Origin of the sequence: Arsenophonus apicola, assembly GCF_020268605.1 — a bacterium.
In the GTDB taxonomy this organism is placed as follows: Bacteria; Pseudomonadota; Gammaproteobacteria; order Enterobacterales; family Enterobacteriaceae; genus Arsenophonus; species Arsenophonus apicola.
Window position 1 is genome coordinate 2,018,504 of the sequence record NZ_CP084222.1, and the last position, 57,671, is coordinate 2,076,174.

General features: G+C 37.6%; 57 protein-coding genes, 3 tRNA genes and 6 pseudogenes (2 of these 66 running past the window's edge). 32 read left to right on the forward strand and 34 right to left on the reverse strand.

Annotated elements, in window-relative coordinates:
- The 11 genes and pseudogenes from fliH to fliR all read left to right on the forward strand — a co-directional run.
- Positions 1 to 285, forward strand: a pseudogene (gene fliH, locus LDL57_RS09610) (flagellar assembly protein FliH); it begins 455 nt to the left of the window's first position.
- Positions 282 to 1,667: a flagellar protein export ATPase FliI gene (gene fliI / locus LDL57_RS09615; protein ID WP_180560850.1), complete on the forward strand. Its 1,386-nt coding sequence runs from the start codon at positions 282 to 284 to the stop codon at positions 1,665 to 1,667. The pseudogene fliH and the gene fliI overlap by 4 nt, the downstream one beginning before the upstream one ends.
- Positions 1,664 to 2,104, forward strand: coding sequence for a flagellar export protein FliJ (gene fliJ, locus LDL57_RS09620; RefSeq protein ID WP_180560851.1), 441 nt, complete (start codon positions 1,664 to 1,666; stop codon positions 2,102 to 2,104). Before fliI ends, fliJ begins: the two co-directional genes overlap by 4 nt.
- Positions 2,104 to 3,249 (forward strand): flagellar hook-length control protein FliK, encoded by a 1,146-nt coding sequence (locus LDL57_RS09625; protein ID WP_180560852.1) that lies wholly within the window; start codon positions 2,104 to 2,106, stop codon positions 3,247 to 3,249. The genes fliJ and LDL57_RS09625 overlap by 1 nt, the downstream gene beginning before the upstream one ends.
- A gap of 219 nt (positions 3,250 to 3,468) precedes the next feature.
- A complete protein-coding gene (gene fliL / locus LDL57_RS09630) occupies positions 3,469 to 3,945 on the forward strand; it encodes a flagellar basal body-associated protein FliL (RefSeq protein ID WP_180560853.1) in 477 nt (158 codons plus the stop codon).
- Positions 3,946 to 3,950: 5 nt separating this feature from the next.
- Entirely contained in the window at positions 3,951 to 4,964 is a 1,014-nt protein-coding gene (gene fliM, locus LDL57_RS09635; RefSeq protein WP_180560854.1) for a flagellar motor switch protein FliM, read from the forward strand.
- Positions 4,961 to 5,380, forward strand: a complete 420-nt coding sequence (gene fliN / locus LDL57_RS09640; RefSeq protein WP_180560855.1) for a flagellar motor switch protein FliN — start codon at positions 4,961 to 4,963, stop codon at positions 5,378 to 5,380. Before fliM ends, fliN begins: the two co-directional genes overlap by 4 nt.
- A gap of 3 nt (positions 5,381 to 5,383) precedes the next feature.
- On the forward strand, positions 5,384 to 5,833 hold the full coding sequence (fliO, locus tag LDL57_RS09645) for a flagellar biosynthetic protein FliO (protein WP_180560856.1): 450 nt from the start codon (positions 5,384 to 5,386) through the stop codon (positions 5,831 to 5,833).
- Entirely contained in the window at positions 5,826 to 6,563 is a 738-nt protein-coding gene (fliP, locus tag LDL57_RS09650) for a flagellar type III secretion system pore protein FliP (protein WP_225505512.1), read from the forward strand. The genes fliO and fliP overlap by 8 nt, the downstream gene beginning before the upstream one ends.
- 8 nt (positions 6,564 to 6,571) lie before the next feature.
- Positions 6,572 to 6,841, forward strand: coding sequence for a flagellar biosynthesis protein FliQ (gene fliQ, locus LDL57_RS09655; protein ID WP_180560858.1), 270 nt, complete (start codon positions 6,572 to 6,574; stop codon positions 6,839 to 6,841).
- A gap of 2 nt (positions 6,842 to 6,843) precedes the next feature.
- Positions 6,844 to 7,629, forward strand: a complete 786-nt coding sequence (gene fliR, locus LDL57_RS09660) for a flagellar biosynthetic protein FliR (protein ID WP_180560859.1) — start codon at positions 6,844 to 6,846, stop codon at positions 7,627 to 7,629.
- 147 nt (positions 7,630 to 7,776) lie between these two features.
- Here the strand turns inward: fliR and LDL57_RS09665 are convergent, their stop codons facing one another.
- The 12 genes from LDL57_RS09665 to flgB form a co-directional block, all read right to left on the reverse strand.
- Positions 7,777 to 8,547: a transporter substrate-binding domain-containing protein gene (locus tag LDL57_RS09665; RefSeq protein ID WP_180561003.1), complete on the reverse strand. Its 771-nt coding sequence runs from the start codon at positions 8,545 to 8,547 to the stop codon at positions 7,777 to 7,779.
- Between the two features lie 452 nt (positions 8,548 to 8,999).
- The gene (flgL, locus tag LDL57_RS09670; RefSeq protein ID WP_180560860.1) at positions 9,000 to 9,938 is read right to left on the reverse strand and encodes a flagellar hook-associated protein FlgL; all 939 of its coding nucleotides are present in this window, start codon (positions 9,936 to 9,938) and stop codon (positions 9,000 to 9,002) included.
- A gap of 29 nt (positions 9,939 to 9,967) precedes the next feature.
- Positions 9,968 to 11,611 carry a flagellar hook-associated protein FlgK gene (gene flgK, locus LDL57_RS09675; protein ID WP_180560861.1) on the reverse strand — a complete coding sequence of 548 codons (1,644 nt, stop codon included), beginning with the start codon at positions 11,609 to 11,611 and terminating at the stop codon, positions 9,968 to 9,970.
- Positions 11,612 to 11,717: 106 nt separating this feature from the next.
- Entirely contained in the window at positions 11,718 to 12,641 is a 924-nt protein-coding gene (gene flgJ / locus LDL57_RS09680) for a flagellar assembly peptidoglycan hydrolase FlgJ (RefSeq protein WP_180560862.1), read from the reverse strand.
- Positions 12,641 to 13,714, reverse strand: a complete 1,074-nt coding sequence (locus tag LDL57_RS09685; RefSeq protein WP_225507516.1) for a flagellar basal body P-ring protein FlgI — start codon at positions 13,712 to 13,714, stop codon at positions 12,641 to 12,643. Before LDL57_RS09685 ends, flgJ begins: the two co-directional genes overlap by 1 nt.
- A 61-nt stretch (positions 13,715 to 13,775) precedes the next feature.
- On the reverse strand, positions 13,776 to 14,525 hold the full coding sequence (locus LDL57_RS09690) for a flagellar basal body L-ring protein FlgH (protein ID WP_225505519.1): 750 nt from the start codon (positions 14,523 to 14,525) through the stop codon (positions 13,776 to 13,778).
- Between the two features lie 58 nt (positions 14,526 to 14,583).
- Entirely contained in the window at positions 14,584 to 15,366 is a 783-nt protein-coding gene (gene flgG, locus LDL57_RS09695) for a flagellar basal-body rod protein FlgG (protein WP_180560865.1), read from the reverse strand.
- Between the two features lie 23 nt (positions 15,367 to 15,389).
- Positions 15,390 to 16,136 carry a flagellar basal-body rod protein FlgF gene (locus tag LDL57_RS09700; RefSeq protein ID WP_180560866.1) on the reverse strand — a complete coding sequence of 249 codons (747 nt, stop codon included), beginning with the start codon at positions 16,134 to 16,136 and terminating at the stop codon, positions 15,390 to 15,392.
- Positions 16,137 to 16,150: 14 nt separating this feature from the next.
- Complete coding sequence (gene flgE, locus LDL57_RS09705) at positions 16,151 to 17,386, reverse strand: flagellar hook protein FlgE (RefSeq protein WP_180560867.1); 1,236 nt, start codon at positions 17,384 to 17,386, stop codon at positions 16,151 to 16,153.
- A gap of 32 nt (positions 17,387 to 17,418) precedes the next feature.
- Positions 17,419 to 18,141, reverse strand: a complete 723-nt coding sequence (locus LDL57_RS09710; protein ID WP_225505521.1) for a flagellar hook assembly protein FlgD — start codon at positions 18,139 to 18,141, stop codon at positions 17,419 to 17,421.
- Positions 18,142 to 18,154: 13 nt separating this feature from the next.
- Positions 18,155 to 18,559 (reverse strand): flagellar basal body rod protein FlgC, encoded by a 405-nt coding sequence (gene flgC, locus LDL57_RS09715; RefSeq protein WP_180561004.1) that lies wholly within the window; start codon positions 18,557 to 18,559, stop codon positions 18,155 to 18,157.
- A 16-nt stretch (positions 18,560 to 18,575) separates the two neighbouring features.
- Positions 18,576 to 18,983, reverse strand: a complete 408-nt coding sequence (gene flgB, locus LDL57_RS09720) for a flagellar basal body rod protein FlgB (protein WP_180560869.1) — start codon at positions 18,981 to 18,983, stop codon at positions 18,576 to 18,578.
- A gap of 210 nt (positions 18,984 to 19,193) precedes the next feature.
- Between flgB and flgA the strand changes: the two genes are divergently transcribed.
- The 5 genes from flgA (at position 19,194) to LDL57_RS18185 (ending at position 21,338) form a co-directional block, all read left to right on the forward strand.
- On the forward strand, positions 19,194 to 19,853 hold the full coding sequence (flgA, locus tag LDL57_RS09725; RefSeq protein ID WP_225505523.1) for a flagellar basal body P-ring formation chaperone FlgA: 660 nt from the start codon (positions 19,194 to 19,196) through the stop codon (positions 19,851 to 19,853).
- Positions 19,854 to 19,953: 100 nt separating this feature from the next.
- Positions 19,954 to 20,247: a flagellar biosynthesis anti-sigma factor FlgM gene (gene flgM, locus LDL57_RS09730; RefSeq protein ID WP_180560872.1), complete on the forward strand. Its 294-nt coding sequence runs from the start codon at positions 19,954 to 19,956 to the stop codon at positions 20,245 to 20,247.
- A 4-nt stretch (positions 20,248 to 20,251) separates the two neighbouring features.
- Entirely contained in the window at positions 20,252 to 20,695 is a 444-nt protein-coding gene (locus tag LDL57_RS09735) for a flagellar protein FlgN (protein ID WP_180560873.1), read from the forward strand.
- Between the two features lie 203 nt (positions 20,696 to 20,898).
- Entirely contained in the window at positions 20,899 to 21,102 is a 204-nt protein-coding gene (locus LDL57_RS09740; protein ID WP_180560874.1) for a type II toxin-antitoxin system RelE/ParE family toxin, read from the forward strand.
- Positions 21,103 to 21,275: 173 nt separating this feature from the next.
- Entirely contained in the window at positions 21,276 to 21,338 is a 63-nt protein-coding gene (locus LDL57_RS18185) for a hypothetical protein (protein ID WP_370520709.1), read from the forward strand.
- 304 nt (positions 21,339 to 21,642) lie between these two features.
- Here the strand turns inward: LDL57_RS18185 and flhA are convergent, their stop codons facing one another.
- Together flhA and flhB are read right to left on the reverse strand one after the other, a co-directional pair.
- The gene (flhA, locus tag LDL57_RS09750; RefSeq protein WP_225505526.1) at positions 21,643 to 23,730 is read right to left on the reverse strand and encodes a flagellar biosynthesis protein FlhA; all 2,088 of its coding nucleotides are present in this window, start codon (positions 23,728 to 23,730) and stop codon (positions 21,643 to 21,645) included.
- Positions 23,723 to 24,873, reverse strand: a pseudogene (gene flhB / locus LDL57_RS09755) (flagellar biosynthesis protein FlhB). Before flhB ends, flhA begins: the two are co-directional and overlap by 8 nt.
- Positions 24,874 to 25,261: 388 nt before the next feature.
- On the opposite strand from flhB, the gene LDL57_RS09760 reads away from it, so the two are divergent.
- The gene (locus tag LDL57_RS09760) at positions 25,262 to 25,573 is read left to right on the forward strand and encodes a DUF5339 domain-containing protein (protein WP_225505528.1); all 312 of its coding nucleotides are present in this window, start codon (positions 25,262 to 25,264) and stop codon (positions 25,571 to 25,573) included.
- A 151-nt stretch (positions 25,574 to 25,724) separates the two neighbouring features.
- Here the strand turns inward: LDL57_RS09760 and tnpA are convergent, their stop codons facing one another.
- On the reverse strand, positions 25,725 to 26,129 hold the full coding sequence (gene tnpA, locus LDL57_RS09765; RefSeq protein ID WP_225505529.1) for an IS200/IS605 family transposase: 405 nt from the start codon (positions 26,127 to 26,129) through the stop codon (positions 25,725 to 25,727).
- A gap of 58 nt (positions 26,130 to 26,187) precedes the next feature.
- Between tnpA and LDL57_RS17775 the strand changes: the two genes are divergently transcribed.
- Both LDL57_RS17775 and LDL57_RS17780 read left to right on the forward strand, forming a co-directional pair.
- Entirely contained in the window at positions 26,188 to 26,739 is a 552-nt protein-coding gene (locus tag LDL57_RS17775) for an RNA-guided endonuclease InsQ/TnpB family protein (protein WP_255653840.1), read from the forward strand.
- Positions 26,736 to 27,412 (forward strand): annotated as a pseudogene (locus LDL57_RS17780) (RNA-guided endonuclease InsQ/TnpB family protein). The gene LDL57_RS17775 and the pseudogene LDL57_RS17780 overlap by 4 nt, the downstream one beginning before the upstream one ends.
- Before the next feature lie 110 nt (positions 27,413 to 27,522).
- On the opposite strand, the gene LDL57_RS09775 reads toward LDL57_RS17780, so the two are convergent.
- The 14 genes and pseudogenes from LDL57_RS09775 to cspE all read right to left on the reverse strand — a co-directional run bounded on the left by LDL57_RS09775 (position 27,523) and on the right by cspE (position 41,009).
- Positions 27,523 to 28,179, reverse strand: coding sequence for a protein phosphatase CheZ (locus LDL57_RS09775; RefSeq protein ID WP_180560878.1), 657 nt, complete (start codon positions 28,177 to 28,179; stop codon positions 27,523 to 27,525).
- 14 nt (positions 28,180 to 28,193) lie between these two features.
- Positions 28,194 to 28,580 carry a chemotaxis response regulator CheY gene (cheY, locus tag LDL57_RS09780; RefSeq protein ID WP_026823460.1) on the reverse strand — a complete coding sequence of 129 codons (387 nt, stop codon included), beginning with the start codon at positions 28,578 to 28,580 and terminating at the stop codon, positions 28,194 to 28,196.
- A 39-nt stretch (positions 28,581 to 28,619) separates the two neighbouring features.
- Positions 28,620 to 29,666, reverse strand: a complete 1,047-nt coding sequence (locus LDL57_RS09785; RefSeq protein WP_180560879.1) for a protein-glutamate methylesterase/protein-glutamine glutaminase — start codon at positions 29,664 to 29,666, stop codon at positions 28,620 to 28,622.
- Positions 29,654 to 30,517 (reverse strand): CheR family methyltransferase, encoded by an 864-nt coding sequence (locus tag LDL57_RS09790; protein WP_180560880.1) that lies wholly within the window; start codon positions 30,515 to 30,517, stop codon positions 29,654 to 29,656. Before LDL57_RS09790 ends, LDL57_RS09785 begins: the two co-directional genes overlap by 13 nt.
- The gene (locus tag LDL57_RS09795) at positions 30,514 to 32,121 is read right to left on the reverse strand and encodes a methyl-accepting chemotaxis protein (RefSeq protein WP_225505530.1); all 1,608 of its coding nucleotides are present in this window, start codon (positions 32,119 to 32,121) and stop codon (positions 30,514 to 30,516) included. The genes LDL57_RS09790 and LDL57_RS09795 overlap by 4 nt, the downstream gene beginning before the upstream one ends.
- Before the next feature lie 50 nt (positions 32,122 to 32,171).
- A pseudogene (locus tag LDL57_RS18190) lies at positions 32,172 to 33,848 on the reverse strand (methyl-accepting chemotaxis protein).
- 248 nt (positions 33,849 to 34,096) lie between these two features.
- Complete coding sequence (locus tag LDL57_RS09810; protein ID WP_180560882.1) at positions 34,097 to 34,591, reverse strand: chemotaxis protein CheW; 495 nt, start codon at positions 34,589 to 34,591, stop codon at positions 34,097 to 34,099.
- 54 nt (positions 34,592 to 34,645) lie between these two features.
- Positions 34,646 to 36,583, reverse strand: a complete 1,938-nt coding sequence (gene cheA / locus LDL57_RS09815) for a chemotaxis protein CheA (RefSeq protein WP_225505531.1) — start codon at positions 36,581 to 36,583, stop codon at positions 34,646 to 34,648.
- Positions 36,584 to 36,585: 2 nt separating this feature from the next.
- Entirely contained in the window at positions 36,586 to 37,548 is a 963-nt protein-coding gene (gene motB / locus LDL57_RS09820) for a flagellar motor protein MotB (RefSeq protein WP_180560884.1), read from the reverse strand.
- 2 nt (positions 37,549 to 37,550) lie between these two features.
- On the reverse strand, positions 37,551 to 38,444 hold the full coding sequence (gene motA / locus LDL57_RS09825) for a flagellar motor stator protein MotA (RefSeq protein ID WP_225505532.1): 894 nt from the start codon (positions 38,442 to 38,444) through the stop codon (positions 37,551 to 37,553).
- A 122-nt stretch (positions 38,445 to 38,566) separates the two neighbouring features.
- Positions 38,567 to 39,136, reverse strand: a pseudogene (flhC, locus tag LDL57_RS09830) (flagellar transcriptional regulator FlhC).
- A 2-nt stretch (positions 39,137 to 39,138) separates the two neighbouring features.
- Positions 39,139 to 39,486 carry a flagellar transcriptional regulator FlhD gene (flhD, locus tag LDL57_RS09835; RefSeq protein ID WP_180560886.1) on the reverse strand — a complete coding sequence of 116 codons (348 nt, stop codon included), beginning with the start codon at positions 39,484 to 39,486 and terminating at the stop codon, positions 39,139 to 39,141.
- A gap of 1,029 nt (positions 39,487 to 40,515) precedes the next feature.
- The gene (gene dsrB / locus LDL57_RS09840) at positions 40,516 to 40,710 is read right to left on the reverse strand and encodes a protein DsrB (protein ID WP_180560887.1); all 195 of its coding nucleotides are present in this window, start codon (positions 40,708 to 40,710) and stop codon (positions 40,516 to 40,518) included.
- An 86-nt stretch (positions 40,711 to 40,796) separates the two neighbouring features.
- Positions 40,797 to 41,009, reverse strand: a complete 213-nt coding sequence (gene cspE / locus LDL57_RS09845; protein ID WP_026823671.1) for a transcription antiterminator/RNA stability regulator CspE — start codon at positions 41,007 to 41,009, stop codon at positions 40,797 to 40,799.
- A 475-nt stretch (positions 41,010 to 41,484) separates the two neighbouring features.
- Between cspE and LDL57_RS09850 the strand changes: the two genes are divergently transcribed.
- The 9 genes from LDL57_RS09850 to msrA all read left to right on the forward strand — a co-directional run bounded on the left by LDL57_RS09850 (position 41,485) and on the right by msrA (position 49,338).
- Positions 41,485 to 41,970, forward strand: coding sequence for a YlaC family protein (locus tag LDL57_RS09850; protein ID WP_180560888.1), 486 nt, complete (start codon positions 41,485 to 41,487; stop codon positions 41,968 to 41,970).
- A 151-nt stretch (positions 41,971 to 42,121) separates the two neighbouring features.
- Positions 42,122 to 42,197 (forward strand) — tRNA-Asn (locus tag LDL57_RS09855).
- A 287-nt stretch (positions 42,198 to 42,484) separates the two neighbouring features.
- A tRNA-Asn gene (locus tag LDL57_RS09860) sits at positions 42,485 to 42,560 on the forward strand.
- A 201-nt stretch (positions 42,561 to 42,761) separates the two neighbouring features.
- Positions 42,762 to 42,837: transfer RNA gene (locus LDL57_RS09865), tRNA-Asn, on the forward strand.
- Between the two features lie 168 nt (positions 42,838 to 43,005).
- A complete protein-coding gene (gene pyrC / locus LDL57_RS09870; RefSeq protein WP_180560889.1) occupies positions 43,006 to 44,055 on the forward strand; it encodes a dihydroorotase in 1,050 nt (349 codons plus the stop codon).
- A gap of 477 nt (positions 44,056 to 44,532) precedes the next feature.
- Positions 44,533 to 45,132, forward strand: a complete 600-nt coding sequence (locus LDL57_RS09875; RefSeq protein WP_180560890.1) for a LuxR C-terminal-related transcriptional regulator — start codon at positions 44,533 to 44,535, stop codon at positions 45,130 to 45,132.
- Between the two features lie 400 nt (positions 45,133 to 45,532).
- A complete protein-coding gene (locus LDL57_RS09880) occupies positions 45,533 to 46,477 on the forward strand; it encodes a Kdo(2)-lipid IV(A) acyltransferase (RefSeq protein WP_180560891.1) in 945 nt (314 codons plus the stop codon).
- A 507-nt stretch (positions 46,478 to 46,984) separates the two neighbouring features.
- Positions 46,985 to 48,511, forward strand: a complete 1,527-nt coding sequence (locus LDL57_RS09885) for a peptide MFS transporter (protein WP_180560892.1) — start codon at positions 46,985 to 46,987, stop codon at positions 48,509 to 48,511.
- 296 nt (positions 48,512 to 48,807) lie between these two features.
- Entirely contained in the window at positions 48,808 to 49,338 is a 531-nt protein-coding gene (msrA, locus tag LDL57_RS09890; RefSeq protein ID WP_180560893.1) for a peptide-methionine (S)-S-oxide reductase MsrA, read from the forward strand.
- Positions 49,339 to 49,550: 212 nt separating this feature from the next.
- On the opposite strand, the gene LDL57_RS09895 is transcribed toward msrA, so the two are convergent.
- The 4 genes and pseudogenes from LDL57_RS09895 to LDL57_RS09910 form a co-directional block, all read right to left on the reverse strand.
- On the reverse strand, positions 49,551 to 49,946 hold the full coding sequence (locus LDL57_RS09895; RefSeq protein WP_180560894.1) for a hypothetical protein: 396 nt from the start codon (positions 49,944 to 49,946) through the stop codon (positions 49,551 to 49,553).
- Between the two features lie 307 nt (positions 49,947 to 50,253).
- Positions 50,254 to 50,685, reverse strand: a pseudogene (locus LDL57_RS09900) (DUF3757 domain-containing protein).
- A 679-nt stretch (positions 50,686 to 51,364) separates the two neighbouring features.
- The gene (gene agp / locus LDL57_RS09905; RefSeq protein WP_180560895.1) at positions 51,365 to 52,627 is read right to left on the reverse strand and encodes a bifunctional glucose-1-phosphatase/inositol phosphatase; all 1,263 of its coding nucleotides are present in this window, start codon (positions 52,625 to 52,627) and stop codon (positions 51,365 to 51,367) included.
- Between the two features lie 1,673 nt (positions 52,628 to 54,300).
- Positions 54,301 to 54,669, reverse strand: a complete 369-nt coding sequence (locus tag LDL57_RS09910; RefSeq protein ID WP_225505533.1) for a YcgJ family protein — start codon at positions 54,667 to 54,669, stop codon at positions 54,301 to 54,303.
- A gap of 727 nt (positions 54,670 to 55,396) precedes the next feature.
- On the opposite strand from LDL57_RS09910, the gene LDL57_RS09915 reads away from it, so the two are divergent.
- From LDL57_RS09915 to LDL57_RS09930, 4 genes are all read left to right on the forward strand, one after another.
- Positions 55,397 to 55,555, forward strand: coding sequence for a hypothetical protein (locus LDL57_RS09915; protein ID WP_225505534.1), 159 nt, complete (start codon positions 55,397 to 55,399; stop codon positions 55,553 to 55,555).
- Entirely contained in the window at positions 55,536 to 56,384 is an 849-nt protein-coding gene (locus tag LDL57_RS09920; RefSeq protein WP_180560897.1) for a glycosyltransferase, read from the forward strand. The genes LDL57_RS09915 and LDL57_RS09920 overlap by 20 nt, the downstream gene beginning before the upstream one ends.
- A complete protein-coding gene (locus LDL57_RS09925) occupies positions 56,365 to 56,520 on the forward strand; it encodes a hypothetical protein (RefSeq protein WP_180560898.1) in 156 nt (51 codons plus the stop codon). The genes LDL57_RS09920 and LDL57_RS09925 overlap by 20 nt, the downstream gene beginning before the upstream one ends.
- 250 nt (positions 56,521 to 56,770) lie before the next feature.
- The gene (locus tag LDL57_RS09930) at positions 56,771 to 57,589 is read left to right on the forward strand and encodes a polysaccharide deacetylase family protein (protein ID WP_370520710.1); all 819 of its coding nucleotides are present in this window, start codon (positions 56,771 to 56,773) and stop codon (positions 57,587 to 57,589) included.
- Between the two features lie 78 nt (positions 57,590 to 57,667).
- On the opposite strand, the gene LDL57_RS09935 is transcribed toward LDL57_RS09930, so the two are convergent.
- Positions 57,668 to 57,671 carry the 3' end of a DUF1003 domain-containing protein gene (locus LDL57_RS09935; RefSeq protein WP_180561007.1) on the reverse strand. The gene runs 470 nt beyond the window's last position, so only the last 4 of its 474 coding nucleotides appear in the window; its start codon lies beyond the right edge, outside the window — the gene reads right to left on this strand; the stop codon is at positions 57,668 to 57,670.

Here is a 57,671-nt window from a genome sequence, read left to right on the forward strand (position 1 = left end):
GCGGTTTGTGATGGTAGCGCATTATTGAGCCAAATTAGTCATTTTCTACAACAAGATCCGCTATTGGCAGGCCGTCCTCAACTACAAGTTAATCCAAATGATATGGCACTGGTTGAATCACAACTAGGTGATAGTTTAACCGCTAATGGCTGGCGTCTGATCGCGGTGCCAGAGCTGCATCGATATGGTTGCAAAATTAGCGCTGAAAATAGTGAATTGGATGCCAGTTTAGAAACCCGCTGGCTTGAGCTTTGTCAGTTGATTATGCCGGAGAAATGTCAATGACCGCAAAACTTGCCCGCTGGTTAGGCCGAATTGACAGCTTTGAAAAGCAGCTTATCCAGCTAGCGCCAGTGCGCCATTATGGCAAATTAACCCGCGTGACAGGTTTAGTGTTAGAAGCAACCGGTCTGCAAATGCCGTTAGGAGCAAATTGTTTAATAAAACGCCAACATCAAGCAGCCAGTGACGAGATCACGTGTGAAGTGGTCGGTTTTAATGGCAATAAAATGCTATTAATGCCTTATCAGGATCTTGAAGGCATTGTACCCGGCGCTCAAGTCTATCATCCTTCAGTTTCAGACAAGCAACAAAACAGCGGTCAACAATTCCCCCTGGGCCCCGCGCTACTTGGTCGTGTTCTGGATGGTTTTGGTGAACCATTAGATGGCAAACCCTTGCCAACCATAGACAGCTTTGCATCGCTAGTTACTGCGCCAATTAACCCCTTACAACGAGAATCAATTAACCTGCCACTTGATGTAGGGGTAAGAGCGATTAATAGTTTACTGACGGTCGGTCGCGGCCAACGGATGGGATTATTTGCCGGCTCTGGAGTTGGTAAAAGTATTTTATTGGGCATGATGGCACGCTATACCCAAGCTGACGTGATCGTAGTTGGCCTGATCGGTGAGCGCGGCCGAGAAGTTAAAGACTTTATTGAAAATATTCTCGGCCCGGAGGGTTTACAGCGCTCGGTGGTTATCGCGGCTCCCGCTGATGTCTCGCCGCTTTTACGTTTACAAGGCGCAACTTACGCCACCCGGATTGCCGAAGACTTTCGCGATCGCGGTTTGAACGTGTTACTGATTATGAATTCATTAACCCGTTATGCCATGGCACAACGTGAGATTGCATTAGCGATCGGAGAACCTCCGGCTACGAAGGGTTACCCACCATCTGTGTTTGCCAAATTACCCGCCCTAATAGAGCGTGCCGGTAATGGTACACAAGGTAGTGGTAGTATCACCGCTTTTTATACCGTACTAACAGAGGGTGATGATCAACAGGATCCGATTGCCGATTCAGCGCGTGCTATTTTAGACGGTCACATTGTCTTGTCACGTAGCCTGGCAGAATCTGGCCATTATCCAGCTATCGATATCGAAGCTTCCATCAGCCGGGCAATGAACACTCTGGTGGATAAAAGCCATTTTTATCAGGCTCAACAGTTCAAACAACTATTATCTCGTTATCAGCGTAATCAAGATCTGATTAATGTTGGCGCTTATGCCGTTGGTAGTGATCCGATCCTTGATCAGGCCATCCAGCTTTATCCCCATTTGCAACAATTTTTACGCCAAGATTGCGATGAGTACTGTTCAAAGGAGAGCGCCTATCAACAGCTTTGTCAGTTATTTCCCAAAATCACTAATGAGGAAGCATGAAAGCAAGCAATTCCTTCACACTATTACGTGATTTAAGCCATAAAGATAGCAACCAGGCCGCAGTAAAACTGTCGCATATTCGACATCAGCATCAACAAATGCTGCAACAACTGACACAACTGCTACAGTATCAGGATGAATATCGCCAACAGCTTAATAGTATGCTTCATCAAGGCACCTCTTGTGCAATATTACAAAATTATCAGCAGTTTTTGCTGACCCTTGAACAAGCAATCACGCAACATCAGCAACATTTAGTTGAATGGCAACAGCGAGAAACAAGTGCAGAACAAAATTGGCAAGGCAAACAGCAAAAAACCAATGCCTTCAGTAAGCTACAACAACGTAGTGACCGTTTACAAAAAAAACGTGCTGATCGGCTGGAACAAAAACAAATGGATGAAATGGCGCAACGAGCCGTTTTAAGGACATCATAATGATAGACACATCGCTAACATTGACCGCTAATGGGCACGCTTCTAACCAACCATTATCATCATCGCATTCGGACAATTTTGCCCAGATGTTAACTAACCATTCATCGCCGGCAAAAGAACAAAGCGTAACAGATAATGCTGACTCAGCTATTGAACAGCAGGAAAATACCTTACCTGCTTTCAATGACTTTTTAACTGAGGAAAGCAGCACAAAAATTGATGAAGCAACAGCACCATCAGATAACCCGCAATTTTCGCCATTAACCGCTAATCAATTCATTGATCAATTACCCATTCAACTGGCAGAGGTAGCAACACAGCTACGGCTGGAAAATGATCGCGCAACACTAGCCGATGAAACAATCGAGCAAGCGATTATTGAACAATTAGCTAATAATAGTGACAATAGCGATGAAAAACTGCATTTCAAATCGCATTCTCAGCTCGCTACTTCCACAAGCCATAGTGCAACAATCGAATACCCGCTGGCCAATTTATCAGCACCGTTCAATGAACAAGCAACATCGCAATCTCTGTCGTTACAACCGGCCATGCAATCTAATATCAATGTAGCAACCCTGACCAATACGGCAGAAAATCCAGAATTAATTAGCCTATCGCCAAACAATAATAATGCGATCCCTTTAATCTCTTTGTCAGCCAATCCTGCATTAACTCAGTCAATGACAGCTAACATCAATTCTATGGCTTTGACTACGCCGATTGATCAGCCGGAGTGGGGACAAAAGTTTAGTGAGCAGATTGTCATGCTCAGTCGCCATGGCGCACAACAAGCCGAGTTACGTCTTCATCCGGAAGAATTAGGTAGCCTACAAATTCAACTTAAAATTTTTGACGATAAAGCGCAACTGTCAGTCGTGACCGCTAATCAACAAGTTCGCCAGATTATTGAAAGCAATCTGACACAGTTACGTCATGCGCTATCAGAACAAGGCATACAACTGGGGCAAACGCATGTTGGCGAGCAACATAACGAGCAAAATAGTGCGCAAGATAATCAACCGGCAACGCCGCTATCATCAATAACTAATGAGACCAATGAGCAAGAGAGTGATAGTTCATTAACTAAAGTCCAGCAAACTAACCAGGCACAAATAACCAGCGGAATTGATGTATTTGCTTAAATCCATTTGCTTTTTTTTACTTTTTCTTGTGGGGGAACATTCCCCCTATCCTTATCAACATTGTTCAATGACAAAATAACCGCCTATTTTTACTGTTTTATTCTACCGTCAAGTTATTCATAGATCGGGATAATTATAGTGAAATGCAAAAACAGGGATAAAACGTTAATCGACAATGCCTTGATTATCCCAAGTAGAATCAAAAGGAATTACCTGTCTATGTCTAAGTCGCAACATCAAGGAAAACGCATCAGTGGGATGCTGTTAACCATTATGGCGTTATTCACACTATTAAGCTGTTTTATTGCTGGCTATAGCTGGTGGCTATTTCAAGCAAAAGAACAAGATGAGCATCAACCGGAAAAAAGAAGTCTGGTGCTACCGGTATTTATGTCACTAGAACCCTTTTCGGTTAATCTAATTGACGATGAGAAACGCGATCGCGTGTTATATGTTGATATTACATTACGCCTGACCAGTGAAGAAACCCGTAAACGCCTTCATGATTTTATGCCTGAGGTGCGCAGCCGTATATTGTTATTGTTATCTCGCCAAAACGCCGCTGATTTGGCAACAGATACAGGCAAAGTTCATCTTATGTCTGAAATTAAGCAGGTATTAAAACCGACTTTTGAATTAGAAGAGTCTGAACAAATTATTACCGATGTGTTATTCACAACGTTTATTTTACGATAAATCACATGAGCGATAACTTTCTTTCACAAACAGAGATTGATGCCCTGCTAAATGATGCGCCAACTGATAATACGGTTAGCGGTGGAGAGAAAAAAGCATCTGCAGCTGAAATGGATATCCATCCTTATAATCCGAATACACAACGACGTGCTGTGCGCGAGCGATTGCAGTCGCTGGAAATTATTAATGAACGTTTTGCGCGCCAATTTCGTATGGGGTTATTTAATATTCTACGTCGTAGCCCTGATATTACGGTAGGATTAATCAAAATTGAGCCATATCATGAATTTGCGCGCAATCTACCCGTGATGACTAACCTTAACCTGGTGCATTTAAAACCTTTGCGCGGTACCGCCCTTTTTACCTTTGAACCCAATTTAGTCTATATCGCGGTCGATAATCTATTTGGTGGCGATGGTAGGTTTCCAACTCCAGTTGACGGGCGTGAATTTACCCATACCGAACAGCGTATTATTAATAAAATGATGAAATTGGCGCTTGATGCCTATAGTGACGCCTGGGAGAGTATTTTCAAAATCCAGGCAGAATATGTTCGTTCTGAAATTCAGGTAAAATTTACCAATATCACGTCTTCACCTAACGATATTGTTATTACCACCCCATTTTTAGTGGAAATTGGCAATATGATTGGTGAATTTAGCATTTGTATCCCTTTTGCCATGATCGAGCCGTTACGTGAACGATTAATCAATCCGCCGGTAGAAAATGTTAAACAAGATGAAGGTGTCTGGATGGAAGGCTTGGTTAACCAAGTTAAATATTCTGAATTGGAATTAATCGCTAACCTGATTGAACATCCAACGCGGCTCTCCAGGATCCTGAAACTGCAAAAAGGGGATGTCATTCCTGTCGAAAAACCAGAACGCCTTATGGTTCATGTCGATGGCGTTCCCGTGCTGACCAGTAAATATGGAACATTAAATGGGCAGTATGCCCTTCGCGTCGAACATCTTATTAATCCAGTTTTAAACGCTCTGGAAGAGGAACAAAAACCATGAGTGACACTAAAGATTTTACTGAACATCAAGCTAAAACCTCGGCTGAAGATATCTGGGCAGAAACCATTGCTCAGCAATCGAAACCGCCGAAACCAACCGACAATGGACCTGCGATCTTTGATAATTTGGACATACAAGATATCGAAAACCAATTTTCAGATATTAATATGATCATGGATATTCCGGTTAAATTGACAGTTGAGCTAGGTCGCACCAAAATGACCATTAAAAAGCTTTTAAGTTTAACCCAAGGCTCGGTGGTTTCACTGGATGGCCTGGCGGGTGAACCGTTAGACATTCTGATCAATGGTTATCTGATCGCACAAGGCGAAGTAGTGGTGGTCTCTGATAAATATGGCATTCGTATTACCGATATTATTACCCCATCAGAACGTATGCGTCGGTTGAGTCGATAGATTATGCCAGCTTATTCTTCTTTTCTAGTTGCTGGAGCGGCAGATAGTGCTGCTCCTGTATTAAAAGGGGGCACAACCACTAACAGCCCCTCGCTACTTTCAGGCAGTAGCATGTTAACTGAAATGAGCAGCTCGCTATTACTGATTATTGGCGGTCTATTGGTGACTTTATGGTTAATACGCCGTTTTTTACCCAAACGCTATCTGACCACTCGCTCAAGCGCAATCAAAGTAACGGATAATTACTCACTCGGTAATAAAGCCAAAATTACCATTATTGAAGTTGAAGGGCAGGCGCTGGTACTCGGTGTCACCGAAGAAAACATTACCTTGTTGCATAAAATGCCGGCCAAAACCGAACCGGATGAACAACAGCAGTCAGCTTCTGTTCCACCCTCTTTTGGTCAATTCATGAAGACATGCTTAGTAAAAAGTAGAAACAGTGATGCGTAAATTGCTATTTTTATTAACCAGCGCGCTATTGTGGTTGCCATTGCCCGCTTACACCGCTATACCTGCAATTACTAGCCAACCCTTAGCCAATGGCGGCCAAAGTTGGTCACTACCGGTACAGACACTTATTTTTATTACTGCCCTGGGTTTTATCCCTGCGCTGTTGCTGATGACGACCAGTTTTACTCGTATCATTATCGTATTGGGTTTATTGCGAAATGCGTTAGGCACTCCGACCGCCCCACCTAATCAAATTTTATTAGGCTTAGCGCTATTTATGACTTTTTTCGTCATGTCTCCGGTATTTGATAAAATATATCAAAATGCCTATTTGCCCTTTAGTGAAGAGAAAATTAGCATCGAAGTGGCATTAGCGGAAGGTGCCAAACCCTTACGCCAATTTATGTTACAACAAACCCGTCAACCTGATTTAGCACTGTTTGCCCGCTTAGCCAATGATAGTGAGTATCAAACCCAAGACGATGTTCCGATGCGTATTTTAGTGCCGGCATTTATTACTAGTGAACTAAAAACGGCTTTTCAAATCGGCTTTATGTTATTTATTCCTTTCTTGATTATCGATCTCGTAGTTGCCAGTGTATTAATGGCGCTCGGAATGATGATGGTTCCGCCTGCTACCGTTGCAATGCCTTTTAAATTAATGTTGTTTGTTCTGGTCGATGGTTGGCAATTAATTTTAGGCTCTTTAGCACAAAGTTTTTTTAATTAGGAGTGAAAATGACACCGGAAACAGTGATGGGACTTGGTATTTATGGTATGAAAGTGGCTTTAGCATTAGCAGCGCCACTATTATTAGCGGCGTTGGTCAGTGGTTTAATTATTAGTTTATTACAAGCAGCGACGCAAATTAATGAGATAACCCTCTCTTTCATTCCTAAAATTATCGCTGTTTTTATTACTGCGGTTGTAGCCGGCCCGTGGATGTTACAACTATTTATTGAGTATACCCGTCAGTTGATAACACAATTACCGCAACTTGTTGGTTAATAATGATCACTTTTAGCACAGATTTTTTTTATAGCTATATTAACCAATTTTTTTGGCCATTTGTGCGAGTATTAGCTTTATTTAGTATTGCCCCGTTTTTTGGCGAAAAACAGATCCCTAAAAAAAGTAAAATTATATTAGCCTTATTGATCACTATTTTAATCTCTGCGGCAATACCACTACCACAAATCCCTCTTTTTTCCGTTATGGGGTGTTGGATCTTAATACAACAAGTTTTAATCGGCTTATTAATGGGACTGACAATGCAAATCGCCTTTGCCATCGTTCGTTATGCGGGAGAAGTATTGGGGATGCAGATGGGGCTCTCTTTCGCCTTATTTGTTGATCCAGCAGCCGGCCCCAATATGCCAATTATTGCGCGTTTTTTTAATCTATTATTGTTATTACTGTTTTTATCTTTCGATATTCATCTTTTGTTATTGTCACTATTGGCAGATAGCTTCCAGCTTATTCCAATCCAATCGCTAGCGTTAAATAGCCAAAGCTTTATATTAGTTGCTCAATCAGCCGGAATTATTTTTTATTATGGTTTACTATTGGCGCTGCCTATTTTAACCTTACTATTAATTATTAATATCAGTTTGGGGATCTTAAATAGAATGACCCCCCAACTTTCTATTTTTGTTGTCGGCTTCCAACTGACACTTTTAATTGGTATCTATCTATTACCTCTTTTAACCACTATCATTACCAAATATGCCGAGAAGATATTTAATGACATTCTGAGTCAATTAAGTTTGATACTACTTACATTAGCCGGGAAGTAATATTTTTCTAAATACTTTTTTTCCCTATCGTATTAACTTTTAAATTGTTCGTCTACTGCCAAATAAATCTATAAATTATGGGTTATTTTTGTGCTAACTGAATAATAAGTTAATAAATATTTACCTATCAGCAGATCAGCTAATCATTTATTTCGGTATCGCTATCCATTCAGACACAATATTCCGATAACCACCGGTCTTTTTAGTTAGATGTATCCATTGATCGACATAAAGTTTCCAGCTCATATCATCACGCGGTAGCATATAAGCTTTCTCAATATATTGCAGCGGTCGCTTTGGATTCAACGCACATAACTTACTCGGATAATGCTTTTGCTGATAAAGGGCTTCTGATGCATCAGTCACCATAACATCAAACTTTTTATCAATAATTTGCTGGAATATCGCCGCATTATCATGCGTCAATTGCAACTGGGCATTAGGTAAATAGCGATGGGCGAAAGCCTCATTGGTACCACCAAAAGGTGCAATCAAACGAACTGTCGGTTTATTAAGTTGTTCAATCGTTTGATATTTAGCTTTATCATCACAACGAACTAATGGAATTTTACCATCAACCGCTAGCGGCGCAGACAACCAGGTAGCTTGCTGACGTTTTAAAGTAACAGAAATACCCCCAACTGCAATATCACACTGTTTGTTATGAAAATCTGCCATTAATGTATTCCAGGTCGTTTTCTGCCATTTAACTTTAGCCCCCAGACTAGCAGCTAAATTTTCCATCATGGTAACATCAATGCCTTCATATTGACCATTCTGAAGTAAATGAGTATAAGGCCTATAATCACCAGTTGCGCAAACCGTTAATGTTTTCGTTTTCATCACTCGGTCAAGATGAGACTGCGCCTGTGCCGCTGCGCTTAAGAAAACCAGGCTGACTACTGTCAATTTCTTCATCATGCTTGTTCCTTTTTTATCCCAGGAAATTGTTTATCTCAACAAAAGCTAGCTAAACAAAATTACCCTCAATTACGAAATGAAAATAGCAAAATTTATTAAATCTTACTATTTTTTCAACACTATGAAACTATTATTTTTTGATATTACGTTATACTTTTTAACGTTATATTATATATAGTAACTTGATCGTTAATTCAATAGATATTAATCGTATTCTATTTTTCTGCAATAATATTGGGTCGATATTTAATATAACGAATTAACTATTATTGAATAATAAAAATAATTTTCTAATTATTAATTAAAATAAATAAGATAGAAATAAAAAATAGAGTAGATGAAAAAAAATAAAAAACCAGGAGAAAATAGCTCTCCTGGTAAAAATTTTATCTCAATTATGGCTTATTTTGCCGTTTATTTTATAATCTAAACTGGATTAACAAAATGATTCACCGCAATATTTTAAATAAAGATAAATCTTTCATTTGGGCAAATAAACCATATGAAGCCTGCAATATCGCCTCTTCTTGATAATATTCTGATATCTCCGCAGCCATATCAGTATCTGTCAATTGGCTTTGCCGCTCTTTTAGTAGCAATGAAATATCTTCACTACGACTATTTAATTGTTCAACTTCCTTGAGTTGTGAGCCAAGCTGGCTACTAATTGTGGCAAGCGTTTTCATGGTATTTTGCAAATCACTATGTGCACTATCGATATTGGCTGCCAATATACTTTGTGCCTGTGAATTTGCTGCTTGATAAGGCGTTTTTAGTGTACTAATTGCCAGATCCAATGACTGAAAAATATCGGCACCAGTTGCAGACTGCAAAACTTGCTGAGCAGTAAAATTCACCGTCACTTCACGATCGGCATCAATATGCTGCTTAATAGCATCCTGACTCCCTTGATAACTTACCGCTCCATTACTATTCATTATTAACGGCGCAGTATCGGTTTGATAACCGGCAAACAGATAATTACCTGAACTGTCTTTGCTATTGGCTAAACCCATCAACTCAGATTTTAAACTTTCCAGCTCAGTGGCATAAGCTTGTCGGGCATCCTCACTCATGATGGACTGATTAGAGACTGCCACAAAAGTCTGCTTAACACGGCGCGACAGATCTTCCATTTTCTCAACTACCTGTAGCTGTGATTGCATCTGATGCTGAGAAAAATTACGTGCCGTTTTATATTGTGCCAAACGCGCTTGGGTTTGATTAATTTGTAAATTTTCTGCAGCCGCTGCTGGATCATCAGCGGATTGTAACAACCGTTTTCCAGTCGTTATACGCTGATATTTATCTGCCAGTTGTGACTGAGAATGCATCATACTATCCGTTTTCTGATAATGCATAAATTGGCTGCTTAAACGAGTAACCATAACAACTTCCTTCTATATTAATACTGTTATCAGAAAATACGCATTAAAGTTTCAAACAAGCTATTGGCCGTCTGAATAACTTTGGCGTTTGACATGTAAAATTCCTGCATACGGCTCATTTCCAGATATTCTTCATCAAGATTGACACCGGAAACCGATTGCTGTTTCTGCAAATAACTCTTGGTGATCACTGATTGGGCGGTAAAATCCGCTTTCGCTTGATTGGCTTTCGAGGCTACATCACTGACAACCGCCGCATAAGCTTTGGTTAACGTTGACGTTCCATTTACCAACTTTTTATCTTGTAAGGCTAATAGATTCTTAATATTGCTATTATCTGCTTGTCCGGTTCCTGTCTGGCTGGCAGCAGCAATAGCTGCTGGATTTATTATGGCAACGGCTAAACCACTAATAACTTCATCAACGGATTTGATAACAAACTTGTCGCCTGCTTGCGGTGCTGAAGTAGCAGCAATTTCAATTTCCATACCATCAAAAGCTAGTTTTGTACCGTGATTAGCCGTGGCTGCTGTGACAGTAACATTTACCGGTGTCCCAGTTGCTTGTTGAGTAACCACCCAGTTAGTACCATCAAACCTCATGGCATAATCAATGGCTTTAACTTGGGTAGCATCAGTAAATTGAGTAGCAAAACTACTGGTTCCCTGATTTTGATTATGGGAAATAATGCTCGGTTTGCCAGTCTGAAAGAGTGCTTGGCCCGCATTGCCTTGCAAATCAAACCCTGACTGCTGAACCTGATTGATACTTTCGGTCAGTATTAAACCCAGCTGATTAATTTTTTGTCGATTCGGCTGTAGTACTTCATCACGCACCGCCAAAGCGCCGGCCAATTCCCCTCCGGTAATTGAACCAGTATCAATTTCTTGTGGCGGATTAATGCCATCATCATAAGCCAACGTGACTTGAGCGGGATCAGCAACCGATGGCATAGCGGTGATTTTGTTAGCTTTAGTACCATTAACCAAAGATAAACCATTAGCCAGATTAATATTGATGCTATCATCTTGCCGAATAACACTAATGCCAGCCACTGTTGATAGTTCACGGGTTAATTGATCACGCCGATCTAACATCTCGTTTGGCACATAGCCTTGTATGCCTTTGATTTTTGTCATTTCACCGTTTAGTTTGGCCACTTGTTGCGCCAGTTGCGAAACTTTATCGACCATCTGGCCAATATTGCCATTAAGCCGTTGTTCCATAGCGTTAAATTGTTGTTCAACGGATTTAAAACGACTAACCATGGCTTGGGTTTTATTAATAACCGCATTGCGTAAAGGCGCAGAAGCGGCATCGGTTGATAAGGTTTGCAAACTAGTAAAAAACTCTGTCATTGATGACGCTAAATCCGTATCAGAAACAGACATCAGCTTATCTAGCTCTAAGGCAAATTCGGCATAAATTTTCCGCTCACCTTGCTTGGTCACCGCTTTGTTATAATGCGCATTAATAAACTCATCATATTCGCGTTGAATACCACTCACTTTGACACCATTTATATTATTATTGCTACCATCGGTAGCCAATGTCGTGGTTTGCCGGTGATAACTCTCGACTTTAGCATTGGCAATATTGCTACCAATTGTTGATAACGCGGTTTGCGCGGCTTTTAAGCCGCTCATTGCGGTATTCATTAAACTGCTGGACATAGTCAGTTCCCTAATAAATTCGGATGCTGCCGGTTAGCCGACAGTAAGATAGTCGTTTTACGCAATAAAATATCGGCCAAAACCAGCAAAACTTAAGTGGTGCACATCAAAAAAGATCGCTTAGATCATGTTGATAAATTTGCTTAACCTGCGAAGTGGTATTTTTCAACTGCTGAATCAGTTGGATCAGTTTTTTCGCATAACCCGGATCGGTGGCATAACCGGCCGCTTGTAACGCGATTGCTGCCTGCTCGGGGGTGTTGGCGGCCGCAACTTTGGCATAACGTTTGCTCTGAGTCAGCAAATTGACATAGTCGGTGACGGCTTCAAAATAGGAGGGATAAACCCGAAAATCGTCGCGTATTTTCACTGCTTTACCATCAATATACTCAGTAGTGACAATATTGGTCACTTTACCTCGCCAATTTTTACCTGCCTTAATACCAAATAAGTTATGACTGGGGGTGCCTTCGGCAGTCAGAATTTGACGTTGTCCCCAACCAGATTCTAAAGCCGCTTGCGCGACAATCAGTAAATGGGGAATGCCGCTATTTTCACTAGCAATTCTGGCCGGGATAAACAATTTAGCCAGAAAACTGGTACCATTTTCTGAGATATACTTGAGTGCCCCGGCCGCTTCTTCTGGTACAAAACGGCGAAAAGTGCTGACGAACTGTCTGGGTAAATCAGTATTCAGTAATGGTGCCTGCTTAATATCATCCGGCTCATTGTGATGCCGGCTTAACTGTTCCACCATCAGATCAGCAAATCCTAAGCTTTTACGCGACAGATCTTGGGCTAATTGCTGATCATAAAGTGCGGTATAGAGACGGCTTTGTTCACTACTTAGCAAACCTTCTTGCGGCAAAGCAGCGCGCATACTTTTTAGCATCATCTGCACAAAAACACTTTCTAATTGTTCAGCGACCTGACGCAGCCCCTGTTGAGGCTGCTGACTCACTTGATTTTTTAAGGCATTTAATGATCTGGCGTCATAAGCGGCGCCCACCATCGTGGAAAGATCTTTCATCAAATGATCTCCAATTTAGCCCGCAAACAACCGGCACTTTCCATTGCCTGTAAAATTGACATTAAGTCGGTTGGTGTCGCACCCAAGGCATTTAACGCGCGGATCACTTCATTTAAGTTGGCACTGGCATTGACTTTATGTAAGCCATCGTGTTTTTCATTCAGGGCGATATCGGTGTTACGTGTCACCACCGTCTTACCACCGGCAAAAGGGGTATCAGGCTGACTAACATTGACTCGGCGATCTACCGTAATCGAGAGCCCACCTTGAGAAATAGCACAATTATTTAACATCACACTGCGATTCATTACCACCGAACCGGTACGGGCATTCAAAATAATTTTTGCATCAATCGGCACTGATTTAATGCTAATATTCTGAATCTGCGCCAAAAAACGTACTTGTTCACTTTGGCTAACTGGCAATCTGAGTTCAACCGTTCTAGCATCCAATGGCGTTGCGGTACCAAAACCTTTAATGCGATTTACGGCATCGGAAATGGTCTGTGCCAGCGAAAAATTTTCTTCATTCAACTGTAAGTTAAGGGTGTTGGTTTTACCAAATTGGCTGGGTAGTTCCCGTTCAATTACCGCACCACCACTAATGCGTCCACCGGCTAATTGATTAATCTTAATACTACTGCCACCGGCACTAGCGCCGGCGCCACCCACAATAATATTGCCTTGGGCAACCGCATACACCTGATTATCAGCGCCCTTTAGTGGCGTCATCAATAGGGTGCCACCGCGTAAACTTTTCGCATTACCTAATGAAGAGACGACCACATCAATCGTTTGTCCGGCACGACCAAAAGGGGGTAATTTGGCCGTGATCATCACCGCTGCCACATTTTTTAACTGCATATTGGTACCCGGCGGCACAGTGATGCCTAATTGAGAGAGCATATTACTCATACTCTGGGTAGTAAATGGCGTTTGGGAAGTTTGATCACCCGTCCCATCCAGACCGACTACCAAACCATAGCCGATTAGGGCATTTTCTCGCACTCCCTCAATACTTGTCAGATCACGAATACGTTCGGCTTGCACTATGCTCGAACATAACAATAACATTGGTAATGGTAACCAAAATAGTAACTTACCTAGCAATGAATCAACCATAAGCTCTCTCTGTTTAGAATGGTGAAATATTTAACAAGATACGCTGCAACCAGCCCATATTTTGTGCTTCGTTAATATATCCATCCCCCACATACTCAATACGTGCATCCGCAACCTGGGTTGAATTCACAGTATTACTACCACTAATGGTTCTTGGATTAACGACACCAGAGAAACGGATATATTCGGTGCCCTGATTGATAGCGATCTGTTTTTCACCCACTACCTGTAAGTTACCGTTTGCCAGTAATTTAGTCACCGTGACCGTTATCGTTCCCTTGAAGGTATTATTCGCATTGGCGCCACCTTTGCCACCAAACTCATTTTCACCTTCCATGTCAAACTGTAACTTATCAACCCCCACCAGTTTATTTAACACTTGCGGTGTAGCGCCGGCCGAAAATCCACTTTTTCCTTTACGGCTGGCATTGGCGGACGAATTTTTACTGGCACTGACATTTTCTTGTAAAATGATGGTCAATGTATCGCCGACATGGCGGGGACGTCGATCTTCAAATAGCGGTTGATAACCGTAATTAACCGGTTGACTGGCTTGATAAATCGAGCCAGTTACCTTAATGCTTGCCATTTCTGCCGGTTCAACGGTTGTCGGACCAGAGACCAATGGCTTTTTCGGTATGTAAGCACAGCCTGACATTATTACTGCCGAGCAGATAATGCCAAACCGCCATCGATTTCCCCCTAGCTGGGAAAACCGCTTAAAAATAAGCGCAGCCAAACTGGCGATGCTTTTTTTATTCATGTTAAAAACTCTTGTATGTTCACCATCACAATGAATTGCGACTGTGATGGTAGCTGAATTAAAGCTGCATTAATCGCTGTAACATTTGATCAGAAGTGGACACCGCTTTACTATTAATCTCATAAGCACGTTGCGTCTGGATCATGCTGACTAACTCTTCAGCCACATTAACATTCGATGTCTCAACATAACCTTGATAAAGTAAACCCGCGCCATTAACCCCAGGTGCTGTCTCAACCGGTACGCCGGAACTGTTGGTTTCCAGATAAAGATTTTCACCAATACTTTCCAGACCGGTTTCATTAACAAACGTGGTTAATGCTAATTGGCCAACTTGCTGTGGTTCAGAATTACCTGGTATGACAACACTGACAATACCATCCTGACTAATAGTAAATTTGAGGGTTCCTTCTGGCAGGACAATAGCCGGCACAACAGCAAAACCACCAGCAGTAATCAATTGATTATTTTGATCAACCTGAAAGGCACCATCGCGCGTATAGGCATCAGTACCATCGGGCAATTGAATATGAAAAAAACCCTGGCCTTTAATGGCAACATCTTTACTGTTATTAGTCTGCGATAAATTACCCTGACTATGTAACCGCTCAGTCGCAATAGGACGAACCCCGGTGCCTAGTTGCAATCCCGAAGGTGATAGGGTCTGTTCCGACGTTAGCGATCCGGGTTGACGTAACGTTTGATACATTAGATCTTGAAATACTGCTCGCCCGCGCTTAAAACCATTGGTGCTGACGTTAGCCAGGTTATTAGAAATAACATCCATGTTAGTTTGTTGAGCATCAAGCCCAGTTTTGGCAATCCATAAAGAACGGATCATTATTTGTTTTCTCCCTTAATAACTTAACTGATGGCTAACAATTGATTAGCACGTTGGGCGTTATCATTAGCACTATGAATAACTTTCATTTGCATTTCGAAAGTGCGTGCATTGGCTATCATGGCCACCATCGCTTGTGCCGGATTGACATTGCTGCCCTCTAATACTCCCGACAGTAACTTGACACTATTATCCATCACTAAAGGTGGGGCATTAGGTTCCGCAAGGTGAAATAAACCCTCTTCACCACGTACCAACTGTTGCTCTGAGGGTTTCACCCGTTTGATCTGACCAACCTGACCTAATTGGGTGGGTGGATCTGTTGGGATATAACCGGTAATGATGCCATCTTCAGCAATCGTCAGTTGCGCCTGCGGCGGAACCATAATTTCGCCACCATCGCCCATTAATGGGCGATTTTGGATCATTAATTCACCATTAGCTGAAATTTGAATATTGCCATTGCGGGTGTAAGCTTCCCGCCCATCAGCTAATTGCACCGCTAAATAACCCCCATCACTCAGCGCCACATCCAATGAGCGAGCGGTATAGTTCATTGCACCAGCACGCTGATCAGCTGTGGGTGTTGACGCAATGGTTAGTGTGCGGGTTGGGTGTCCCACTGAACCTTCAATCGGTACAAAACGTGAGGCAGCTAACTGGGCTTTAAAACCATGAGTTGAGACATTGGCCAGATTATTGGTAATAATCGCTTGTGTATCCAACGCATGGCGCGCGCCATTCATTGCGGTATAAATGACATGATCCATTTAATCACCCATCATTAACGTAAATTGACCAGGGTCTGTAACATTTGATCCTGGGTTTTTATGGTTTGCGCATTAGATTGATAATTGCGTTGCGCCAGGATCATCGTCACCAATTCTTGTCCCATATCGACATTAGAGGCTTCTAAAGCATTGGCGGTTAATTTACCGAGAATACCGCTGCCTGCCGTGCCAATAATTGGAGCACCATAACTACCCGTTTCTGACCAAACATTATTACCTTTAGCCACTAAGCCACCTGGATTAGCAAAATTGGCTAATATCACCTGACCAACTAATTGCTGTTGACCATTAGCATAAGAAGCCCGAATTGAGCCATCTTCTTCAAAACTGAAGCCCGTGAATTGCCCCGCCTGATAACCATTTTGCTCTAAACGAGAAATACTTGACTCAGCTAACCGTTGTTGGCGCGAGTCAGCAAAATTAAAATTAATCGTACTGGCCGCACCACCATTATGGGCGGCTAAGTTAAAGTTGAAATTAGCCGCATTCGTTAGCTGGCCATTTTGATTAAAAGAGAGACTGTGGCTAGGTGCGCCTGGCGTTGCCTGGCTAGGATCAACCACATAGATATCCCATTGTGTATTTGCTGCACCAGCAGCGCCAGGGCGCTTAGCAAAATAGACATTGAGTGCCCGCTCATTGCCTAAACTATCAAAGGCAGTCACGCTGGAGCTATAACTATAAGTTTTGTTATCAGTTGGATTAAACGCAGTGGCACCTGTCGCTGCAATAGCTGCCTTACCTGAATCTAAATTAGCTGTCATCCGAATATCATCGGTGGCTCTGGCGTTCATCATATCCGTCGGGACAGTGATTGGGGTTGGCAATGCACCTTTTTGAATGGTCGGCACGCCATTTAACATCGCCACCGGATAGCCAGTTACCACCATCCCTTGCGGGTTAACCAATTGGCCTTTAGCATCTTTACCAAACTGACCGTTACGGCTATAGAAAATGTCACCATTGGTATCTTGTAGCCGGAAAAATCCACCACCAGAAATAGCCAGATCAGTTTCGCGATTGGTTTTGGTGATCGAACCATCACTAAAATTTTGTTGTACTGCTGCTAATTTGACGCCTAATCCAACCCCCGAACCGGCATAGACATCAGCAAAAGCAGCTGAAGCTCCCTTAAAACCAACAGTTGCTGAGTTGGCAATATTATTACCAATGACATCCAGATGACTGGATGCGGCATTTAATCCACTAATTGCTTGTGAAAAGGCCATATGCTCTCCATATTAATTTTTTATCTATTCAATTACAGAACCTGACGGATCTCTTCTAATGAAACACTGTTACCTAAACCAACATCCAGCAACACTCCCTGCTCACCATTGGTCACACCATTAACTAACGCGTAATTTAAGGATTTGACATTTACTTGACCCTGGGCAGAAGTAGCTGTGACAGTAAACTGATAACGACCAACCGGTAATGGGTTGCCATCATTATCTTGGCCATCCCAATTAGCGTGATAAACATCCGGTTTAAATCCTTGTTCATGCTCCATTGTTTTGACAATGCGACCCGTTTTATCACTAATTGTGACCGTGACCTTGTCTGCTGGACGGGTTAATTCAAAACCAAATGGGGTAAAAAAGGTTTCATTAGTGCCAGGCGTGCTTGGCTGGGAATTTTGCTTTTCATATAGGGTAATTTTATTACCCGCTATCATCACGCCCTGGCCAACTAATTTGGTTGCATTTAACGCCTGACTGGCATGCAGTTGGCCAGTTAAACCACTAACTGTCTCATTGAGTTTTTCCACGCCTTGCACGGTACTGATTTGGGCTAACTGGGTGGTCAGTTCATTGTTTTGCATCGGGTTAGTCGGATCTTGATTTTTCATCTGGGTCAGTAATAGCGTCAGAAAATTATTCTGAATATCATCACTGCTCTTTTTCTTGATATTTTGCTGTGAAGCCGGATCACCGACTCTGGAGTTGTCCAGTGATTCATTGATTGAACTTACAACGCCCATTTATCTTCCTTCTTTATTGGCCTAAGGTTAATGTTTTTTGCATTAGCGATTTAGTTGTATTCATCACTTCAATATTGGCCTGGTAACTACGCGAAGCGGAGATGGTATTAATCATCTCGGCAGTCACATCGACATTAGGTTTACGGATATAACCACGTTGATCTGCTAATGGATGAGCAGGCTGATACTCAAGACGAAAAGCCGACGGGTCGTCGACTACCTGAGCAACACTAACGCCACCAATACCATTAGCTGACAGCTCAGAAACAGAAATTACCACTTGTTTAGCACGGTAAGGTTCACCATCAGGACCAGTAACACTATCAGCGTTAGCCATATTGCTGGCGCTGACATTTAAACGTTGCGATTGGGCAGAAAGCGCAGAGCTGCTAATTTCAAAAATCGAAAATAGTGACATCATCTATTCCTTATATTTATTGCATAACCGCCATCATGCTTTTTATCTGTCCATTTAAAATTGACAGATCAGTTTGATATTTGACGCTGTTGTCAGCAAAATGACTACGTTCCATATCCATATCGACGGTATTCCCATCCATAGCTACTTGATGGGGAACCCGATAAAGCAGATCGGCAGTCAGTGAATTTGGAGGCTGCACCGCAATGTGTTTGACGGAGGTGACCGCCATTGTTAACTGCTTACCGGTGACTGAATTTGCCATAAGATTTTTTTCTAATTGGGCACTAAAATCGATATCACGTGCCTGGTAGCCCGGAGTATCAGCATGAGCAATATTGGCCGATAAAATAGCCTGGCGCTGATGCCTTAGTGACAGTGCCTGTTGCTGAAAACTCAGCGTTGCATCAAGTTTATCGAGCATAATTTTCCCCAGTTAACGATCTGTGAGCCAATTTTTGAGTCTATTTTTAGAGCAGTAGCTTATACGCAGAAAAAAAAGTCAAAGGCGGGAAAAAACGATTATTAATGGTTTATTTATGCCATTATGGCCGAAATAATGCTCTACACTGCTGTCTATGCAAATAATGGCTGACTAAATAATGGTTATTAAATAAAGATGAAGAGGAAATTTGTGGTTAATCGAATAATTGTGTCATTATTACTCTTTCTGGCTGTGATCACTAACGCATCGGCTAGCCTGCAAAGCACACTTCAGGACTATTTTAACCAACAGTTTCTAAAGCAAGATAAAGTGAATATTAAAATTCTTGCCCCTTCAGAACATTTATCTGTCTGTAACCAATTACAAATAAAACCTGCCCCTTCTCAACAGCATTGGGGAAAATTAACTCTAGCGGTGATTTGTGACGACAAAAAGCATTATCTTCGCTTAGCCGTTAGCGTTGAAGGGCAATATTGGGTAGCTAATCAGCCAATAAAACGTCATTCGGTCATTAATCAGCACAATCTAGTGGCTAAACGTGGTCTACTAGAAAAATTACCACGCGGTATTATTCGTGATATTCATGCCTACACAAATAGTGTTAGTTTACGTGATATTGCTGCCGGCCAACCGATTAGCCAAAATATGTTGCGCCGAGCTTGGGTTATTCAGGCCGGTAAAAATGTCACTGTTTACGCCCAAGGCCGCCATTTTCAAGTGAAATATGAAGGCAAAGCGATCAATAATGCCGCCGAAAATGAGTCTGTCCGGCTCAGAATGCCAACAGGACAAATTATCACCGCTATTGCACAAAAAGAGGGTTATGCGAAAATTACGCTAAAAAATTAAAGTTTTTGGCCGCTAAGCCGTTATATCACTCATAGAGCAAGATAGTGAACATGAATAATGGCTATCACACCTAACCCGATTAAATAACAGGATGTAACTCATGAGCATTGAAAAAACGACACCGCTTAGTGGTATAACAGCGCTTTCGCACCATGAAGAGCCACAGCCACAACAAAAAAAAGTAAAACAATCCGCCACTAGCGAGCAAAAAGATCCCATCTTTACCTTAAGTCTGAGTGGGGCAGCAGAAAAACTATTACAAGCAAACGACAAAGATATTCGGGTGCAAAAAGTTGAGCAGATACGGCAAAAAATTGAGCTCGGCGAATTAACCATGGATGCAGAAAAAATTGCGGATGTGCTGATCAAATTAAATACCAGCCAATGTGATTAAATTGATGACGCAAGAGACACTACAGGAGATCCTCATTGAGCAACTTTCCCAAGTGGAAACGCTTAATGAGTTACTGCATATTGAATATCAAATACTTAATGCTGGCAAAGTTGATTTACTTCGCTTAAATGAAGTAACAGAAAAAAAACAGTATTGGTTGACTGCATTGCATCATAGTGAACAAAAACGCATCACTAGTAGCCAACAATGCAGTTCTGCCCCACCCTATCAACAAGATACTGCGCTAGCAGCAATCTGGCAGAAAATTGAACCCCAAATTAAGCAGCTTCATCAGCGCAATAGTCAAAATGGGTTGATCCTCAAACAACATATGCAACTCAATCAGGAGCAATTGCGCTTCCTCAAAAAACGTCATAGTCCAGCACTGTATGGTGAACATGGTCAGACAGAAAATATTGTCGCCAGCGGTTACCAGGTCAAAATATGATCCTCAGGCATTGCAAACCAATGCCTTATTTACTATCTAATAAGCTTTTATTGAGCCATTGCGGTTTCATTAATACCTTACTAGTGGCAATGGATGTGGTAATTAGACACCTTCTTTTTCATTCCCTTATGGCTATATATTGCTTCTTTTATTGCCGTTTCTGATTGTTCTTTGCACTGTCGGTGAAGCTGCAAGGCCGCCTTTTGACGATTTGGCCGGCGGGTGATAGACAAAATATAGCCCGTGGAACTTGGTGTTATGGTGAAGCAAAAAATATTATTTATATTTTAAGTTTTTTCATCAAAAAAACGCAAAAGACAGATCCAAAAGATATACAAACAGCTATTAATAGAAAAAAAGATATGATTAGTTGGTATCAAAGAGGAGCGTTAGCAGGAAAAAAGTAATCACATTCCGTGAAAAGCTGGAAGCTAAGAAAAAAGAGGGGAATTCTGAGTTCATTCAGGTGTTTAATGAGAATAAACAAGCCCTTGAATTACATATTCAATTATAAGAGCAAATGAAAACATGGAGAGAGTAAGCTGGGTTAACAAGTGCAGAAATTGCGGCAAAAATCGGGATAACTCCGCCAACAATATCTAAACTTAAAAGAAATGCGGACCGGGCAAGTCTCAAAGAATAATAAAATATGTAAATGCCTGTGGGTTAAAATAAATAAGAATCAATGTAATATAATTTAATAGGCTCTAATTATCCCCGCAATTTGTTGCTGGGTTTTCTATCCCTCAATAATAAAATATTCATGAAATATCTATATTTTTGAGTATTATTTTTTTCATTAACTCCATAACTAGGCAATAAAACCCGTTATCTTTTGCCTTTATTTAATCGATTAATATTTTATGCAGGTATTATGCGAGAGAATTTTACCGCTGGCGATGAACGTCTTGGCCACATAAAAGTGATCAATACGTTCATCGTTAATGTTAACTGGTCGGTTGACCAATAAAAGAGGTTAAACGAATTTTTCGCTCATCGCTGATTTCAAGACTGGAAACTACAGCAAGCTGTGGTAAAGCGCGACGTAAAAAACGTGACATTAAAGGGCGTAAACTATGATTCACAATTAATACCAGTGGTGCACCAATTAAGCTTTGATTATTCAGCGCTTCAATCGCCTGTTGCTCAATATTACCGGCCAGACCCGGCTCTAATCCACCTCCCGATTGCAGCGCCTGGATCAAAACCCGTTCAAGGCTAATATCTAGACCAATAGCCTGGATCTCTTCTTTATCACCAAACCAGTGCTGGGTAATCGCTCTGGCTAAAGCAATGCGGACCAAACTGGTCAGTTCCGTTACCTCTTTTTGCTCAGCGGCATGCTCAGCTAACGTTTCGATGATAGTACGCATATCACGGATCGGCACCTGCTCGCTTAATAAATTTTGCAATACTTTATGAAACAGCGTTAAATTGATCACATCAGGCATCAGATCCTGGGTTAGTTTCGATAACTCTTTACTGATCCGTTCATAAAGCTGCTGTGCTTCCTGCCGACCAAAAAACTCATGGGCAAATCGGCTTAAAAGATGATTAAAATGGGTCGCAATCACAGTACTGGCTGCTACCACCGTATAACCTTGCACTTGAGCCTGTTCACGTAATGCTTCATCGATCAAAACGGCTGGTAAACCAAAAGCGGGTTCTTGGGTGGCATCACCGGTTAATTCTCCTATCGCACCACCTGGATTGATCGCTAACCAACGTCCTGGATAGGCTTCTCCTCGACCAATTTCTACCCCTTTCATTAAAATGCGGTAAGCTTCCGGCTTGAGCGCCATATTATCGCGAATATGTAGCACCGGCGGTAAGTAACCCATCTCTTTAGCAAACTTTTTGCGGATGCCCCCAATCCGATTGAGTAGTTCACCGTTCTGTCCCTGATCAACCATCGGTATCAAACGGTAACCAATCTCCATCCCTAATGGATCTTCAGGCTGAACATCATCCCAACTAACCTCTATCGCTTGATAACGCTGCTCAATGTTTTGTTTTAGTTCTACATCAATTACCGGCTTAGCTGAACGTTTCATCAATTTCCAACCAATAAAACCTAAGAGCAAAGTAAACAGTAGAAAAACAATATTTGGCATACCAGGGACTAGACCAAGTAAACCTAATACACCAGCAGTTAACATCAATACCCGTGGATTATCAAACAGTTGACCTAACATCTGCTCACCCACGTCTTCATCAGTCGCTACGCGGGTAACAATCACGCCAGCAGCAGTAGAAATAATCAATGCCGGAATTTGAGCAACTAAACCGTCACCAATGGTTAACAATGTGTAGATACTGGCTGATTCACCCAGGGTTAAGCCATGTTGCGCAACACCAACCACTAAACCACCAATGATATTGATTGCCATAATCATCAATCCAGCAATAGCATCGCCACGCACAAATTTACTGGCACCATCCATTGAACCATAGAAATCAGACTCTTGGGTTACTTCTTTACGTCGCGCTTTAGCTTCAGCTTCATCAATCAAGCCGGCATTCAGATCAGCATCGATCGCCATCTGCTTACCTGGCATGCCATCTAAAACAAAGCGGGTCCCCACTTCGGCTATACGACCAGCACCTTTGGTGATCACCATAAAGTTAATCAGGATCAGAATAATAAAGACCACTATACCAATAGCAAAATTACCACCCACCAAAAAGTGACCAAAGGATTCGACAACCTTGCCTGCCGCCGCCGCTCCAGTATGTCCTTCTAACAGTATAACTCTGGTTGAAGCCACATTAAGTGTTAGCCGTAATAGAGTTGAAAACAGCAAAATAGTCGGAAATGCTGCAAATTCAAGGGTGCGCTTGGTAAACATGGCCACTAATAAAACCATAATTGAGAGGGCAATATTAAAAGTGAACAACATATCTAGTAAAAAAGGCGGCAATGGCAAAACCATCATTGACAAAATTAATAGGATCAATATCGGTCCTGCTAAAATTTGCCATTGAGTATTTTTTAAGTCTTTAGGTAGACGCAATCGTGAGGCTAAGTTAGCCATGAGTATTAATATCTCCTGCAAAATCCAGTCCCTGAGGTACTAATACATTGGTTGGTTTCTTTGGTTTCAATCCGCCTTCTCGCTGCCAGCGTCTGAGCTGATATACCCAGGCCAACACCTCTGCCACCGCGGCATAAAGTGTTGCCGGGATATGACCCCCGACTTTGCTATGGCGATAGAGCGCTCTTGCCAGAGGGGGGGCCTCCAGCACTGGAATACGATTTTCCTCACCCAGTTGCTTAATATTTAATGCAATTAATCCAGCCCCTTTTGCCAATACTTTCGGTGCTTGCATTGCTTGATTGTCGTACTGTAACGCCACCGCATAATGGGTCGGGTTAGTAATAATAACATCGGCTTTTGGTACATCAGCCATCATTCTACGGCGAGAAATCTCTCGCTGTTGCTGACGAATACGCGCTTTTATATGCGGATCACCTTCTTGCTGTTTGAACTCATCCTTGATTTCTTGGCGTGTCATTCTGAGTTTTTTCAAATGGCTGCGCAGCTGATAAATAAGATCAAAACCCACTAATGGAATCAGCATAAAAATGGCAATATAAGCGGCAAATATTATTAATTGCGCTGCTTGACTTAGTGCCAGATGACGGGGTTCAGTGACTAAGTGAAAAAAGTGAGGAAGATTGACCCATAAAAAAAGAGTAATACCAATTGAAACTAACATCACTTTCAATAATGCTTTAAACAACTCAGCCAATGCATTAATTGAAATAAGCGTTTTAATCCAGTGATTGGATTTAATTTTTTCCAGTCAAATTTAATCGCTTTAAAATTAATATGTATCTTACCAAAAAAACTGGGGGCAGCAAAGGCGATTAATACCAATCCGGCTATAATCGGCAATAATGCATTCAGGCCTATTTTAATTGACTCAAACACTATATTAGGCAATAGCTGACTGTTATATAAAATATATTTATCAAAATAAAAAGTCTGTGAAAAAAGTGCATGCAGCTTTTGATAACAATAAGGACCACAAATCCAAAATAGCGAAACACCGGTAATTAACATGAAAAAAGAACTTAATTCACGTGAACGAACAACCTGGCCCTCTTCCATTGCTTTTTCTTTTTTTCTGGCGGTAGGTTCTTCGGTTTTTTCTAAATCACTCTCTTCTGCCACTCCCTTTTACCTCGTTAATATTCTTTTGACAAAGGAAATGCGCTAAGCTTGCCATAATAAGATCAACTTAAAAGGGAGATAACAAAGAAAAAATAGTTATTATTTATGCTATTAAAAAATGCAAAAATCATAATAACTGAAAAAGTGTTAATATTTGTCTCTATTATAAAATGCTTGAATTATGGCTATTTATTTACTGCTATTAGTCGGGCGCAATAACGATAAACGATCTTGTTGTCTATTGGCCCTGGTTTTTTCTTTATTTGAAATTACGCTTTTTATGCCAATGTATAATCCATAGCTGAATAAAATCATTAATATTTCACATCTTAATAAAATGAATCTATACTTTTTAAACTACATAAATATTATTTGGTTAGGGATTATTATGAGAAAATTACTATTAATTTGTAGCATGGGTTTATTAGCATTTATTATCACTGCTTGTTCAGAAGAAGAGAAAAAAATTGACTATATCGGTGCAACTGATAACTGTAAAGCTTATTTCTCTGAAGTAGACTCTCTAGTTACTAAGGCCTCTGAAAACCCACAAACAAAAGCTCAACTTGATTCAATAAAAAATCAGCTTGAAGATGGCAAAAAACAGATCGTTGCCCTGCCTAAAGATCAGCAAGATAAAGCTTGCAAACAAGGCATTGATGCAATGAAGCAGATAAAACAGTCATTAAATATGAAGTAAATAATACGCGATCTACTTATAAGAGATACATGGCTTATTTTATTTTGAATAATCTTGTATCTCTTTTTTTCCATCTTAACCTCCAAAGGGTACTCCCACCGACATAAGGTGGGAGGGGAATTTGGTCGGGCTTGAAAAGCCCGAAGAATGATCAGCCACGCTGATTTTGAATGTATTGCTTAACAACTTCCAGCGGTGCTCCCCCGCACGAACCTGCAAAGTATGATCGAGACCACAACACTGGCTTGCCGTAAGCCCCACGCAAGTCTAGAAACTCATTACGCAGACGACGAGACGTTACCGCTTTCAGCGAGTTTACTAGTACTGACAACTGCACTGTGGGCGGGTACTCGATCAGCATATGAACGTGATCGGACTCTCCGTTACTTTCCTTTAAATCAGCCCCAAAGTCGCGACACACTTCACCTGCATACTGATGAAATGCTTTGTAGTGCAAGCCACTGAGTACTTTCTTTCGGTACTTAGTCACAAAGACAAGGTGAACATGTAAAAGAAACGCTGCATGTCTTGAACGGTTGATTTTATATTTTTGCATTGAAATTAACCGGATATACGGTAAGATAGTGAGATAATTTACTACACACTGAGTAATAATGCTAATTCTAAAAGCCTACAAATTCAGACTCGAACCAACCGAAAAACAGTCGCAACGTTTGCGGCAGTTGTGCGGATGCGCTCGTTTTATCTGGAATTACGGGCTAGCAGAGACGCAACGCATTATTGAATCCGGCGGTAAACTACCGTCAGCGTTTGAACTAAATCGGATGCTCACAGAATGGAAAAAAAAGCCGGAACATTCCTTTTTGCAAGAAGCCTACACGGATAATCTTCAGCAGAAACTCAAAGATCTGCACGGGGCATGGAAACGCTGCTTTGATAAAAAACTGGCAGCAAAAGCTCCTGTATTTAAAAGGAAAAATGACGGGCGTGATTCAGTTCGTTTTGTTAATTTTGATAAATATTGTCAGCTCGATAATGGCAGAGTGAGATTACCGTCAGGTTTGGTATGGGTAAAGTTCCGGCAGTCGCAAAAGCTGTACGGTAAGATTAAAACGCAACCGTTAGCCAACATGCGGGACACTGGTATATATCGTTTCAGGTCGAACTGGAAATGGACATTCAGCCTCATTCGTCAGCAACAATGATTGGTTTGGATGCAGGTGTAACCAGACTCGCCACGCTGTCAGACGGCACAGTGTTTGAACCTGTAAACAGTTTTAAAACCAACCAAAAAAAGCTGGCGAAATTCCAGCGTCAGTTAAGCTGTAAAGTTAAATTCAGCAATAACTGGAAAAACAGAAGCGAAAAATCCAACGTCTCCACTCGCATATAACCAATATCCGCAAAGACTACCTTCACAAAGTCACCAGTGAAATCAGCAAAAACCACGCGATGATCGTCATTGAGGACTTAAAGGTCAGTAACATGTCGAAATCGGCAAAAGGTACACAAGAGCAGCACGGACGGAATGTCAGGGCAAAATCAGGACTTAACCGTTCGATACTGGATCAGGGTTGGTATGAAATGCGCCGTCAGCTTGAGTACAAGCAGCTATGGCGCGGTGGTCAGGTATTAGCTGTGCCTCCGGCATATACAAGTCAACGGTGTGCATGTTGTGGTCATACAGCGAAAGAAAATCGTCAATCACAAAGTAGATTCGAGTGCCTTGAGTGCGGGTATACAGAGAACGCAGATATCAACGGAGCTCGTAACATTTTAGCGGCAGGACATGCCGTGTTAGCCTGTGAAGTGAACGGTGCAGTAATGCCGTCAGCAGCAGGAACCAGGCTTCTGAGCGATCAGATAGTCTCCGACTAACGGGAATCCCCCTCCTGAGTCACGAAGTGTGAAGGTGGGGGAGGATGTCAACTATTGCATATTATTAATCAATTACAGTGAATGGCGCTGACTAGTTATATTTATCTCATTTATAATCCCAGGCTGGTCAGTAATTCATCTACTTGGGTTTGCTGACAATAATTTTCTTTGCGGTCAGTCATAAGTTGTGGTCCATTAAGTAATTCATTCGACCGATTTATCGACGATAAGGAATTAGCAATATCTGGCGTCATATTTTCTAATAAAACTGACACAAGTTGCTGTTCAATTTCCTGTATTATTAAAGAGAGTTTTTTAATCACTTGGCCGGTTAAATCTTGAAAATCTTGGGCCATCATAATAGCCAATAATTGCGTATTAATTTGACTATTAACTTGCGGTGACTGAGACAGATACTGTCGCGTATCCGCCACCAACGATTTAGTTTCCGTTAATTCAATGGATAATTGCGCCCATTGATCCCAGCGTTGTGTCAACTGTTCTGCTTGTTGAATTAACCACTCCTGTTTTGGTTTGATTTGATCGAGACTATTAAGGGTTTTTTCTGCCGCTTGAAAAGTCATCTGGGCGATATAATCAAGACGCTGTTGGGTATCCGGTATCACTTCTACCGCTCTGGATATATTTTTGTCTAAACCTAACTCACGTAATCCTTCATGAATAATGCGGGTCAACCGCCCAAGACGGTTAATGATTTCTAATTTATCGCTATGAGATTCTGGTTTTTCATCTTGCCTGTTAACCATATTACCTCCTTGTTTTATGCCATTTTTTGAATAATCTGTTCAATTTTCTGCTCAAGAATAGCAGCGGTAAAAGGTTTCACCACATAACCACTGGCACCGGCTTTTGATGCAGCAATGATGTTTTCCTTTTTGGCTTCCGCAGTCACCATTAAAACCGGCAGCTTTGCCCACTTTTCCTGTTGGCGGATCGTTTCAAGCAATAATAAACCATCCATATTGGGCATATTCCAGTCTGTAATAATAAAATCAAAATTATGTTTATTCATTTTAGCCAAAGCATCTTCACCATCTTCAGCCTCTTCTACATTATGAAACCCTGATTCTTTCAACAAATTACGTAATATTCTTCTCATCGTTGAGAAATCATCTACGATCAGAAACATTAATTCTTTATTTGTCATGGTTTAAATAGCCCTATCTCACTTTCTATTCGTTGCACATTACACTGCATAACGTTGCTCTAATTTATCAAGTAACAATCGACCAAGATCATTAATATCACCAACTTCATCTACCGCATTTAACTGCAATGCGACTTTTGGCATACCATAAACAACACAGCTTTTTTCATTCTGTGCAAAGGTATAAGCGCCCGCTTGCCGCATGGCTAATAATCCCATAGCTCCATCATTTCCCATTCCAGTAAGAATCATGCCAATTGCCCGCTTTCCTGCGGTTTGAGCAACGGAAAAAAATAAATTATCAACCGAAGGCCGGTGATGGTTAACCATATCTTGTTGATGCAATACTATTTGGTAATATCGGCCGGTTTTGGTTAAAGCTAAATGAAAATTACCTGGCGCAATATAAACATGTCCAGCTAATAACTTTTCTCCCTGTTCTGCTTCTTTAACTTGCAGAAAACAGCAACGATTCAAACGCTCAGCAAAAGAGCGGGTGAAACCTGCTGGCATATGTTGCGCAACGACAATTGCTGGTATATTTTGCGGTAAACCTTGTAATAAATGTCGAATGGCCTCAGTACCACCAGTTGAGGCACCAATTGCAATAACATCATTGGTAATTTGCGGTAAGGGCAGATTAAGCTTTGGATATTTCGCTACTTGATAGCGCCTTTTTATAATATTTGCTTTTGCTGCCACTCTTATTTTGTCACTTAATAAATTGGCATAAGCCGATACACCTTGTTTGAAATTCAAGGTTTGTTTGGTGACAAAATCTACCGCGCCTAACTCCAAAGCACGTAATGTTGCCTGTGAGCCATTAGTGGTTAAGGTTGAAACCATAATCACCGGCATCGGACGTAAGCGCATGATTTTTTCTAAAAAAGAGAGTCCATCCATGCGTGGCATCTCAATATCCAGTGTCAATACGTGTGGATGTCGCTGTTTTATCATCTCCCGTGCAATATAGGGATCAGCCGCACAGCCAACCACTTCCATGTCCGGCTGCTGATCCAGGATTTCCCGCATAATTTTGCGCATTAAAGCTGAATCATCAACACAAAGTACCTTTATTTTTTCCATCGCTGTATCTTCTGATTTTTCAATTGATAAATACTGCGCTCAACTAATTGATAATGGCTATTTGGTTGGCAAATATTTTCTGAGTGACCGATCACCAATAGACCATCTTTTTTTAATAGCGGTAAAAAACGATCTAATAACTCTTGTTGCATTTTGTTTTCAAAATAGATCATCACATTACGACAAAAAATGACATCAAACTGCCCCTCTATTGGCCAATATTTGTCCTTAAGATTAATCTGCCGAAACTGAATTTGTTTACGTAAACCCTCATGGATACCTATATAGCCTTGATTATCGCCTTGACCTTTTAATAAAAAGGGTTTTCTTAACTGTGGCGGGATGGCCGTTATCACTTCCTCAGCATAAATACCCTGCTGGGCAATCTGCAAAACCTGGCTATTAATATCACTCGCCACAATTTCTTTACGAAAAACATGATCACCTTTAATATTATTTAATACCATTGCAACGGAATAGGCTTCTTCTCCGGTAGAGACGGCCGTACACCACACTCGATAAACATCCTGTCTATTAGCTTTAGCATGTTGCGCTACCACATCAAAATGGTGTGCTTCTCGAAAAAATGCGGTCAAATTGGTGGTTAATGCATTGATAAAGTATTGCCATTCAGTGCCTTGCTTATGTTGCATCAGTAAAGCGACATATTGTTCAAAACAGGTTAATTGCAAGATTTTCAATCTCTTAAGCAATCTATTGTAAACCATCATTTTTTTCTGCTTTAGCAAAACAATGCCGGTTTTTTGGTAAATAAGGTCACAAATCTGTTTAAACGCTTGATCACTTAATTGCCATTGCTGCTGATGACAATCGCCAGGCATCAATTTCATTTATTATCTGCCTGTAATAAGTTCATTTTCACCGTTAAATAATTAAAACAACGTGATGGCAACTTAAATTTCGATACGATATTTATCAGAGTTTCAGTTTGCATTTCTAAGGTCTCGACAACATGACATGATTGCTCTACCAAGGTGGCATTTTGTTGGGTCATCTGTTCCATTTGTTCTATGCTGATCGCAACCTGCTGGATCCCCTGATTTTGCTCTTTGGTCGCTGCTGCAATTTCTTGCATAAGCTTAGTAACCTGTTTAACAGAAACGACTAGTTCGTTGATGGTACGACCCGCATGATTAACCAATTCAGCTCCCATAGAGACACATTCGACATATTCATCTATCAGGCTTTTTATCTCTTTCGCCGCTTCTGCACTGCGTTGCGCTAATTCTCTGACTTCAGTAGCAACAACAGAAAAACCTCGCCCTTGTTCACCCGCTCTGGCAGCCTCTACCGCTGCATTTAACGCTAATATATTTGTTTGAAAAGCAATTCCATCGATCACGCTAATAATTGCAGCAATTTTTTGCGAACTTTGGGTAATACTGGTCATCGTATCGACCACTTTACCCGTCAATTGTCCACTTTTAGTGGCTGTTCTTTCAGCAGAAATTGCCAGTTCATTGGCTTGTTGCGCATGATGGGCATTTTGTTGAACAATGACGGTAAACTGCTCTATGCCAGCAGCAGTCTGTTCTAAGTTAATACTTTGCTGTTGAGTATGTTTCGCCAGGGCTATATTACCCGTTTTCACCGCTTGCATACCTGTTTGCATTTCACGGGTATTGAACCTTACTGCCGCTACTGAGGTAATAATTGCTTCTCGCATTTCAGCAAACTTGGTAAAAATTTTACCCAATTCATCTTGCTCACTTTCCATTAGCGGCTTATCTAAATAACCATTAGCAATATCAGTAAAACAATTTTTCATCATGGTAAAACGGGCTATTAATTTTTTTTGCAAATTAAAATGAGTCAATAGACAAGCGATAAAAACCGTAATCAGGGTTATAACAGCCATAATTAAGGCAGATTGACTTGAATCTCGACTATATTTTGCCGCCTCACCAACTTCATTATTGATATGCTTAATATAAGTAAAATAACTATTTTCAAACCTTAATAGATGCCCTTCACTCGGTACTTGTAAAGCCTGTTTAATCTCTCGTTTATCTAGTAATTTCTTTATCATATGAAGTGCATGGTTCAGAGCCTGATAATCGCGTTCAATATCAGCGGTAATTTTTCCGCTTGTTTCTTGATAATATTGCTGAGACAACTGACTAAACTGGTGAAAATATTTTTCTGTCTCGGCTAATTGGTTATCAATTCGGCTACTTAATATCGCCAATTTATCGGCTGGATAATCTGTTTGCATCCGCAACGTCAGTCGATTCAGGGTACTGCGAGCTTTAAGTAAATGATTCCAACTTAAGGTCAAAGCCTCTAATTTATCTATCTTGATATCTACATGTTCAAAGTGAGATTGCTGCTGATGAAAGATATTGACCGCAGTCCCCCCTGTCACACATTGCATAGTACAAAAAAAAAGCAGTAATAAGTGAAGACGAGTCGATACCCTGAGTGTTAATTTCATCCTTGTAGCCTTAATCCTTAATTCACTTTTCTTTAGCGGAAAACCAGCGTTTAAAATGCTGTCCAATTATCATCATTGGTTACTTTTTTCTTATCATCAATCGCTTCTGCCTCCGGTGCGCCCTTAGCTAGATTTTCGCTTGATTGTTTATTGGGTTCATCGGTATCCTCTATGGGTAATTTAAATACCGAAACCAGATCGGTTAAGATTTTAGTTTGGATCTCTAATTCCGCCGTCGCCGCCCCTGACTGTTCAACCAATGAAGCATTATGTTGTAGTACATGATCCATTTCGTTGATAGCAATACTGACCTGATTAATACCTTTACTCTGCTCATCGGAGGCGGATGCAATTTCACCCATGATTTCTGTCACACTAACTATGGACTCAACAATTTTGCCCATTGTTTCGCCCGCTTCTTCCGCCAGTTTTGCACCGCTTAGCGTGCGACTAACTGAATTTTCAATTAAACCTTTAATTTCTTTCGCTGCATTAGCACTACGTTGGGCAAGGTTACGAACCTCCTCGGCTACCACCGCAAAACCACGGCCATGTTCGCCAGCACGCGCGGCTTCTACCGCCGCATTCAGGGCTAATATATTGGTTTGAAAAGCAATACCATCAATTACACTGGTAATATCAGCGATTTTTTGCGCGCTCTCAGAAATACTTTTCATAGTGTCAACGACATTAGCAACAACTTGCCCCCCTTCCCAGGCAATTTCTGAAGCTGAATCAGCCAATTTATTTGCCTCAATAGCATGTTCAGCATTCTGCTTAACGGTAATTGTTAACTCTTCCATACTGGCGGCTGTCTCTTCTAAAGCGGCAACCTGCTGCTCTGAACGAGTGGAAAGATCACTATTACCTGTCGCAATTTCACTGGTGCGCGCATAAATTTTGTCGGCAGAGCCTGAAACACTTTTTACCATTTGGATCAATTCATATTGCATATGTTTTAATCCGGCCGCTAATCTGCCCATTTCGTTGTTGCCATTAATGGCAATATGTGATGAGAGATCACCTGCCGAAAAAGCTTTAATGTTCATGAGTAAGGAATTTAACGGATTAATCAATAAACGATGGATCCCAAACCAACAAAGGATCAGCAATAAGATTAACGCTGACAGGACAACGAATAAAGTATAAACAGAATAACGATATGATACTTCTGAGTGACCAATAATTTCATCATATACCACTAAACTTTCGTTAAGATAGTGATCAAGTGCTTGCGAAAATTCTTGTTGATAAATTGATGTGGGTTGATCAGAAAAATCTTTTATTTGATCATTCTCTAATAAAAAAATCAGTGAATGTAACGACTCCATATAGCGGGTATAATTTTTTGATAAATCAGCGAGGATTTTCGGATCATGTATGGATAATTTAGCGGTGCGTTGATATTTATCGAATTACTCTCTTGCTTTGATTAAATTCAAACGAGCAGCTTCAATAATTTGTCCAACGGGTTCATTTATCGGCACTTTTTTCTTGGTCAATAAATAACTAACACCGGCTCGGTTCAGTTGGATCCTAGCCTTTAGTAAATGAACCCAGCCTTCATTGAGTAATATTCGCTGGTTACGCATTTGGGCTAATAAGGCTATTTCGTCTTTTTGATCTTTTAAATCAAAGAAAAAAAATGCCCCGGATGCCAGTTGTAATATGCCAAACAGAAGTAATGTAATGATTAAACCTGTTATAATTTTCATTCTATTTAGCATATAAAAATTTCCATTTCATTAAGATAGATAAAATATCGTCCCTCTGAATAGAAACTTTATAGCAATAATTGATAGTTTTTTATTATTGTTTATTAAAACGGTTAATTACTTTTTTTACTGATATCGCTACAACAACGCTAATTTGCTAAATATATTTTATTTTTATAGCTCGTTGACAAGTTAATTATTATAGGTTGAATAAATATACTGCTCTATTTGCGAATAGATTAATTAACACGATAATTTATTTAATCATCGATATCATGAATCAATGCCATCTCTTGGCTATTAAGTAATTTTTCAATATTCACCAAAATCAACATCCGCTCTTCTAACATCCCTAATCCCATAAGATATTCAGCCGATAAAATTGACGACATTTCTGGTGGTGGACAAATTTGTTCTGGCATTAACGTTAATACATCTGAAACCGCATCAACAACAATTCCAATAATTCTTTGTGATAACATGACAATAATAACAACTGTACTATTATCATATATTACATCAGACTGGGAAAACTTAATTCTTAAATCAATTATCGGTATAATAACGCCACGCAAATGGGTGATCCCTTTAATAAAATCAGGCATATTTGCAATGCGTGTAACATGATGGTAACCACAAATTTCCTGTACTTTTAGAATATCAATCCCATATTCCTCTTCACCTAAAGTGAAAATTAAATAACCTGTTCCTTGTCGTTCGGTTTTAATATGGCTAAAACCCTGTTGTTTTATCATCGCGAAACTCCTTGTTGCCAATTATATTAATAATTTTGCCATTTAATAATCTATCTAATGCTGCCTTTTTATGTAGGCCAATTGATAAAGTTCTTTAATATCAATAATTAATGCTACACTACCATCGCCCATAATTGTGGCAGATGTGATCCCTTTAATCGGTTTAAAATTTGTTTCTATATTTTTTACCACTACCTGTTGTTGACCTAATAAACTATCAACAAATAAAGCGTATTTCTTACCTGCATATTGAACTATGACGACAATGCCTTCATTTATTGCTTTTTTCCCTTGCGGAATATCCAGCACTTGATAGAGTTCAATCAGTGGAATATATTCATCCCAAACTAACAGTAATTTTTCATCGTTACCTAACATAAAAATTTGTTCTGCTTTGGGTTGTAAAACACTGACTACCGAGTTAAGCGGTAAAATAAAAATTTCATCACTAATCTGGACAGACATGGCCTCTAAAATAGCCAAGGTTAACGGTAAAAAAATACGGGTGGTGGTTCCTTTTCCTGCCTGAAAAGTTAACGTAATTTGGCCACCCATTTCGTGAATATTCTGTTTTACAATATCCATGCCAACGCCACGGCCCGAAACGTCGGTCACGCTTTCCGCTGTACTAAATCCTGGAGCAAAAATCAGCATGGCAATATCTTGATCACTCATTTGATCGGATATTTCTAAACCAATATTTTTGGCTTTTTGTAAAATTTTTTCTCTATTTAAACCATTGCCATCATCGCTAACGGTAATGCAAATATTACCGCCTTGGTGCTCAGCAGAAATCATTAATTGCCCTTCTTCCGCTTTGCCCCTTTGCCGTCTAACTTCGGGTAATTCAATGCCATGATCAAGGCTATTACGTACCAAATGGGTAAGTGGATCAACAATCTTCTCAATTAACCCTTTGTCTAATTCAGTGGTTTGACCTTTAAGAGTTAATGAAACTTTTTTATTAAGTTTTATTGCTAAATCGTGGACCAAACGCGGAAAACGGTTAAATACATAATCCATGGGCATCATACGAATTGACATCACTGACAGCTGTAAATCACGCGAATTCCTAGCTAATTGATTAAGACAATCATGTAATGGATTATGACGATCATCCAATTGTTGGCTATGTTGCATCAACATAGATTGGGTAATAATCAATTCGCCAACTAAATTAATAAGTTGATCAACTTTTTCCACCGCAACCCGTATGGTTGATGCTTCTGCAGGGGTAAAAGAACGATTTGACTCTATAGCAGCGATAGTTTTTGCTGCTGTTTTATCTGTTGTGGTTAGTAGCTTATCTTCATCAATTAGATCACTACGCTGGCTTGACTGTTTTGCCATTGGATTTGCTATTGCAAAATGGATCTGTTGCTCATCGAGTAAAAAACAGAGTACAGCAGTAATATCCTGTTGAGACTCAGCGGTTTTGAGTAAAACGGTTAATGTTGTCTGCTCAATTTGATGTTCAATTACCTTACCTAAAATATTTAATTCGTCGAGGAGTAATGTCACTTCATGTGGCTTAAGATCAACTAATTTGATAGTAAAATAAGTTTCCCCGGCCGTTTTAGCCGCGGCCACTTTTACTACCGGTCTATCACTGGTCGGTATCACCGAATAAAACAGTGCTTCAACTTGACTAGATAAATATTCATCGGGCAATTGGTCATGGCGATAAGCATTAAGCTGCGCTAATAAAATATCTTTAGCATTTAATAATGCCTGCAGAATATCGGCCGTTAACAATATCGTTTGGCTTCGGAGACCATCTAACACATTTTCCAAAATGTGAGTGGTTTTTTGTAATTGGCTAAAGCCAAATGTCGCAGCACCACCTTTTACAGAATGCGCACAACGAAAAACAGCATTAAGTGCCTCACTATCAGGAGTATCAATATTAAGATGGAGCAATTTTTGCTCCATCTCATTTAATAGTTCTTCTGTCTCATCGAAAAATACTTGATAAAACGCACCTAGCTCCATGGCTATTTATCCTTTGATTGTGCCAATATCACTTTGCTATGGTCGGTAGGTAATACTGCTGTTGGTACTAAAGATGGTGTTAACGGACTCTCTACTTGTTCGCTATTTTGTTCGCCAATTTCTTTTGTCGGCTGAGGCCGCTGATTTTCGTGAATAATTGCAGCTTCACTCTCTTTGTTTAACACCAAAATACTAATTCGTCGATTAGCAGCGGCTGCGGGATTATTTTCTAATGGCACCGTTGAAGCCATACCAACAACACGCATAATTTTATGTTCATCCAAACCACCACTAATTAATGCCCGGCGCGAAGAGTTTGCCCTGTCCGCCGACAATTCCCAGTTGCTGTAACCATAGCCGCCTTTGGCATAAGCTGTACTATCGGTATGACCAGCCAGACTAATTTTATTGGGATAATCATTTAATACTGGTGCCAACACATACAGAATTTTTTGCATATTTTTATCAATTACCGCGCTGCCGCTAGCAAACATAGGCCGATTTTCGCCATCAATTATTTGTATCTGTAACCCCTCATCCATTAAATCAATTAGCAAATTAGGTTTTAGATCCTGTAAGCGCGGATCATTCATAATCAATAATTCAAGATCCTGTTGTAATTTTTTAAAACGATCTTGTTCCGTCTCTGGCAGTTGGTTGGGCTCTTTGGGTATCGTATCACCCTCACGATAAATAATGTCTTTGCCGCCACCCGGTATAATATTCGTGACATCACCACTTTTAGGGCCCTTATTTAATGAAACCTTAAGCGGTGTACGAAAATAATCAGCAATACGAATTAACTCTTGCGGGCTGGAAATGGATAAAATCCACATAACTAAAAAGAAAGCCATCATGGCAGTCATAAAATCCGCATAAGCGATTTTCCAGGAGCCGCCATGATAATAACTGGATTTCTTACGCCGTTTTTTCTTGATAATGATGGTCGATTTTGCTGTTTTCATAATCAATCATCTTCAACATGAGGAGAATTAGTATTAGTCGGATTTTTCATGCTACGCACATGATCCTCTAATTCATTAAAAGAGAGTCTATCATCTAAAAATAGCGTTTTACGGCCAAATTCTACTGCAATTTGTGGTGCATAACCGCTAATGGATGATAGTAAAGTGACTTTAATACATTCCATCATCTTAATTTGTTGATGGCTCTTTTGTCGCACCAAATTAGCTAATGGTGAAATAAAACCGTATGAAAGTAGAATACCCAAAAAAGTTCCTACCATCGCATTACCAATTAATATTCCCATCTCACCTGCGGGTCTATCGGCAGAAGCCAGGGCATGCACTACGCCCATTACCGCAGCAACAATACCAAAAGCCGGCAATGAGTCACCTAACATACTCAAACTAACTGCAGGGACTTCAGCCTCTTGCTCAAAAGTGGCAATTTCTTCATCCATTAATGCTTCAATTTCATGCGCATTCATATTGCCAGTGATTATCAATCGCATATAGTCAGTTAAAAAACTCATTAAATGCGGATCACTTAGTAACTTTGGATATTGAGAAAAAATGTCACTCTGTTCCGGATCTTCAATATCGCGTTCTAACGATAATACCCCCGCTTGACGCGACTTTGTCAATAGGCGAAATTGTAGCGCCATGAGATCCATATAAATTGATTTATTATAGCGGGAGCTTGTAAGTAACCTTGGCAACACCCTTAATGTTGATTTAATCGCTTTACCATTATTAGCTACAATAAAACCGCCTAAACCAGCACCAAATATAATTAAAAACTCTGCGGGTTGATATAGAGCAGATAAGTGCCCCACGACAAGTAAATAACCACCTAATACTGCTCCAATAACAACAAGATAGCCTAAGAATACAAGCACTTGATATTCCCTTTATTGATGATGATGAACTAGAGATCTGTATTCAAAGCTAGCATACCGACCGATAAGAGCTATGGTAAACCTAAACCATAACTCTCTATTTTATTAGTACAGTAAGTATGCTACTGAATTTGCCCCAATACCTGAGGATGAATATCGGCAAATTGACAAGAATGTTTACGTTTTTTAATCACCCTTGAAGGTGGCTGGCATAAACTACAGGCAAAACTATTCACCGGTTGATGAGCATGAGTAATAAAAGTTCCACCACAGCAGCGACAAGTTGATGGTTGCAACATACCACTATCAACAAACCGAACTAACGTCCACGCTCTTGTCAAAGCAAGTATGGGTGGGTTACTTGGCTCGGTGCCGCATTGTTCCAGATACAAACGATAAGCCTGTACGACGGCGTTTATTCCTCAATAATAACCACTAGTTAATAAAAAGCGATAAGCATTATAAAACATAGAAGAGTGAATATTTTGTTCCCAAGTCATAAACCAGTCGGTTGAGAATGGCAACATACCCTTAGGTGGTGGATTGCCGCGTAATTCTTTATATAATTTAATTAATCTCCCTCGGCTTAGTTGAGTTTCACTTTCCAACATTTGAAGACGTGCACCTAAATTAATTAAATCTATAGCTAAATGAATATCTTTTGCTTCTTGAACAATACTTTTACTCGCCATAATTATGCCCTTCTTTTTATCGATTTATCATTTTCCGATAATTGTTGGAACAAATGAGTTGATAACAAAATTCCTGTGTGAATTTGTTGTAGATCATCAACACGAGATTCTTTAGTTAATTGTTCAATCGTTTCACTATTTTTAAATCTAAAATTACAGATTAATTGGTTAGTCTCTGCTAATTTAACTAACTGTGGTAATGTCAAGCTGATCAATGAATCAGCTGTTTCCTCGGTGATACCTAATCGAAACATAGCGGAAGCTTTTTCTTCCTTAATAAGACGTTGTGCAAGTAATAAATAAGAAAGATTAATATCGTAAATTTGCTTCAATAAATCTGCTGTGTTCATATTTTTATACTCACTTATTGTATTTAATTAAAATTCGCTGGTGTTAGGCTATAAAAGTACTTACCATTAATGATATTAATGGGTTAAATTTCTTTTATCGTGGCACTAAAAATTGCTCTATAAATTTATCTCAAAACCAAAGTCTTATAGTCATAAGCGACTTCGATATTTTTCAATTTGAATAAAAATTCACACTCAATAACCAGAATACCTTACATGTTTATAGCTGATTCTTACGATTATTCAGTTGTGCTTAGGCTATTTAAATTTAAGGTTTTGTTATATCAAAAATAGCCGGCTTTTATTATTAAACTCAATATTAATTTTTTATTTACTCAGAAAAATAGAATAATAACCAAGGTTATTTTATTAATTTAGTCAATTAATAAACATTAAAATAACTATTAATTAGCAATATTTTGAACATAAAATACAATACAGGCAATAAATATAGAATTTAATACCACGTAAATGATAAAAATCAAAATAACATACAGACAAATAAACAAAAAACCACATTTATCAACGTAAATATTTTATTTTTAATTTGGTTTACATTAAAAACAAATAATAATTATTTTATCTATTCATATAAACGATTAATGATGAAAATACAAAAATAACTATATTATTCAATAAATTATAAAACAAAAAATTCTAATTTAATGAATTTTTGGGCAAAAAAATAATATTAGAGATCTTTAATATAAAAAAGTTACTTATTTTATGACAAAAAAATAGATTATTTTTTTATTGAAAACATCTGATAAAATAAAAACATATCTCAATATAGACATACTTATTTATAATTTAGAATGTATAAGATAAATAATAAAATGCATATTTTAAAAAATTTAAAATATAATATTAAAATAATAATTTTGTAGTAAACAATATCCTACTACATTGAGTTATAAATTATTTATTAAAACAATCAGCGAGTTACTTAGCTTAAAAATCATTTACTACAACAAGGATATTCAGTGCAGAAATGATCGCTCACTAAGTTATGAGGATTTTAATTTAAATTTATTCACTCTCTTTTGGCATCACATAAGTACCTGCACCTGCTGCGCTCTCATTAAAAAACCAAATACCTGTCGGATATTCAGGTAACTCAATTAAATACATTATTCCCTCATTAAAAGGCTCTATTAAGCGAATAATACCTTCCCGCATCTGGTCACCATCTGTTTTTACTAAAACGCTATCATTGATCTTCATAAGCTATACCACAAATTTTACGACAAAAATAAAGAAGCCTGCCGCTTGCGCGACAGGCTTCAAGAAATCCATTTATTTAACTAATCTTAAAGAGCAGTTACATTCGCTGCAGCTGGGCCTTTCGAACCATCTTCAATGGTAAATTCTACATTTTGCCCTTCAGCCAGAGTTTTGAATCCATTTCCTTGAATGGCAGAGAAGTGAACGAATACATCTTTGCTACCATCAGATGGAGTGATGAAACCAAAGCCTTTAGATTCGTTAAACCACTTCACTTGACCCTTCATTTTGTCAGACATGTGCCTTTTCCTATATAACAAATAAACATTGCCGTTTTCGGCAGGTATACAAAAGCCTACATCACTATTTAATTCATGGAAGCACTCAGCAAGAAACGGTCGAAAGGCTATCAAGGATAACGCTACTCATAACACATTAACTTAAATGTCGTAAATAAAATAGATCTGTTTATTAGGCTTCCTCCCATTAACGCACGAGTAGTTAATAATATCAATAGTTTTATGCTTTTGTTTAAGAAAAAAATCGAATTTTTTCAAGAATATTCTTCGTTAACCCAGTAAATTAATAAAAAAATCAAAATGATCTAAATAAATTCATAAATATAAATTTTTTTTCTGTTTGGGACAATTCCTAATCAATAAAGATTTTGCTTAAATAAAGAGAAAAACGGTAATGTCGATAACTCAAGCAATTTTATATGCTAGTCTCAAAGCTTAGATTCATCTATAAATCTAATCAATTAAGGTAAATATCATGGATATGATAAAAGTAATCCTGAATGAAAATCTCTGCCAAATAAACAAACAGCAAAACCGTAATAATAGACCTTATTTAAATTGGCAGTTCATTACTACTCATCCCTACCTTTGTATAGGAATGATCATCGCTTACTTGCTAACAGCAATTCTAATCTATTACACACCCTACTTTGGGTTATATTGGACAATCGGCTTCACACTATTTTTCCTGCTATTGGCCGCAGTATTGCTGTTTGATATCAAACCAACATACCGTTTTAAAGATATTGGAATACTGGATTTACGGGTATGTTACAATGGTGAATGGTTTGTTACTGAAGAAGTATCAGATGTAGCTATAAAAAAAATACTTGCTGAACCAACTATCAATGATGCCATCAAAACCGAACTAAAACGGCTTATCAAACAAAAAAACAAAATAACATTTTATGATGTATATCTACTTGCATACTCGCCTAATTCAATAAAAAAACACGCATAAATCATTAGAAATCATATAATATTCAGATAAATAGCTTATTTTTAACTCAATGTGATTAAAGTACAAACAAACAGTAAAAATATTATATTTTTAACATTGACAGTGGTCTAGGACATCGTTAGTATGCTGCCAGCTTTTTAGCTCACTCAATTCCTCCATAGTTCAGTCGGTAGAACGGCGGACTGTTAATCCGTATGTCACTGGTTCGAGCCCAGTTGGAGGAGCCAAATACTAAAAGCCCGCAATCATGCGGGCTTTTAGTATTTGCTTAAAATGTCCATCAATTATGCCATAACAAAATTTGCTTTTTAGTCCATTTCTTTTAGCCAATGCAAAATAAGCCTCTCGATTTGGTCAATTTTTAAAAATTTTACAATAGAAAATTGTTTTTTTTAATTCAGCAATCCTCTTTCTTGATTACCTTATAACCAAACAGTGATTATTTTCATTTTTACACTTTACAACTAAGATAAGCCTCGCTATTATTCGGCTCGTTGTGAAGCACGCGACCCATTCCTCCATAGTTCAGTTGGTAGAACGGCGGACTGTTAATCCGTATGTCACTGGTTCGAGCCCAGTTGGAGGAGCCAAATTTCAGTAAACCTGCCCAACTGGCAGGTTTTTTGTTTTCAATAGCAAATTAAATATATTAAAAATCAAGCTACATGCCTTACCACCAAGTAACCTCTCGCTAGCCAGCAAGTTACCATATAGAAAGTTTTAAATAACTCCTTTTGGTCTTTGACAAATTAACTTTCTGTCGATAACATTCACTGCACATCAAATGTTATTCCTCCATAGTTCAGTTGGTAGAACGGCGGGCTGTTAATCCGTATGTCACTGGTTCGAGTCCAGTTGGAGGAGCCAACCCCTTTCAACTTATACTTTTGTTATCACTTTTATAACTTATTCGTTTGATGCCAGATTAATCTGCTTTTTAGTATAGCTATTTTATTTTTTTCACTTTATCATCCCTATCTAACATGCTCACAACTCATCTTTTTCATTATCTACTTTTAAGATGGAGTCAATTTCATGACCCAAATCACGACTACTATTAAAATTCGCCGCCCAGACGACTGGCATGTTCATTTTAGAGATGATGATATATTAAAACTTGTTGTGCCTTATACTAGCCGATTTTTTGGCCGAGCAATTGTTATGCCAAACTTGGTACCGCCAATTACTGATATTAATCAAGCAAAATCTTATCGTGAAAGGATCTTGCATGCGACTCCTGAAGAACATCCATTTACACCATTAATGACCTGCTACCTAACGGATACCACTGACGCCAAAATAGTTGAAGAAGGCTTTAAGCAAAGAGTATTTACTGCCTGTAAACTTTATCCTGCCAACGCAACAACTAACTCTAACTATGGGATATCAAAGATAGAAAATATTTATTCCGTTTTTGCCATAATGGAAAAAATAGGTATACCACTCTTAGTACACGGTGAAGTTACAAGCAGTGACATTGATATTTTTGATCGTGAAGCCTATTTTATTGAGCAAACGTTAGAGCCTATTAGAAAAGATTTTCCTAGCCTAAAAATTGTGTTTGAACACATTACCACTAAAGAGGCCGTTCAATATGTACTTGCTGGTAATGACAACCTGGCTGCTACCATTACACCACAACATTTAATGTTTAATAGAAATCATATGTTAGTTGGTGGCATCAAGCCTCATTTATATTGTTTACCTGTTCTGAAGCGCGACATCCATCAAAAAGCATTACGAGAAGCAATAACAACGAGTTGTCAGCGCTTTTTCCTTGGCACTGATACCGCACCCCATACCCAAAATAGAAAAGAGTCTGCCTGTGGCTGTGCTGGTGTTTTTAATGCGCCTACTGCCCTTGCAGCTTATGCTACCGTTTTTGATGAAATGAATGCGTTGGAAAATTTTGAAGCATTTTGTTCATTAAACGGTGCTAAATTTTATGGCTTACCCATTAATGAAGGGTTTATTGAACTTAAACGTAAAACAGTTATTATTGCTGACAAAATTTCCCAAGGTGAAAATCATTTAATTCCTTTTTTAGCAAATGAAAACGCTAATTGGGAAATCAATGTTCTATAATTCTCTACGATAAAGTTGCCATAGCCGTGGTCGATTATTAGTCTCACAACCACGGTTTTCTTTCATCCTAAGATTTGTACTTAAAAAATCATTATTTCATTTAAAATAACATTGTTATATAAGTTTATTTTGCGAACAATATATTATTTATGATCAATAACACTTCAGGCATTGGTTAATCTTTTTAGTCATAAAATTTATAAAAAATAAACAATAAAACCAATAACAATCCAGAAAGATAATGGATATACTTTCTGAAAAGCGTTATTAATAAAACTAAATTATATAAATAAACTAAATCAATTCATAAAGAATATTAAGCTAATATGGGTATTCAATTAAATACTTACTATGATATTTTAATTATATAACAGTAAGATATTTACAAATTTTTATCGCTATTTTTTATTGCACTTATGGTAAGTAGTCCATAAGAAATTTATTGTTTATCTATTATTTAGACAAGGATGTTTTGTAATGAAAGTTTTAATTATTGACGAGTGTTATTATACAAGATTAGGCATCAGTGAATATTTATCAAAAATCAATAAACTTCAGTTTATTAGTCAAGATAGTATTAAGTCTGCCATAAATCATATTAATAATTTTTCTCCTGATGTTGTTTTAGCCAATTTAACCCATTATTGTCACCATGCTGAGTATTGTAATCAACTACAAGCATTTATTGAAAAACTACACAATGTGCGTTTCTATATTTATCTCGACTCTCCTTACCCCTTTACAAATCGACCCATTTTACTAAAAAACCAATGTTTTATTATGTCGAAAAAAATATTAAATTACGTATTAGAACGCTTAATAGAAACTAATAGTATATTAAAAAATATCACTTATTTATCAAATGACAATGCATCAATTTTTAGTTATCAAGAGCAAAAAATTATCAAAAATTGGATGAATGCAGTACCTAATCATGTTATTGCTAGAAAACTTGGGATTAGTAATAGTACGGTTTATTCCCATAAAAGGCACATTACTAAAAAAATTTTTGTTAATAATCGAATTGAGTTTTTTTTTGTTTATAATATTTTTAAATATATTTATTCAAATGATTAAAATATTTCCTATTTATAGAAAGTAACTTAATTATATTATAAATAATATAATTAATTTTATTCTCAATTTATAGCAATTTTCCTGCTTTCCATTTCTTTAAAATGAGTACGACCCATCATTCTCGTGCTCACTATCCTTTTATTTCATTTACACTTGATATGCCTGATAAAATACCTCGATATACCTTCTTCAATAAATGATCACCAACTATTGACAACAAAGATCATATAAAATAGCAGTACTTCAGCTCCACCAGTGAAAACTGTATAACAAACCCCAAGTTAAGCAAGCCATGAATAAGAACTAAATGGTGATTAAATATCCAGTTAAAGTTTTAGCTTTGCTAAAAAAGTGTCACAATAGATAATACTAATATTAATACTAACTAAACAGAACGCAGATGATAAAAGTATCTCCTTTTAAAATTTCATATTTACATCCCCAATATTGGTTAACATGGCTAGGAATTGGGCTGCTTTATTTACTGGTTTTACTACCTTATCCTGTAATCTATTGGCTGGGAACTCGACTTGGACGCTTATCAAAATACTTTCTAAAAAAACGCCTACTGATTGCAAAACGTAATTTGGAACTCTGCTTTCCTACCATGAGTGCACAGCAACGCCAACAAATAATCAATAAAAATTTTGAATCAGTGGGTATGGGAATATTTGAAACGGGTATGGCTTGGTTCTGGTCTGATAAACGAGTAAAACGCTGGTTTACAATTAAGGGTCAGCATAATATTGAAAAAGTTCAGTTGGCAGGGCAAGGGATCATCGTAATAGGAATTCATTTTCTAACACTCGAATTAGGCGCGCGTATCTTTGGTATATTAAATCCTGGTATTGGTGTTTATCGCCCAAACGACAATCCAGTGATGGATTGGTTGCAAACCCAGGGACGGTTGCGCTCTAATAAATTCATGCTTGATCGCAAAGATATAAAAGGCATGATACGTAACCTTAAACAAGGAGAAATTTTATGGTATGCGCCAGATCACGATTATGGCCCCAAAAAAAGTGTTTTTGTGCCTTTTTTTGCAGTTAAACATACCGCTACCACCATAGGCACCCATATTCTGGCAAAGCTTGCTGATCCAGCCATGATACCTTTTACTCCCAAACGGTTAGCTAACGCTAAAGGTTATGAATTACTCATTCAACCAGCAATAACCCATTTCCCACAACAGGATGAAATTACTACTGCAACTTTTATGAATAAACTGATTGAGGAAGAGATTATGCAAGCACCTGAGCAATACATGTGGTTACATCGTCGATTCAAAACCAGGCCTGCAGGCATGCCATCACTTTATGGTGATCTTGATAATATACATGATTAACTACTGGCAGTGACTGTATCGTCAAAACCAGTCACTAAACTTAACTAGGCGATCTTTTTCACTATTTAGCTATTATTAAATAAACTATCGATTAAATGCTAAAGAATCACGCAAATATGTGATGAAATGATAGCTTTATTAATTTTTTTACTTCAAGTTAAACTTATTAACCACAATACCATAACAATCAGAAAATAACAGACTATCTTATTGTTTTACATGATTTTTATATTTAACAATAATTAAATTTAAAAAATAATAGTAACTATTTTTTCTGTTTTTAGTCCGTCGAAGGTAGGGAAAATAATATTTTTGTCGACTTTTTGATGAAAAATGGTTTAAATAAAAGTAATTATAGTTTTCTAATAATATGATAGAAAAATAATATTGCACGATATTAGATTAGCAACGATATTTGAACTGAAAAAGATAATATTTATAACCGAAAACTAATATTTTTTAACTTTTATAATTTCACTGGTAGAGTTATTGATGGGGAATATTTAGATGCAACGCACTGTAACAAAAACTAAAACTTTCTTTGGTCATCCCTATCCACTGAGTTCTCTCTTCTTAACTGAGATGTGGGAGCGTTTTTCATTTTACGGCGTGCGGCCACTGCTGATCCTCTTTATGAGCGCAACCTTATTGCAAGGAGGAATGGGATTAACAATCGAGCAAGCATCAGCTATCGTGGGTATTTTTGCAGGTGGCGTTTATATTACTTCACTCCCTGGAGGATGGTTAGCTGATAACTGGTTGGGACAACGTAAAGCGGTTTGGTATGGATCACTGATTATTGCATTAGGCCATCTTTCTATCGCGTTGTCTGCCATCTGGGGTAATAGTCTATTTTTTATCGGATTATTATTCATTGTATTGGGAACTGGTTTATTTAAAACCTGTATTACTGTTATGGTTGGTACTCTGTATAGAAAAGATGATACTCGGCGTGATGGCGGATTTTCACTGTTCTATATGGGAATTAACATGGGCTCATTTATTGCACCGTTAATTATTGGCCCACTTTATGAAAAATATGGCTGGCATATCGGCTTTGGCCTGGGTGGAATTGGTATGCTGATTGCACTCCTTATCTTCCGATTTTATGCTGTCCCACAAATGCGTCGCTATAGTAAAGAAACAGGCATTGCTGCTAGTTGGGAGCAACCAACAGTAAAGCGTAAAAACGTCGGTAAATGGATCACATTAGCAATGGTATTGTTAGCTGCTATCGTGATACTTATTGCAACAGATATTGTGCCATTTAATGCCACCCTTGTGGCCAAAAGTTTTGCTTATATCATTGCCACTTTTGTTAGCCTCTATTTTATTTACATGTTTTTCTTGACGGGTTTAAATCAAAATGAACGGATGCGTTTGTTAGTCTGCCTTATCTTACTTATTTCAGCGACATTTTTCTGGTCAGCCTTTGAGCAAAAACCGACCTCATTTAACATTTTCGCTCGTGATTATACTGATCGCTATCTTACTAATGGCTTTGAAATTCCAACCATATGGTTTCAAGCAATTAATGCGCTGTTCATCATCATTCTTGCTCCGCTATTCAGTTGGCTATGGCCAACGATGGCTAAGCGCAATATAAATCTGACAAGTACCACAAAATTTGTTATTGGCATCTTATTTGCTGCCGCTGGCTTTGCCATTATGATGGTAGCCGCAAATATAGTTATTACGCATAATATCATTGTTTCTCCCGTTTGGTTGATCAGCAGTATGCTACTATTAACTTTAGGTGAATTATGCTTAAGTCCAATTGGACTAGCAACAATGACACTATTGGCACCTAAAAAAATGCGCGGACAAGTCATGGGTCTTTGGTTTTGTGCCAGTGCGTTAGGTAATCTGGTTGCAGGAATTATGGCCGGAAATATCAATAAAGAACAATTACAGTCTATGCCAAGCCTCTTTTCCCAGGTTGCTATTGCATTAATAATTTGCGCTGCGGTGTTGGCAATCTTAATTATTCCGATCAGGAAAATGCTGCAGAACGCTAATCAACAAACAAGTTAGGCCAAATAATTAATTTCTTCCCCTTAGTAAAAATTAAGGGGATCTATTAGTAAAATATTGTTACAAAAGTTCACTTCTCAATATAGTGCTATTAATATCGAACAAGAAGCAAAATTTAACCAATTTTTCATCATCAAAATAATAAGCTAATCATTAGCATGGCCAACAATAGCAGGTTATATTACAGTATAAATGAGCCCCAAGCGGCTCATCTAACATAACAAAACAGCTATCAACATTTTGATAAATCGTATTTATTGATGCTCACGCTATTACAAGTTTAAAAGGCAATCACGATGACAATTGAATATGCAGTGATTAGTGGTGGATGTTTTTGGTGTACCGAAGCAATATTTAAAGAAGTAATTGGTGTAAAATCGGTAGAAAGCGGTTATAGCGGTGGAACGGTCGAAAACCCTACTTACGAACAGGTTTGTTCCGGTAAAACAGGGCATGCAGAAGCTATTCGCATCGCTTTTGATCCACAACAAGTAAGCTATGATGAATTGCTAGCTATCCATTTCGCTACCCATGATCCAACACAGTTAAACCGACAAGGTAATGATATTGGTAGCCAATATCGTTCCGCTATTTTTTTCACCTCTGAGCAACAAAGGCAGGCTGCCGAAATGGCGGTAATCGATGCTCAAAAAAACCATACTGCACCAATAGTAACAACACTGGAGCTATTTAAAAAATGGTATCCGGCAGAAAAATATCATCAAAATTACTGGCAGAATGAAGGTCAACAGAACAGTTATTGTTTAGCCATAATCCCAGCCAAATTACAAAAACTACGCTCTCTGTTTGCCAAGCAGAGTCGATGACCATCATAAACAAACAGTCAACTTTTTACAAAAGAAATAATTAATTTAGCGTAAGAGACTTTGCTGCTATTTTTTAGCAACATTGACTCACTTTTTATAAACGCTTATTCATTTATTCGCTATTTATTATTAGATAAGAAAAATCACTAACATTGGCTAATTATTATTTTTTATCTTTTAAAAAAACCATTTTATGGTCTGCTATCTTAGTTTTACCCCCTTAAGCGATCATGCAGTTTTTTTAAATCACCTCTAGTTTTAACCTCCTTTTTTATAACATAATAGTTAATCTCATTATTCTTCATTTTATCAATTAGATCATCTAAATTTTTATCAACAATTTGCGTTTTAGGAGAATCATTGACCTCTTTTAAAAGTCTACTTATCGACATTCTTACTACATCCCTGCCATTATCTCTATTACTACGCCCATTATGCGCCAAGTCATAATCATCTGGCTGATAGTTACTAGCAGCACTATTTTTTACCCCAATAAACTTATCAGGTAATGCTGAAGTATGGCTAATATCACTCGCTGTTGTATTTATAGAACTGTCACTTAATAATCGTGTATAACCATGTTTAGAACCAATACCGAAATTATTCATATACTTCACCTAATAGAAATTAATTATTAATAAATATAATGAAAGCGAAAAATCTATCCTACTTCGTTTTAGGCTAAAACAAAAATTCGCTTAATAAAATATTTAGTCTATTTAAGCTAGCTTGATTTTTTAATAACACAGAAGCTCTTGGCTAAATTAAGAATAAAGGTTCCGCCGAATTAAAAAGATACCAGATAAGAGCAATAAGCAATAGCGGCTTACTATAAATTGATATTAGTTGCTTTGAACAAATTGAAGCAACTTTAAAGGGACAGAACCAACCAAAAATTATTTTTTAAGTGATATTTTATTGACGAATCGTAAACTTACAATTCTCTGGCGCGGTTTTTTCACATACTTTATAAATAAGTCCAAAAGGTCCAGCTTCTTCTTTCCATAAATTACCTACAGTTTGGATAGTAAAATCTTTTTCATTCTTTGGTGTTAAACGCATATCAAGGGTTTTATCAACACCAACACGATAAGTACAATACTAAAATTTTATAGGAGCCGACTGACTTTCCGTAATTGCAAGCCCCATTTCAAAAGATTGTACCGTAGTTTTTTCATCAATAATGCCTTGCAGCACGCCAAGCCACTCTCCATTTACTCCATTTGCGCGGAAAACACCATTACTACTTTCAATTTTATTTAATGCCGGACAATTTTCAGTGGCTTGAGATGTCAAAGAGAAGCCAATCAATGATGTTGCTATCGTGAGAGTTACTAATTTTTTCATGTCAAACGCTCCTTATTTATACATTTGTACAAACTACCATTTATATATTTACGTAGATCATGATTTGTATATTTACATAAATTATTATTTATATACTCATACAAGGTATTATTTGTATAACAAAAAATACATTAACACAAGATTATACTAAGTAAGAAATGACCTAATTAATTTACATTTACAACTGTTTTATAAAATATTCTATGGCATTAAAATAATTTAATGTTATTAAATTATTTATAACCGCTATTTTGTTAATAAAATAGTTATCTGTATTATTTTTCATTCTTTTTAACGTATAGATTATCGCGTCAAATAATATTATTTTTTTATGCCAATCTCTTACTGATTCTCTTAAGCGAATAAATCTAAAAACAAATGCTGCCAGCAGTCACAGCAAGAGTTGATTATTCAATTATTTATTGTTGAGGATTATACTTAACGCTAAAATTAGCTAGTAAAAAATAAAAGTTGAGGGATATCTGGTTAAAATACCTATTAAAGTAATAATAAAGCAATATTATCTTAGGTTAAGATAAATACTAATAATCAAATAATAAACTTTATAGTTAGCTAGAAAGAAAATAAAAAATTGCATTTTATAAAAAATAACGAGCAAAATATTTACTTTCTTGATGAACATTAATAAAGGCAGCGTTAATCGCGCCACCCTTCAATCCTACCTAATTAACAAAATTTCATCTTCTAATGCATGCTGCATGTTCTTTTCAAAGTCATTCCAATTACATAGACCATTCCCATCAATAGGGCAATTTTTTAGTGATAAAGTTACCTGTTTTAGAGGGTTATTCAATGTCAAGGCCGTACCATAACGCAATTGATTTACTGACGGATAAATATATTCAATTTTTAGATAGTCTTTATTAGTTTTCTTATTATGCCAACGCTGAAACACTAATTTTCCACCAATTGGCGTTTTTTCATATTGTTCAGGTAATTGATAAGGAGCGAAATCAAGAGCAGACATTACTGACGCGATATTTGAATCATGACCAAACATAATAAGCAATTTTGAGCCTTCAATTTTGCGCCGTTGAACAAAATGCAAGTCAATATATTTTAATAGAGGTTTAGCTATATTTTTAGCAACTATTTTAGTTGTAAATGCAACTGCATGATAGCCATTTTTAATTTTATTAAGTGTTTTCCATTGCTGTGGTGTATTAATTGTTCCCCACGCAACGTCTTTGTTAGCAAATCCTTCGTAATACTGAAGATCAAATACATCTACAGCATTGCTCGCTAATCCTAATGGGCCAAACACTAAGGGCTCTTTACCTGTACTAATAATCATCTTATTTGGGTAGCTAACCAGATCGCATAACTTATCTCTTTTACATAGCGTTGAATTCTTAAAATCCAAAATCGTTGAAACTTGTTTATAAGCTTCAGCTAAATCCAAATGTGCTAATTTTTCTTTCATAGCGCTTATGGCTTGCCGCTTAAATTCTATACTATTATCAGTGATAACTGGAGCAAAAATAGGATCGAACTCTCCTTCAGCCATATCAGCACGATAAAATGCTTTAACTATGCAATCAGGAAAAGCGCCGGAAATAAAAGATTGAGCTGAAGCAATAGTGCGTTGTTGGTTGTTTGCATAAACATAGACATTATTTGCATCTGAACATTCATCTTGACGCAATAGACCCATTCTTTCAAACCAAGACCTAAAGTAGCTACCTATATAAATCTCTAATTGGTGGCCTTTATTCGTAAGATCTCCATTGTTTGTATGCCAAATAGGCCAAGGTTTACTCGTTGCACGCTTTAATATATCTGCATATATGATAGGTGCTCTCAAATTATGCCTACTTAAAATTAAAACCTGTGTTAATTCATAATCTTGAAATTTTTCTACAGAATAAGTTACTGAGGGTGTTAAAATAAAAAGAAGGCATAACGTTAATATTTTTTTCATCTTTTTAACGCTCCTTTAAAGTTAATAATAATTCATTTTATTAATAAGATTTTATTTAAATGGAGTCAATTAAAAAATTTTATTTACAAAAAACACAGACACCTGTTGTTTTGATGAATATTTGTTAATTTATACATTAATTACATGAAATACAAGGGTATTTGGCACTACATATTTAGTAATGGATTTTTCTTATATTATTAATAAGAAATTTATTAGCGCCACATAATATTTATTTAACATTCTGTAACATTTCACATACCTTTAGCAAATAGATATTGTCGCAATAATAAGAATAATATACTAATTAAGGTAATATATTAGTGAAAAAAACTAAACCGATTATTTAACCACAGGCGAGGAATTATAAAAAAATCCCATATAATAATTATTGTTATTTAAGATAGGCATTTGCTATTATTAAATTTAACTTGGCATTACTACAAAAAAAAAGCCAGCATCGCCAAAATGACTGGCTCTAAACACACAAGGAAAATAATGTTTTTTATAAAATTACTTGTCTACTCTAATAAATAAGAGTAAAAATATCAGCATTTTAAAATAGTGTTTATTTCAACCAACTTATAGGCATATAAATTCTTTATCAATAGATAAAAGATTAGCGACTAAAATATAAGCAATAAAAAATATTACAAATAAACGTATTAAAATGATAAAATATTGAGTTCTAACTTAAATGAAAATTAATTAGTAAATCTCAATATTAACTCGGTTTTATTGAGTTGAATAACTTACATTCTCTATGAATAATAGATACCCTTCTCAAATCAACAAATCTTACGATAAAATTTTCTAATTAAATTCTCAAGTTGCTATTTTAGCAAGTAATAAATGACTAATTATTTTTTATACCTATGTACTATTTATTATTAATTTTTTACTAAAAAACGCTCATTTTGATCAATATCTAAAATATAATAAAATTAACAATCCCTAAAGTGTTGGCGCCAATAATGTCATAAAGAATAATAATGGTTAAAACTAAAGCAACTAATTATTGTTTAACCACTTTGATAAAAAATTATTTTATAGAATATCTATCCGTAACTTCTCTAATTATAGTAAGCATAAAGATACCAATAATCAGAAAAATCATAGCTCACAAAAACTAACGATTTAACACTAGTAACAATGTAGATAGCATTTTGTTTAAACGTGTTAGTAATACATTTTTCATTGCCCTCAAGTTCAGTAAAATTTAATACACCAAGTGATAGATATTAAAAGAAAATATAAATCTTAGTTAATGTTATCATTATAAATTAAACCAAAACAAAATTTATAGAATAAATCATACCTAAAATAGTCACATAAAAAAAATTGATATAAACGATCAATACTTCCATATATGATAGACTTAAGCTATTGTAATACAATTATCGATCGTTTATATCAATAATTTCCGCAATATTTATATTTAAATAAAAATTTCTATGATAATATTTTCCGTTTTAATATTAATACTTCTATTTTACAACTCTATAACCATAAAAATATCACAACTTACTTTAAAAGAGTAAGTGTTTTTTAATCAATAGAATGCCAAAAAAATAAGTAAATTTGGAGTTTAGAATATCGTTTAACATAATAGTAAAAAGCCATTTTTAATTATAAAAAAATAAATACAACCTATTAGCTACTTTTGCCGATTTTTAATTTCCAAATAATTTTTCTGTGTACTGCTGACATACATTGCTTCGTTGCCCTTTCCCATTAAAATATCTATCAACGTAGCATTTTTTATCCTTTATGTCGCAAAATACCCCATTATCAAATGTAAAGGCCGTTTTATCAAATAAACCTTGAGACAATAAGCGATTAGCTTGTTTTTTACCTAAATATTTTTCGGTTAAACTGACTGACACTCCTACAATACTATCAACACATATATATCTATCACATAGTACATTAGGTTGTGGTGAAATAAGCAATTTCCATGAGATAGCCAAACTAAAAGCTGAAAAGAAAAATAAAACGACGCTTAATAACAATAATATAAATTTATTCATAAAAATATTCATTATTTAACCCTTAACTAAAAAATAAATAAAGTATCCAATCCAAAACTTATCAAGCAATACTATAATCTCTATTTTACATTTTGCCGTATAAAATAAAAATAGACATTTTAAGCAACATAATAATTATTTAACATTAATAAAAAAATGTTATTGTAATTAACCTATTGAGTTTATGTAATTAAATTAGGTGTTAAGTATTAAATATCCTATGATAATAAAAGTAATGATTTAATTTTTTGTATAGCTATCGCATAAAATTTTTCAACAATTTTATATCAACTATCAATTGATTACATGATAATTATATTATAATTGTTATTCAATTATAATACTTGTCAAAATTTAGCAATATAGGCATCCATTATGCCCCAAAACAGTGTTAACATCATCATATCGCAATCTTTTACCTCTGCTATTTTTATGATCGTAAACAGATGACCATAAAATGTAGAAATGATCCTATAAAATTAAAATTGCAAAATAAGAGGAAAAATTACTATAAAAAAATACTACAATTAGTTAAAGTAAGCATGGTTAACACATTTTAATTAAATACTTCAATACAACAAAATTATAACATTAGAGACATAACTGTTTTATTGCAGATTACTAACTTATAGCGCTAAAGTTTTTGGCAAAATAACATAAAAATTAGAATATTATGTCATTTATTTTGTTAATCGAACAGCAAGTCAATTAACAAGCGGGCTAACTATCAGGGTATATTATGAATACATCCATTATCTATACCGAATCTTCGATGAATTTTGGTGGCCAGGAAGCTCAAGCTTTACTACAAATGAAAGGCTTAATACATCGAGGCTTTAACGTAACTTTAGCTTGCCATATCGACAGTCAAATTGCCCATGAAGCAAAAAAAAAATAACATTCCAATCCATCATGTTTCATTTACTAATAGTGCTCATCCCTCGTCAATCATACGCCTACGCAAACTACTTCGCCAACAGCAAACAATTTTAGCCGTTTGCCACAGTGGCCATGATGCGAATAATCTTGCCATCGCTGTAAAAACACTAGCGAAGAAACAACGACCATGTGTACTGAGACAAAAGACCTATCTGTCAGGTAAAATAAAAGCCTTCAGTATGAATTATTTATTCGATTATGTTATTGTCCCTAGCGAACCAATGCGGGAAACATTAATACAAAGTGGTTGTTTGTCACAAAAGGTTAAGGTTGTTCATCCTGGATTTGATTTTTCTAAAATGGTTGCGGAAAATCATACCCCTGTCGCTGATGATATTTTAACTTGGATAAATGAAGGAACAGCCCCAATCATAATTCAAGTTGGTATGCTAAGAGAAGAAAAAGGACATGATATTATTTTAGCCGCACTCGCCCAATTAAAGCGACAAGACCGTTTATTTCGTTATTCAATTATTGGCGATGGCGCTTGTAAGGCTAAATTACAGAAAGAAATTATCGACTATGATTTAGAATCTGAAACACTTCTCGCCGGTATTGTTTTTCCTTCTTCCTCCATATATTCCTACGCATCTTTAACTGTAATTCCTTCTACTAAAGAAGCATTTGGTATGGTAGCAGTTGAATCACTTTTTTTCGCTGTACCGGTCTTTGCTAGTAATGTGGGTGGGCTACCTGATATTATCCAAGATAAAAGTAATGGACTGTTATTGCCACCATCTGATATCAACAATTGGGTAGCCGCTATTGATGATTTTACAGCAACCTAAAAAATATCAAGAGATGGCTCAACGCGGACAACTTCAAGTAACCAAGAAATTTTCAATTGAATCATGCTTATTTCGTTTATTACAAATTGGCAAAGTGTCGGATATTAATTCAAACAATAAAACCAATCAGGAATGATAAATAACTAACTAAAGTCAGGTGTTGATAGATGAAAAAAAATCTGTTGCTGATAGATAATTTAACAAATGATGCTAATAATTAACTATATTTGTCTTCTAATCACACAAATAATTGGTGTTCACTCTTTTTCTCTAACTATTTGATTGATTAATAAAATCAACATTCGCACAACATATTAAATACTTGCCATTATGCTAATAATTGAGTAAAAATAGTTTATTACCTATTAATCTATGATTTTATTAATATAATGAATGCAACAACTATTCCTATTCTTATGTACCATCATGTTAGCCCGTCTCCCGGGTTAGTTACTTTATCGCCAAAAACCTTCACCCAACAGATGACATGGTTAGCTAATAGCGGCTGGAAAACCCTTTCGACAAAAGAATTAGAGCAATTTTATCAGGGTAAAGCTTTTCCACGCAAGAGTGTCGTGATCACTTTTGATGATGGTTATTTAGATAATTGGGTTTACGCTTTTCCTGTGTTAGAACAACTGCAGCTTAAAGCCAGTATCTTTCTTATTACAAAAGATATTGGCAATGGTCAGGTTAGAAAACTATCTAATATTAAATATTCACACCGTGAATGTGAAGCAAAGATACGTAACGGTCAAGCCGATGATGTTATGCTGCGATGGTCAGAAGTTGAGCGCATGCAAGCTAGTGGATTAATCGAATTCCATAACCACACTCATTCACATTTACGTTGGGATCAATTGGAAACTAATATTGAAAGACGCCATGCAGCATTAATTGCAGATATTGAACAATGCCGTAATATGCTTATCCAACAACTTGGTTATTGCAGTCAGCATTTATGTTGGCCACAAGGATTTTATAATCGAGACTACGCAAAAATTGCCAAAGAGCTGGGATTTAATTATCTCTATACGACTGAACGTCGTATGAATAAAGCTTGCCAACCAGAACCTTGGCGATTAGGACGAATTAGCACCAAAGAAAGAGAAGATACTCGGTGGCTAAAACGTCGTCTTTTCTATTACTCTACACCAATTCTCTCTTCACTTTATGCTTTACATAAAGGACCTAGATATACTTAATGCAATAAGCGCTATTTACTTTAAACAAAGAGCCAGTTAGTAAATAAATTTATTGTTTGCCATTTTGCCAAATAATTTTTAT

Coding starts and splice junctions, on each gene's coding strand:
- LDL57_RS09760 (WP_225505528.1), top strand. CDS start 25,262: ATGAGAAAATTACTATTAATTTGTAGCATGGGTTTATTAGCATTTATT.
- fliO (WP_180560856.1), top strand. CDS start 5,384: ATGCCAGCTTATTCTTCTTTTCTAGTTGCTGGAGCGGCAGATAGTGCT.
- flhD (WP_180560886.1), bottom strand. CDS start 39,486: ATGAACACAGCAGATTTATTGAAGCAAATTTACGATATTAATCTTTCT.
- cheA (WP_225505531.1), bottom strand. CDS start 36,583: ATGGAGCTAGGTGCGTTTTATCAAGTATTTTTCGATGAGACAGAAGAA.
- LDL57_RS09920 (WP_180560897.1), top strand. CDS start 55,536: ATGAAGCAAAAAAAAAATAACATTCCAATCCATCATGTTTCATTTACT.
- LDL57_RS09910 (WP_225505533.1), bottom strand. CDS start 54,669: ATGAATATTTTTATGAATAAATTTATATTATTGTTATTAAGCGTCGTT.
- agp (WP_180560895.1), bottom strand. CDS start 52,627: ATGAAAAAAATATTAACGTTATGCCTTCTTTTTATTTTAACACCCTCA.
- LDL57_RS09925 (WP_180560898.1), top strand. CDS start 56,365: ATGATTTTACAGCAACCTAAAAAATATCAAGAGATGGCTCAACGCGGA.
- LDL57_RS09690 (WP_225505519.1), bottom strand. CDS start 14,525: ATGAATAAAAAAAGCATCGCCAGTTTGGCTGCGCTTATTTTTAAGCGG.
- flgM (WP_180560872.1), top strand. CDS start 19,954: ATGAGCATTGAAAAAACGACACCGCTTAGTGGTATAACAGCGCTTTCG.
- LDL57_RS09685 (WP_225507516.1), bottom strand. CDS start 13,714: ATGTTATTGTTATGTTCGAGCATAGTGCAAGCCGAACGTATTCGTGAT.
- LDL57_RS09915 (WP_225505534.1), top strand. CDS start 55,397: ATGAATACATCCATTATCTATACCGAATCTTCGATGAATTTTGGTGGC.
- fliQ (WP_180560858.1), top strand. CDS start 6,572: ATGACACCGGAAACAGTGATGGGACTTGGTATTTATGGTATGAAAGTG.
- LDL57_RS09790 (WP_180560880.1), bottom strand. CDS start 30,517: ATGAAATTGATGCCTGGCGATTGTCATCAGCAGCAATGGCAATTAAGT.
- fliL (WP_180560853.1), top strand. CDS start 3,469: ATGTCTAAGTCGCAACATCAAGGAAAACGCATCAGTGGGATGCTGTTA.
- msrA (WP_180560893.1), top strand. CDS start 48,808: ATGACAATTGAATATGCAGTGATTAGTGGTGGATGTTTTTGGTGTACC.
- fliM (WP_180560854.1), top strand. CDS start 3,951: ATGAGCGATAACTTTCTTTCACAAACAGAGATTGATGCCCTGCTAAAT.
- fliR (WP_180560859.1), top strand. CDS start 6,844: ATGATCACTTTTAGCACAGATTTTTTTTATAGCTATATTAACCAATTT.
- fliN (WP_180560855.1), top strand. CDS start 4,961: ATGAGTGACACTAAAGATTTTACTGAACATCAAGCTAAAACCTCGGCT.
- flgE (WP_180560867.1), bottom strand. CDS start 17,386: ATGGCCTTTTCACAAGCAATTAGTGGATTAAATGCCGCATCCAGTCAT.
- LDL57_RS09895 (WP_180560894.1), bottom strand. CDS start 49,946: ATGAATAATTTCGGTATTGGTTCTAAACATGGTTATACACGATTATTA.
- pyrC (WP_180560889.1), top strand. CDS start 43,006: ATGACCCAAATCACGACTACTATTAAAATTCGCCGCCCAGACGACTGG.
- LDL57_RS09710 (WP_225505521.1), bottom strand. CDS start 18,141: ATGGGCGTTGTAAGTTCAATCAATGAATCACTGGACAACTCCAGAGTC.
- LDL57_RS09700 (WP_180560866.1), bottom strand. CDS start 16,136: ATGGATCATGTCATTTATACCGCAATGAATGGCGCGCGCCATGCGTTG.
- LDL57_RS09665 (WP_180561003.1), bottom strand. CDS start 8,547: ATGAAGAAATTGACAGTAGTCAGCCTGGTTTTCTTAAGCGCAGCGGCA.
- LDL57_RS09850 (WP_180560888.1), top strand. CDS start 41,485: ATGGATATGATAAAAGTAATCCTGAATGAAAATCTCTGCCAAATAAAC.
- fliP (WP_225505512.1), top strand. CDS start 5,826: ATGCGTAAATTGCTATTTTTATTAACCAGCGCGCTATTGTGGTTGCCA.
- motB (WP_180560884.1), bottom strand. CDS start 37,548: ATGAAAACAGCAAAATCGACCATCATTATCAAGAAAAAACGGCGTAAG.
- fliI (WP_180560850.1), top strand. CDS start 282: ATGACCGCAAAACTTGCCCGCTGGTTAGGCCGAATTGACAGCTTTGAA.
- tnpA (WP_225505529.1), bottom strand. CDS start 26,129: ATGCAAAAATATAAAATCAACCGTTCAAGACATGCAGCGTTTCTTTTA.
- cspE (WP_026823671.1), bottom strand. CDS start 41,009: ATGTCTGACAAAATGAAGGGTCAAGTGAAGTGGTTTAACGAATCTAAA.
- flgB (WP_180560869.1), bottom strand. CDS start 18,983: ATGCTCGATAAACTTGATGCAACGCTGAGTTTTCAGCAACAGGCACTG.
- dsrB (WP_180560887.1), bottom strand. CDS start 40,710: ATGAAGATCAATGATAGCGTTTTAGTAAAAACAGATGGTGACCAGATG.
- fliJ (WP_180560851.1), top strand. CDS start 1,664: ATGAAAGCAAGCAATTCCTTCACACTATTACGTGATTTAAGCCATAAA.
- flgK (WP_180560861.1), bottom strand. CDS start 11,611: ATGTCCAGCAGTTTAATGAATACCGCAATGAGCGGCTTAAAAGCCGCG.
- LDL57_RS17775 (WP_255653840.1), top strand. CDS start 26,188: ATGCTAATTCTAAAAGCCTACAAATTCAGACTCGAACCAACCGAAAAA.
- cheY (WP_026823460.1), bottom strand. CDS start 28,580: ATGACAAATAAAGAATTAATGTTTCTGATCGTAGATGATTTCTCAACG.
- flgJ (WP_180560862.1), bottom strand. CDS start 12,641: ATGAAAGATCTTTCCACGATGGTGGGCGCCGCTTATGACGCCAGATCA.
- LDL57_RS09885 (WP_180560892.1), top strand. CDS start 46,985: ATGCAACGCACTGTAACAAAAACTAAAACTTTCTTTGGTCATCCCTAT.
- LDL57_RS09810 (WP_180560882.1), bottom strand. CDS start 34,591: ATGATAAAACAACAGGGTTTTAGCCATATTAAAACCGAACGACAAGGA.
- flgG (WP_180560865.1), bottom strand. CDS start 15,366: ATGATCCGTTCTTTATGGATTGCCAAAACTGGGCTTGATGCTCAACAA.
- LDL57_RS09875 (WP_180560890.1), top strand. CDS start 44,533: ATGAAAGTTTTAATTATTGACGAGTGTTATTATACAAGATTAGGCATC.
- LDL57_RS09795 (WP_225505530.1), bottom strand. CDS start 32,121: ATGAAATTAACACTCAGGGTATCGACTCGTCTTCACTTATTACTGCTT.
- LDL57_RS09735 (WP_180560873.1), top strand. CDS start 20,252: ATGACGCAAGAGACACTACAGGAGATCCTCATTGAGCAACTTTCCCAA.
- flgC (WP_180561004.1), bottom strand. CDS start 18,559: ATGTCACTATTTTCGATTTTTGAAATTAGCAGCTCTGCGCTTTCTGCC.
- flhA (WP_225505526.1), bottom strand. CDS start 23,730: ATGGCTAACTTAGCCTCACGATTGCGTCTACCTAAAGACTTAAAAAAT.
- LDL57_RS09785 (WP_180560879.1), bottom strand. CDS start 29,666: ATGGAAAAAATAAAGGTACTTTGTGTTGATGATTCAGCTTTAATGCGC.
- flgL (WP_180560860.1), bottom strand. CDS start 9,938: ATGGTTACTCGTTTAAGCAGCCAATTTATGCATTATCAGAAAACGGAT.
- LDL57_RS09775 (WP_180560878.1), bottom strand. CDS start 28,179: ATGGTTAACAGGCAAGATGAAAAACCAGAATCTCATAGCGATAAATTA.
- LDL57_RS09625 (WP_180560852.1), top strand. CDS start 2,104: ATGATAGACACATCGCTAACATTGACCGCTAATGGGCACGCTTCTAAC.
- LDL57_RS09880 (WP_180560891.1), top strand. CDS start 45,533: ATGATAAAAGTATCTCCTTTTAAAATTTCATATTTACATCCCCAATAT.